29 protein-coding genes, 2 tRNA genes and 3 rRNA genes (1 of these 34 only partly in view) are annotated in these 52,944 nt (G+C 41.4%); 20 read left to right on the top strand and 14 right to left on the bottom strand.

Translation table 11 applies throughout. From position 1 onward, the window contains the following. Window positions 1-190 precede the first annotated feature (190 nt). The 6 genes from BWD42_RS20710 to BWD42_RS20685 all read left to right on the top strand — a co-directional run bounded on the left by BWD42_RS20710 (window position 191) and on the right by BWD42_RS20685 (window position 5,932). Window positions 191-1,720 (top strand): 16S ribosomal RNA (locus tag BWD42_RS20710). Window positions 1,721-1,839: 119 nt separating this feature from the next. Next, window positions 1,840-1,913: transfer RNA gene (locus BWD42_RS20705), tRNA-Ile, on the top strand. 90 nt (window positions 1,914-2,003) lie between these two features. Beyond that, window positions 2,004-2,077 (top strand) — tRNA-Ala (locus tag BWD42_RS20700). Between the two features lie 227 nt (window positions 2,078-2,304). Next, a 23S ribosomal RNA gene (locus tag BWD42_RS20695) occupies window positions 2,305-5,188 on the top strand. A gap of 157 nt (window positions 5,189-5,345) precedes the next feature. After that, window positions 5,346-5,457: ribosomal RNA gene (rrf, locus tag BWD42_RS20690) — 5S ribosomal RNA — on the top strand. Together the 16S, 23S and 5S rRNA genes with 2 tRNA genes alongside form the textbook arrangement of a ribosomal RNA operon. 274 nt (window positions 5,458-5,731) lie before the next feature. After that, complete coding sequence (locus BWD42_RS20685; protein ID WP_077438295.1) at window positions 5,732-5,932, top strand: hypothetical protein; 201 nt, start codon at window positions 5,732-5,734, stop codon at window positions 5,930-5,932. A 199-nt stretch (window positions 5,933-6,131) separates the two neighbouring features. On the opposite strand, the gene BWD42_RS20680 is transcribed toward BWD42_RS20685, so the two are convergent. Next, complete coding sequence (locus BWD42_RS20680) at window positions 6,132-8,252, bottom strand: hybrid sensor histidine kinase/response regulator (protein ID WP_077438294.1); 2,121 nt, start codon at window positions 8,250-8,252, stop codon at window positions 6,132-6,134. Between the two features lie 261 nt (window positions 8,253-8,513). Between BWD42_RS20680 and BWD42_RS20675 the strand changes: the two genes are divergently transcribed. The 3 genes from BWD42_RS20675 (at window position 8,514) to BWD42_RS20665 (ending at window position 15,968) form a co-directional block, all read left to right on the top strand. Further along, the gene (locus BWD42_RS20675) at window positions 8,514-10,526 is read left to right on the top strand and encodes a beta-N-acetylhexosaminidase (protein WP_077438315.1); all 2,013 of its coding nucleotides are present in this window, start codon (window positions 8,514-8,516) and stop codon (window positions 10,524-10,526) included. A gap of 354 nt (window positions 10,527-10,880) precedes the next feature. Then, window positions 10,881-14,186, top strand: a complete 3,306-nt coding sequence (locus tag BWD42_RS20670; RefSeq protein WP_077438293.1) for a SusC/RagA family TonB-linked outer membrane protein — start codon at window positions 10,881-10,883, stop codon at window positions 14,184-14,186. Window positions 14,187-14,195: 9 nt separating this feature from the next. After that, the gene (locus tag BWD42_RS20665) at window positions 14,196-15,968 is read left to right on the top strand and encodes a RagB/SusD family nutrient uptake outer membrane protein (RefSeq protein ID WP_254846289.1); all 1,773 of its coding nucleotides are present in this window, start codon (window positions 14,196-14,198) and stop codon (window positions 15,966-15,968) included. A gap of 94 nt (window positions 15,969-16,062) precedes the next feature. Here BWD42_RS20665 and BWD42_RS20660 read toward each other — a convergent pair whose 3' ends face one another. After that, a complete protein-coding gene (locus BWD42_RS20660) occupies window positions 16,063-16,341 on the bottom strand; it encodes a DUF4342 domain-containing protein (RefSeq protein WP_077438291.1) in 279 nt (92 codons plus the stop codon). Between the two features lie 269 nt (window positions 16,342-16,610). Then, window positions 16,611-18,845, bottom strand: a complete 2,235-nt coding sequence (locus BWD42_RS20655; RefSeq protein ID WP_077438290.1) for a glycoside hydrolase family 2 protein — start codon at window positions 18,843-18,845, stop codon at window positions 16,611-16,613. Between the two features lie 425 nt (window positions 18,846-19,270). On the opposite strand from BWD42_RS20655, the gene BWD42_RS20650 reads away from it, so the two are divergent. Together BWD42_RS20650 and BWD42_RS20645 are read left to right on the top strand one after the other, a co-directional pair. Then, a complete protein-coding gene (locus BWD42_RS20650; protein WP_077438289.1) occupies window positions 19,271-20,869 on the top strand; it encodes a beta-N-acetylhexosaminidase in 1,599 nt (532 codons plus the stop codon). 85 nt (window positions 20,870-20,954) lie between these two features. Next, window positions 20,955-22,460, top strand: a complete 1,506-nt coding sequence (locus tag BWD42_RS20645; protein WP_077438288.1) for an alpha-L-fucosidase — start codon at window positions 20,955-20,957, stop codon at window positions 22,458-22,460. A 68-nt stretch (window positions 22,461-22,528) separates the two neighbouring features. Here the strand turns inward: BWD42_RS20645 and BWD42_RS20640 are convergent, their stop codons facing one another. Continuing rightward, window positions 22,529-23,173, bottom strand: a complete 645-nt coding sequence (locus tag BWD42_RS20640; protein ID WP_077438287.1) for an HAD family hydrolase — start codon at window positions 23,171-23,173, stop codon at window positions 22,529-22,531. A 240-nt stretch (window positions 23,174-23,413) separates the two neighbouring features. After that, window positions 23,414-25,018 carry a DNA/RNA non-specific endonuclease gene (locus BWD42_RS20635; RefSeq protein ID WP_077438286.1) on the bottom strand — a complete coding sequence of 535 codons (1,605 nt, stop codon included), beginning with the start codon at window positions 25,016-25,018 and terminating at the stop codon, window positions 23,414-23,416. Window positions 25,019-25,475: 457 nt separating this feature from the next. On the opposite strand from BWD42_RS20635, the gene BWD42_RS20630 reads away from it, so the two are divergent. The 9 genes from BWD42_RS20630 (at window position 25,476) to BWD42_RS20590 (ending at window position 40,269) form a co-directional block, all read left to right on the top strand. After that, a complete protein-coding gene (locus tag BWD42_RS20630; RefSeq protein ID WP_077438285.1) occupies window positions 25,476-26,102 on the top strand; it encodes a hypothetical protein in 627 nt (208 codons plus the stop codon). Between the two features lie 5 nt (window positions 26,103-26,107). Beyond that, window positions 26,108-28,087, top strand: a complete 1,980-nt coding sequence (locus BWD42_RS20625; protein ID WP_077438284.1) for a DUF4836 family protein — start codon at window positions 26,108-26,110, stop codon at window positions 28,085-28,087. A gap of 185 nt (window positions 28,088-28,272) precedes the next feature. Further along, window positions 28,273-29,073 (top strand): tyrosine-protein phosphatase, encoded by an 801-nt coding sequence (locus tag BWD42_RS20620; RefSeq protein WP_077438283.1) that lies wholly within the window; start codon window positions 28,273-28,275, stop codon window positions 29,071-29,073. A gap of 217 nt (window positions 29,074-29,290) precedes the next feature. Beyond that, the gene (locus BWD42_RS20615) at window positions 29,291-30,883 is read left to right on the top strand and encodes a DUF3843 family protein (protein ID WP_175992109.1); all 1,593 of its coding nucleotides are present in this window, start codon (window positions 29,291-29,293) and stop codon (window positions 30,881-30,883) included. A 291-nt stretch (window positions 30,884-31,174) separates the two neighbouring features. Next, window positions 31,175-31,726 carry an RNA polymerase sigma-70 factor gene (locus tag BWD42_RS20610; protein WP_077438281.1) on the top strand — a complete coding sequence of 184 codons (552 nt, stop codon included), beginning with the start codon at window positions 31,175-31,177 and terminating at the stop codon, window positions 31,724-31,726. 56 nt (window positions 31,727-31,782) lie between these two features. Next, window positions 31,783-32,739, top strand: a complete 957-nt coding sequence (locus tag BWD42_RS20605; RefSeq protein ID WP_077438280.1) for a FecR family protein — start codon at window positions 31,783-31,785, stop codon at window positions 32,737-32,739. A gap of 3 nt (window positions 32,740-32,742) precedes the next feature. Next, the gene (locus tag BWD42_RS20600) at window positions 32,743-36,090 is read left to right on the top strand and encodes a SusC/RagA family TonB-linked outer membrane protein (RefSeq protein ID WP_077438279.1); all 3,348 of its coding nucleotides are present in this window, start codon (window positions 32,743-32,745) and stop codon (window positions 36,088-36,090) included. 26 nt (window positions 36,091-36,116) lie between these two features. Beyond that, on the top strand, window positions 36,117-37,634 hold the full coding sequence (locus BWD42_RS20595; RefSeq protein WP_077438278.1) for a SusD/RagB family nutrient-binding outer membrane lipoprotein: 1,518 nt from the start codon (window positions 36,117-36,119) through the stop codon (window positions 37,632-37,634). A 163-nt stretch (window positions 37,635-37,797) separates the two neighbouring features. Next, complete coding sequence (locus tag BWD42_RS20590) at window positions 37,798-40,269, top strand: phosphocholine-specific phospholipase C (protein ID WP_077438277.1); 2,472 nt, start codon at window positions 37,798-37,800, stop codon at window positions 40,267-40,269. Window positions 40,270-40,389: 120 nt separating this feature from the next. Here the strand turns inward: BWD42_RS20590 and BWD42_RS20585 are convergent, their stop codons facing one another. The 9 genes in view from BWD42_RS20585 to BWD42_RS20545 are tightly spaced (at most 46 nt apart) and all read right to left on the bottom strand, a layout consistent with a single transcriptional unit that may run on beyond the window. After that, complete coding sequence (locus BWD42_RS20585; protein ID WP_139351232.1) at window positions 40,390-41,733, bottom strand: TlpA family protein disulfide reductase; 1,344 nt, start codon at window positions 41,731-41,733, stop codon at window positions 40,390-40,392. 11 nt (window positions 41,734-41,744) lie between these two features. Beyond that, entirely contained in the window at window positions 41,745-42,971 is a 1,227-nt protein-coding gene (locus BWD42_RS20580) for a thioredoxin family protein (RefSeq protein ID WP_077438276.1), read from the bottom strand. 42 nt (window positions 42,972-43,013) lie between these two features. After that, the gene (locus tag BWD42_RS20575) at window positions 43,014-44,507 is read right to left on the bottom strand and encodes a retropepsin-like aspartic protease (RefSeq protein WP_077438275.1); all 1,494 of its coding nucleotides are present in this window, start codon (window positions 44,505-44,507) and stop codon (window positions 43,014-43,016) included. A gap of 46 nt (window positions 44,508-44,553) precedes the next feature. Beyond that, entirely contained in the window at window positions 44,554-45,726 is a 1,173-nt protein-coding gene (locus BWD42_RS20570; protein WP_077438274.1) for a TlpA family protein disulfide reductase, read from the bottom strand. Between the two features lie 2 nt (window positions 45,727-45,728). Beyond that, on the bottom strand, window positions 45,729-47,108 hold the full coding sequence (locus BWD42_RS20565; protein ID WP_077438273.1) for a TlpA family protein disulfide reductase: 1,380 nt from the start codon (window positions 47,106-47,108) through the stop codon (window positions 45,729-45,731). 24 nt (window positions 47,109-47,132) lie between these two features. After that, complete coding sequence (locus BWD42_RS20560) at window positions 47,133-48,686, bottom strand: PKD-like family lipoprotein (protein WP_077438272.1); 1,554 nt, start codon at window positions 48,684-48,686, stop codon at window positions 47,133-47,135. Between the two features lie 9 nt (window positions 48,687-48,695). Then, complete coding sequence (locus BWD42_RS20555; protein WP_077438271.1) at window positions 48,696-49,463, bottom strand: DUF4843 domain-containing protein; 768 nt, start codon at window positions 49,461-49,463, stop codon at window positions 48,696-48,698. 8 nt (window positions 49,464-49,471) lie between these two features. Continuing rightward, window positions 49,472-50,926 carry a RagB/SusD family nutrient uptake outer membrane protein gene (locus BWD42_RS20550; RefSeq protein WP_077438270.1) on the bottom strand — a complete coding sequence of 485 codons (1,455 nt, stop codon included), beginning with the start codon at window positions 50,924-50,926 and terminating at the stop codon, window positions 49,472-49,474. A gap of 4 nt (window positions 50,927-50,930) precedes the next feature. Next, window positions 50,931-52,944 carry the 3' portion of a SusC/RagA family TonB-linked outer membrane protein gene (locus BWD42_RS20545; protein WP_077438313.1) on the bottom strand. Its footprint extends 1,340 nt past the window's final position, so only the last 2,014 of its 3,354 coding nucleotides appear in the window; its start codon lies beyond the right edge, outside the window — the gene reads right to left on this strand; the stop codon is at window positions 50,931-50,933.

Genomic DNA, 52,944 nt, shown 5'->3' with positions numbered 1-52,944 from the left:
CATCGGAATAAAGCGGATACGGAAGTTGAAGCGCAAAAAGTTCTTTAAGAAAACACAATCATGTAGCGTGACGAGTAGACAAACGAAAGTCATGAACAAAATTCAAGAATTAGTTCAATTCGATCCAAGATCAGAGATATAAAAAAAGAATTCTGATTATGTAAATAGTTAGAATCAAAAACTTCATTTTACAATGGAGAGTTTGATCCTGGCTCAGGATGAACGCTAGCGGCAGGCCTAATACATGCAAGTCGGACGGGATTGGAACCAGAGCTTGCTCTGATTCCATGAGAGTGGCGCACGGGTGCGTAACGCGTGAGCAACCTACCTCTATCAGGGGGATAGCCTCTCGAAAGAGAGATTAACACCGCATAATATAATCTTCCGGCATCGTTAGATTATTAAATATTTATAGGATAGAGATGGGCTCGCGTGACATTAGCTAGTTGGTAGGGTAACGGCTTACCAAGGCGACGATGTCTAGGGGCTCTGAGAGGAGAATCCCCCACACTGGTACTGAGACACGGACCAGACTCCTACGGGAGGCAGCAGTAAGGAATATTGGTCAATGGGCGGAAGCCTGAACCAGCCATGCCGCGTGCAGGATGACTGCCCTATGGGTTGTAAACTGCTTTTGTCCAGGAATAAACCTCCTTACGTGTAAGGAGCTGAATGTACTGGAAGAATAAGGATCGGCTAACTCCGTGCCAGCAGCCGCGGTAATACGGAGGATCCGAGCGTTATCCGGATTTATTGGGTTTAAAGGGTGCGTAGGCGGCCTATTAAGTCAGGGGTGAAATACGGTGGCTCAACCATCGCAGTGCCTTTGATACTGATGGGCTTGAATCCATTTGAAGTGGGCGGAATAAGACAAGTAGCGGTGAAATGCATAGATATGTCTTAGAACTCCGATTGCGAAGGCAGCTCACTAAGCTGGTATTGACGCTGATGCACGAAAGCGTGGGGATCGAACAGGATTAGATACCCTGGTAGTCCACGCCCTAAACGATGATAACTCGATGTTGGCGATAGACAGCCAGCGTCTTAGCGAAAGCGTTAAGTTATCCACCTGGGGAGTACGCCCGCAAGGGTGAAACTCAAAGGAATTGACGGGGGCCCGCACAAGCGGAGGAGCATGTGGTTTAATTCGATGATACGCGAGGAACCTTACCCGGGCTTGAAAGTTAGTGAAGGATGCAGAGACGCATCCGTCCTTCGGGACACGAAACTAGGTGCTGCATGGCTGTCGTCAGCTCGTGCCGTGAGGTGTTGGGTTAAGTCCCGCAACGAGCGCAACCCCTATGTTTAGTTGCCAGCATGTAATGGTGGGGACTCTAAACAGACTGCCTGTGCAAACAGCGAGGAAGGTGGGGACGACGTCAAGTCATCATGGCCCTTACGTCCGGGGCTACACACGTGCTACAATGGATGGTACAGCGGGCAGCTAGCCGGCAACGGCATGCTAATCTCTAAAAGCCATTCACAGTTCGGATTGGGGTCTGCAACTCGACCCCATGAAGTTGGATTCGCTAGTAATCGCGTATCAGCAATGACGCGGTGAATACGTTCCCGGGCCTTGTACACACCGCCCGTCAAGCCATGAAAGTTGGGGGTACCTAAAGCATGTGACCGCAAGGAGCGTGTCAGGGTAAAACCGATAATTGGGGCTAAGTCGTAACAAGGTAGCCGTACCGGAAGGTGCGGCTGGAATACCTCCTTTCTAGAGTATCGCGGATCGGTGCTCGTCACGTACATCATGATTGAAAAGAAGAAAACATCAGAAGAAAGTGCCCGCCCCTAAGGGAGCAGGACCGAGAGAGATAGATGAACAGGATAGCTAGTCCCGTAGCTCAGTTGGTTAGAGCACTACACTGATAATGTAGGGGTCAGCAGTTCAAATCTGCTCGGGACTACTTAAAGAGATCTGAGAATAGAGATGTGAGAATAGAGACAAAGTAAAGTGTCTGCTGCCTCCGGTCTAAAATCTGATATCTTAAACAAAAGGGGAATTAGCTCAGCTGGCTAGAGCACCTGCCTTGCACGCAGGGGGTCAACGGTTCGAATCCGTTATTCTCCACATCTCCGGTGAAGTATGCACACATATACTTCATATAGCCGGAAAAAGAGTTCTTTGACATATTGAAAGAGAAAAAAAATTACAAGAGAAGACAACAGTATAGAGACAATGCTGGTATGTGTTTGAAGTAACGGGGAGACCCTCGGTGAATGCCGAACGAACCGCTACCTAGCATATTAGTATATATATCAAAAGCAGCCGCATAGTAGCAAAAGGCTATGCCGGTGAAGAAAGTAAATAAGGGCACACGGGGGATGCCTAGGCTCTCAGAGGCGAAGAAGGACGTGATAAGCTGCGATAAGCTACGGGGATCGGCAAATGCGAACTGATCCGTAGATTTCCGAATGGGGCAACCTGACTATTTGAAGAATAGTCGTATAAAACGCGAACGCGCTGAACTGAAACATCTAAGTAGGCGTAGGAGAAGAAAATAACAATGATTTCCCAAGTAGTGGCGAGCGAACGGGAAAGAGCCCAAACCGTTTATGTTACGGCATAGACGGGGTTGTAGGACCACGACATTGTACAGCGCTATGAACTGGAAGCAGGTGGGAAACTGCGCGACACGGGTGACAGCCCCGTACAGGTAAAGAATGTTGGCATAGTGGTATCCTGAGTACCGCGGGACCGGAGAAATCCTGTGGGAATCCACCAGCACCATCTGGTAAGGCTAAATACTCCTGAGAGACCGATAGTGAACCAGTACCGTGAGGGAAAGGTGAAAAGAACCCCGAACAGGGGAGTGAAAAGAACCTGAAACCGTGTGCTTACAAGCGGTTGGAGCAGGCAGGTCCTGTGACAGCGTGCCTTTTGCATAATGAGCCTACGAGTTACTCTTGTCTGGCAAGGTTAAGCCCTTCAGGGGCGCAGCCGAAGCGAAAGCGAGTCTTAATAGGGCGCATAGTCAGATGAGGTAGACGCGAAACCTTGTGATCTACCCTTGGGCAGGTTGAAGTTGCAGTAACATGTAATGGAGGACCGAACCGATAAACGTTGAAAAGTTTCCGGATGACCTGAGGGTAGGGGTGAAAGGCCAATCAAACTGGGAAATAGCTCGTACTCCCCGAAATGTTTTTAGGAACAGCGTCGGCGTGGAGTTTGATAGAGGTAGAGCTACCGATTGGGTGCGGGGGAGTCAAATCCTACCAAATCCAGACGAACTCCGAATGCTATCAAATATAGCCGGCAGTGAGGCTTTGGGTGCTAAGGTCCAAGGCCGAGAGGGAAAGAACCCAGACCATCAGCTAAGGTCCCCAAATCCGTTCTAAGTTGAACTAACGAGGTCCGGTTGCCCAGACAGCTAGGATGTTGGCTTGGAAGCAGCCATTCATTTAAAGAGTGCGTAACAGCTCACTAGTCGAGCGGCCGGGCGTGGATAATAAACGGGCATCAAGAACGGTACCGAAGCTATGGATTTGCACTGAAAGATGTGCATCTGGTAGGGGAGCATTCCATATGGGGCGAAGATATCTGGTAATGGGTGTTGGACCGTATGGAAAAGCAAATGTAGGCATAAGTAACGATAAGGCGGGTGGGAAACCCGCCCACCGAAAGACCAAGGTTTCCTGATCAACGTTAATCGGATCAGGGTCAGTCGGGACCTAAGGCGCACCCGAAAGGGGCAAGCCGATGGACAACTGGTTAATATTCCAGTACTCTTCTTAACTGCGATGTGGTGACGGAGTAGTGACACTGCCGCGAACTGACGGAATAGTTCGTTGAAAGGCGTAGGTATTGGGGTTGTAGGCAAATCCGCAACTCTAGCTGAAACCCAATAGTACAGCAAAGCTCCGGTGGCGCTGATAGAGCAGGTAAACAGACTTCCAAGAAAACCCGCTAAGCTTCAGGTTAAGAAGACCCGTACCGCAAACCGACACAGGTGGTCGAGGAGAGAATCCTAAGGTGCTCGAGTGAGTCATGGCTAAGGAACTCGGCAAAATGGCCCTGTAACTTCGGGAGAAGGGGCGCTGTCTCTGAGAAGAGCAGCCGCAGTGAAAAGGCCCAGGCGACTGTTTAACAAAAACATATGGCTTTGCAAAATCGCAAGATGAAGTATAAGGCCTGACACCTGCCCGGTGCTGGAAGGTTAAGAGGGGATGTCATCGCAAGAGAAGCATTGAATCGAAGCCCCAGTAAACGGCGGCCGTAACTATAACGGTCCTAAGGTAGCGAAATTCCTTGTCGGGTAAGTTCCGACCTGCACGAATGGTGTAACGATCTGGGCGCTGTCTCAGCCATGAGCTCGGTGAAATTGTGGTATCGGTGAAGACGCCGGTTACCCGCAACGGGACGGAAAGACCCCATGCACCTTCACTATAGCTTAACATTGAGATTGGGTACAGGATGTGTAGGATAGGCGGGAGATATTGAAGCGGCTTCGCCAGGAGTCGTGGAATCAACCTTGAAATACCGCCCTTTCTGTATCCGGTTTCTAACTCCTCTATGGGGAGGACATTGTTTGGTGGGTAGTTTGACTGGGGTGGTCGCCTCCAAAAAGGTAACGGAGGCTTTCAAAGGTAAGCTCAGTACGCTTGGTAACCGTACGCGGAGTGCAATGGCATAAGCTTGCTTGACTGTGAGACCGACAAGTCGAACAGGGTCGAAAGACGGACATAGTGATCCGGTGGTTCTGTATGGAAGGGCCATCGCTCAAAGGATAAAAGGTACGCTGGGGATAACAGGCTGATCTCCCCCAAGAGCTCATATCGACGGGGAGGTTTGGCACCTCGATGTCGGCTCGTCACATCCTGGGGCTGGAGAAGGTCCCAAGGGTTGGGCTGTTCGCCCATTAAAGTGGCACGCGAGCTGGGTTCAGAACGTCGCGAGACAGTTCGGTCCCTATCTGTTGTGGGCGTTGGAAGTTTGAGTGGATCTGACCTTAGTACGAGAGGACCGGGTTGGACAGACCTCTGGTGAACCTGTTATGCCGCCAGGTGTACGGCAGGGTAGCTACGTCTGGAATAGATAAGCGCTGAAAGCATCTAAGTGCGAAACTAGCCACGAGATGAGACTTCCTTATAGGGTCGTAGGAGATGACTACGTTGATAGGCCATAGGTGTAAAGGTTGAGAGACCAAAGCCGAGTGGTACTAATAGCCCGAAGCTTTCTCAAGCAGACAGACACTGTTGTCTTCCTCTTTAATTTTTGAAACAAAAGAAACGAACCTCTTTCAATATATATGTCAATATAGTTTGAGCTATAGGATGTGTATTTCCCTGCAAAGGGATCTAAATACTAACATCTGCGTACTTGATACTATAAAAAAACTTTAGGTGCCTATATCGGCGGTGTCTACCTCTTCCCATTCCGAACAGAGCAGTCAAGCCCGCCAGAGCCGATGGTATTGCCGTAACAGGTGGGAGAGTAGGTCGGTGCCTTTTTTTACACGGAAGCCCTTGCTGGAAACAGTCAAGGGCTTCTTTCGTTTACATACTTTTGCTGCTGCTTCTCTGCGGGCAGCCAACAGGGCTGGATGGAATGTTCCGTACAGTCACATTATTCCTGCATTTTCTTCTGCTGTCTAACTCACTCTCTTGCACTGTTAATGTTATTGTAGTTTACTGGTTCTCCTAGTATTGAGATTATTGGTATTGCCGATGATGATAGCAAACAGGAAAAATGGCACAAAGCGGTAGAACCAGATGAAATTGGTATTTGGAAACATGTTCTTGGGGAGTAAAGTTCGCTGGTAAGAACTTTTACAAATGTCAGGATGTGACAGAAGGTGATGGCGTAAGTTCGTTTCCAACTAAAATTTTGACCCATCCGCAAGGAATTATTATTGGTCGGAAAGCTAATGGAAGTGATGGCGCCGATGCCGAACTGGATGCTAAGTTAGTTGAGGTTTTGAAATAATATCTTACCTAATATCACCAAGCAGGGTGTAACAATGTGCTTTAGGGTTATGGATAATAAGCACGAGCAAGGGCGCCTACATAAGTCTTGCAGGCCCCTTTCTTTATTTTTCCGATTTAGATCTGATTTCGTTTTGAATCCGACAGGCACGGATGTTGGGCTTATGGGCTGATAATTGCAGCACAATCTTGCAATGGATCTAAGATGTTAAAATTTGTACGAACCTTGTTAGATTAAAAGGCTTGACCATGACCCCATCAAACTGATGTATCTGCCCTTGAGGGCTCTGTACGCTAACCTGTGATTCATCCGATGTTAACGCAATTACTTTATTGTTTGGACCATGGATTGTGTTTTCTTCTTTGACCAAATTCAAAATATCCCAGCCGCTTGGACCATTCATATTAAGATCAGTGATAACTATATCGCTGCCATTGTTTTGAAGATACGCCATCGCTTGCTGCGAATCCTGGAAAATCTTTACATCTTTAAATTTTTGCAATGCTTGCTTAACAAATAGGTTATTGATCGGGTTATCATCAATCACCACAATGCGTAAATCCTCAGGTAGATTATCCTGTGTGGCAGCCTGTTTTAAGCTTTTCTTTTCATCAGCAATAGGAATGATCAATGTAAATGTCGATCCACTACCTTGTTTGCTTGTCACACTTAATGTTCCATTGAGCTGCTCCGCCATAAGCTTGGAAATATGCAGCCCCAGTCCAAAACTATTCTTAGACCTGAGATCAGTCATGTAATATTGTTCAAAAATATGCTCCTGATCTTTAACCGAAATACCTTTTCCAGTATCTATAACCTCTATCTGCAAAGTTTTCTTTCCATCCCGGTTGATGAATGCCCTAATCTCGATCTGCCCCTTGTCCGTATATTTAATGGCGTTGCTCAGGAGATTCGATACGATCTGACGTAGACGATAGGCACCACTTTTTATCAAGGTATCGCGTTCAATTGCAATATTGCTGATCAATTTGAGGCCCTTTTTTTCAGCTTGGCTTTGTTGCATCTTTATCAGATTGGCAAGCAAGCTGGCCGGCGAAAAATATTCTTCCTTAATCTCCAGCATTCCTGATTCTAATTTACCCAGATTGAGTATATCTTCGACAGTATCATTGATGACATGAATATCCTGTGTAATGGAATCCAATAGTGCAGGACTAACGCGATTGTTGGACGTATTGTTCTTTAAAAGATCTATAACGCTGACCAACGAATTGACAGGGGTGCGCACATCATGACTTACATTGGCTAGTATGCTGGTTTTCTCTTTGGCGGTACGTAATGCATAATCCCTTGCGGCTGTGATTTTACGCTCATAAATGATGGTATTATAGTGATAGGACAGAATTAGTGTCACCATAATAATCATCAAAATGATTGAGGCAATAACCTGTTTCCCAAAAATGGCGGAGTTTTTCTTATAGAGCGTGAAATCCTGTATTTCGGCCGCCCGCAAGGACTCGTCTTCTTGCGTTTTTATCTTTAATAGGGCAGTACTGATTGTATTAAAAAGAGCATAATTTGACTGCAGAAGCTGCCTTTCCTTTTCTTGAAGCGCGACAAAAGAACGACGGATTTTGCTGAAATCTTGTTTATAAAATGACTCATTCTGTTCAATTAATGTCTGTATCTGGCTGTGAATTGCCTTGATCTGATTAACATTAAATTGTTGTTCAAGCCTGTCTGATACTAAGGTGTCATTTTTGGCTTTGAAAATCCGGGAGAACAATTTTTCCTTTTTTCTGACGATCGTATCTTTTTTATGAACTGTTAACGCGGTATCGCGTAATATTTTGCTGACAACTGAATCCGCGTTGATCCGATTGGTTGTCGGACGTAATGTTCGGCTGGTTTTCATTAACAAAGAAAGGGAATCCTTTGCTAGGAAAATCATATTATCAACGGATTGCTTAATACGGGCGAATTCATCAGAGAGATGTATATTTTGTTCCAGTGGTGCATTGGTTGAAAACGAAATCCCTTTTTTTGAAGAAAGAGTCGACAGCGAATCGATGTAAAAACGAAGGCTGTCTAAGCTTTTTGTATAATTTGTCAAGTTTTCAGCGCTGAAATCTACCGTGTATGAACGGAATGCATTCCCTGCAGCATTATAAGACGCAAACAACTCATAAAACAAACTTGTTAGCTGATTTTTGGAGCTGTAGGCTTTATTTAGACGGGCTTCTGTTTTTTGATATTCAATATATTGGTAGGTAAATATCGAGCCGATATACACCAAAGAAAGAATCAGAAAAGCGATTAAAACTGTCCTGAAAATAAATATTTTTTTATTATTTTTCACGTTGTACTTCTTTCAACCAATAAATTAACTATAGCCTCTTTGTTTCGTTTGGAAATCAAATTTAAGACTTAAAAATGAAAGCTGTTGAATATCACTGTCAAATAATAGCTACTTTTTGAAAAACTTACACAATCGTTTGATTGAAGAAGCAGGTCTGTAGTTACGATTTTTATTTTCTATTTTACAGATGGAAACCTAAAAATGGGGCAAATTTTGACCCGAATTAATTCATCTTCATTAAAAGAGCAAATTGTAAAACTGATGAAAAAACTATTTATTTCAGCAATATTGTCATTGATTATCGGACAGATAAGTCAGGCGCAATCTATTGTGAATATCATTCCAAAACCACAGGAGATCACTTACGGCAAAGGTGTATTCCAATTAGATAATCTGACAACCATAAGCTTTAAAAATTGTAGCGTTAAAGATGTGGGCCTGTTTATTCAGCAATTACGGCAGGCTAGCCATTATCCGATGATAGAAAAAAAGCAGTCAAGCAATACTATTGAGTTTATTTTGGATAAAAAATTGAATGTTCCCAGTGATGAAGGTTATCATTTGGATGTATCGGCTAAAAAAGTAACTGTTAAAGCAAAGACCGCACATGGTCTTTTCAATGCCTCACAATCCTTGCGTCAGATTCTGCCTTCCGCAATCGAAGCAAATAATGAGACCAATCGTGAAACTGCTTGGTCTATCCCGGCAGTTGCGATCAAAGATTATCCCCGATACCACTGGCGAGGCTATATGAAAGACGTAAGCCGTACATTTTATTCAATAAACACTGTCAAGAAATATCTGGATGTAATGGCTTTGTATAAAATGAATACTTTTCATTGGCATTTGACAGATGACCAGGGATGGCGCATCGAAATAAAGAAATATCCAAAGTTAACAGCTGAAAATACAACTGTCTTCCATCGTACGGAGAAGCAACCGGCTGAACGTAGTGGTTTTTATACACAGGATCAAATTAAGGAAGTGATTCAGTATGCGAAAGAACGGAATATTACCATTGTTCCTGAAATTGATGTCCCGGGGCACTCCTGGCCAACAATATTGGCTTATCCCACATTGGGGGTAAACAAAAATTCTTATCCCAATCATATCTTTCCTTTTGTATCATCCTGGGGCTATTGGGGTAACCAGTTTACACCAAATACACTTGATCCTACAAAAGAGACGACCTATCAATTTTTGGATGATGTGTTTACGGAGATTGCCGCGCTATTTCCGGGAAGCTATATTCATTTTGGAGGAGATGAGGTTCGTCATGATCTGTGGGAAAAAGAACCCCACGTGCAGGAATTTATGAAACAACATCAGATTACGGATGTCAAAGCATTACAAAGTTATTTTGTACAGCGTGTATCAGCTATTATTGTTCAGAAAGGGAAAAAGCCGATCGGTTGGAATGATATTTTGGCCGATGCTAAGAACCTGCCCAAGAATACCGCAATTATGAGCTGGCTAGGAGAGGAGGCAATAAAAGAGGCTACCAAAGACGGATTTAAGGCGGTGGCAACACCGGCTTCACACTTGTATTTTGATATTACCCAAGCAGACCGCAACGATGGAACAATGACGGATCTAGCTTATCCGCAGATTAATTCTTTGGAAAGGGTTTATAATTTCGATCCATCAAATGGGCTGACAGCCCTGGAGGATCAATTGCTGCTCGGTGTGCAGGGGAATATGTGGTCAGCGCTCGCCCAGGATGTCAAGGATATGAACGTGCAGAATTTTCCGCGCTTGTTGGCAGTCGCTGAAATAGGATGGGCTGCCAAGTCAAACAAAGATTATGTAGAGTTCTGTCGTAGACTGGAAGCCAATCTCCCTCGCCTGGATTCCATGCGGATTGATTATTATCATCCTGGGGGCTATATTGCAGGTACTTGGACAAGTAATGACATACGGGAGGAGTATGGTACACTAACCTTTGATGTAACCAAAAAGGTCTACGACAACGGCCGGGCACAAGCCGGTTTTTTCTTCACAGAGGGCAAGAATTTTCTGGAGATTGATGCTGTCCAACTGCTGCAAGATGGTCATATTATTGATGAGGATGGACATCATGCCCTTGCGGATAAATTTAGAGGGACGAATAAGGTTAAACCCTTTTATTACAATTTCACTGTTAAAGACTATAATCCGAATGCAAAATATGAAATCAAAGCTCGGGTTAGAGGAGCCGGTGGCGTAGATTCAAAAGGTAATTTTACATTTAATCTGTCACCAACTCTTCCTTTCAGCAAAACGGAGAAAAGATAGTCTATAGTATCCTACAGCTCCTTAAGCAAAAGCAGCTACTCCAATAGCTGCTTTTGTGGTTAAAAATATCCCTACTACTGCCTGAAATCTCCTGTTTTCTGAAGAACTAATCCCTAATATACACCGTTTTTTACCAAAAATAACCGCTTATATTCCAATAACCTGTTGGTAAAATATTAAAAATAAGCTATTTTTCAGTTTGTTTTGTTCAATTTCATTTTTATTTTCGGATTCTTTTATTTAATTTCCTATCAAAATCAACTGTCTTTTGTTATTTTTTTACAAAAGATGAAAAAACCAGTAAACCTTTAGTAATTGTTTGTAAACTATTATCTAAAAACCTCCATCTTAATTATGAAAAAGAATTATCTTTTTTACAGCAAAGCCAGACCTTTAAGTCTTTTAGGTCTTGGTCTTCTATGCTCGTCCCCTAATCTATTTGCGAGCAATCTGAAATCGAAATTGAGCTATTTTCATGTTGAACAACAGCAAATTTCGGGTTATGTAAAGAACGAAAAAGGCGAGCCGCTTGCTGGTGCCACCATTACAGTAAAAGGTACTACGATTCAGACCTCAACTGATGCCAACGGTAGCTTTTCCATTCGTGCCAAACAGGGCGATTTTTTGGTGATCAATTATCAAGGGTATGCGCGGCAAGAAGTCTTGGTGAGTAGCGGAACGCTCGCTGTGACGATGATTGGCAGTACCGAGTCCCTAGAAGAAGTGGTTATCGTGGGTTACGGTAAGCAAAAGAAAGGCAATCTAACCGGAGCGGTCGCAGCGGTGAACTCTGAACAACTGAAAAATATCTCGCCATCTAATCTGTCCAATACTTTGGCCGGAAGGGCGGCTGGTGTCAATGTGACCAATACCTCAGGGATGGCCGGAGCTTCCTCCTCCTTACGTATCCGAGGAGCCGCTGTAGAACCTTTGTATGTGATTGATGGTGTGGTGCGCGACAAAGCTGCTTTTGACGCGCTGGAAGCCAATGAAGTCGATCAGATGAGTTTCCTGAAAGACGCTGGAACTGCCGCTGTTTATGGGACTAGAGCCGGTAACGGTGTTGTACTGGTGACGACAAAAAAAGGAACAGCCCAAGCAGCGGTGTTTAATGTCCAGAGTAATTATTCCTTTAGTTCACCCACACAGACTTTATTGGCCAATTTGACTACCGCTACGGATGAACTGATCTATCAGAATCGGGTTTCTCAATTCCGTTGGGAACAGGGAAAGAAAACTGACCCCTGGGTGGCTCCAAATGGACAACGCGAATTTGATTATTTTAAGGATAAAAACTATAATACCAATGATGTGATCTGGCGAAATCCTTTCAGCCATAGGCAATCGATCGCCGTTAACGGTGGTGGCGACAGGATTACTTATTATGCCTTATTGAGCTATCGTAAAGAAAACGGATCTTATAAATCGTTGGACCATGAGAAATTTAATATTCGCAGCAATATTTCCGCAAAAATCAGTGATGCATTTAGCATGGATTTTAATATTTCAGCCAATCAGACCAACTCCAACAGGTTCTTCTGGCCATTTAGTACATCCGCCAGTGATGATGATTTTGATGTCTCCGATTTTTATCGCGTTACATTCAACTGGCCCAAGATGTATCCATTTTATCTGACCGCAGACGGCACTCCAAGCAATACTCCAACAGCTTATCCAGTACAGACACCAATGGGAAGCTGGCAGGCCTGGAATGTGATCGACCAGGTTATTGGCGACCGGTATATCGACCGTAAGGTGCGCCAGGTAAATCCCATTATGACACTTAATTTAAAATTGGATAAGTTGCTTGAAGGCCTGTCAACAAAATTGGTGGGAAGCTATGTTGCGGAAGATTATATGCGTAAGCGCTATATGAGTTTCCAGAAAAATTATACATTCACCTCCTTGAATCCTAATGGAAACCGTTTTATCCCAGCACCACCGTCTGAAGATCGGATAAACGTATTCACTTTTAGCCAAGCACAACCTTTTATGGACTACAATCCACAGCGGAAATGGCAGTATCAAGTGGATTGGTTCCTCAACTATAACCGCAAGTTTGGCAAGCATACAGTGGATGGCCTCGTGGTTTATGAACAGTTTAAATCGGGGAATACCAACATTACTTCGCGGGCAGAAAACCCAATTATTCCATTGGACCAGATGTACATCTATCCGACAGACAGAAGCATGCGGTCGACAGATGCTTTTGAATTAATGGACGCACGCCGAGGGGTGATCGGTCGGGCCAACTATAACTATGCGGATAAGTATATTGCTGAGTTTTCTTTCCGTTACGACGGCTCGCCTCTATTCCCGAATGATAAGCGCTGGGGATTTTTTCCTTCCATGTCCCTAGGTTGGCGTATGTCGGATGAGAACTTCTTTTCGTCCATCAAAAATACGGTCAGTGATCTAAAACTACGGGCATCGTACGGTAGCTCGGGCAACTTTGTGGATGTGGAAGGCTATTCGATATTGCCCTATTCGTATATGGAGAAATATAGTTCGATCATCACTTCACGCACAGGAAGCAGAACACCTGTACCGGGCTATATTTTTGGGGATAGTTACTACACCGGGGTAACGTACCTGGACAACCCGACCACAAACCTCACCTGGACAAAATCAAAGAGTTACAACGTTGGGATAGACTTTGGTTTCGTCCAGAATAAACTGACCGGTAGTGTGGATGGATTTATTCGCAAAGAGACTGATATTCTCGGTACGAGGGGAATCAAGGTTCCTGATAATTACGGCCGGGGATTGGCTCCCGAAAACTATGCGGCCCGAAGCTTTCGAGGAGGTGAACTTTCCCTCAACTGGAGTGACCGGATTGGCGAGGTTTCGTATGGCTTGAATGCGAATATGGGCTATGCAAAAGACCGCTGGGATATTTTTGACGAGGAACCTTCTTACGCTGTTGGCGGAAGTCAAAATTTCCGCTCCAAAGTGGGAAGGCCTGAAAACCGTATTGTTGGTTTAGAAGCTTCAGGATTGGTTCGTACACAAGCCGAAGCGGACGCATTGAAAGCAAAAGGATTTAAGACCTATGGTCGTGACCCTTATCCGGGGATGATTCTGTATAAAGATATCCGTGGACAAAATTACGTAAACCAGCCTGATGGCATTATCGATGACAATGATATGCAATTACTGTCGGAAAATAACACACCGCGCATTAATTATGGATTTGGATTTAACGCAAGCTGGAAAGGTGTATATGTCTCTGCTTTATTTCAGGGCGTACTGGCATATGACCGGGTGATCAGTAATCAGGAAGGGGCTGGAATGCGCCAGCATGGGGATACTTTTAGACCTTATTATCCGATCTGGACATCGGATGTCTGGACACCGGATAATACAGATGCCAAGTACCCAAGGCCAGTCGGCTATAACTGGCAGGAATCGGGGGCTACTTCGTCAACTTTCTGGATCCGAAATGGAGCTTATATGCGACTAAGGGATTTAAATATTTCGTATACGCTGCCGCAGGCCATGATGGAGAAAATCAAAATGAAGAGCGTCAACGTATTCTTAAATGGTACCAATCTATTCGTTTTTTCACCGATGAAGGAATTCCACGATCCGGAGCAAAAAATGTACGATTCCTATCCGGTGATGAAAACGTTCACATTGGGCTTAGATGTTAAATTTTAATTGATTTTAATGATGAAAAAGATATTTTATCCGCTGGTTGCCCTGTTGCTGACAACGGCTTCCTGCAAAAATGTACTGGATATTGAGGATCTCAATTCGGTAAACGAAGATAAGGTCTGGAACGACCCCAATCTAGTTAATGCATATTTGGCTAATTTATATACCTTATTCGGCAATTGGAACAGTGGTGCTGACAATAATTCGCAGCAGCTAGCGGGGATCAACTTTCCCCTCAATGCGGTGACGGTCAATAACTCGGCCTATAAAGCCTGGGACTATACAACCATGCGCAAGATCAATACAGCTATTCAAAAGGTATCAGCAAGCACAGGCTTAAATGATCCAGCGAAGAAATCGGTCTTGGGGCAGGCACTTTTTATGCGTGCCTATATGTATTTCAATATGGTCAAACATCACGGCGGTGTGCCCTATATCACAAAGCCTCAGGACCTGGAAAGTGATGAATTGAAAGTTCCGCGCAACAGCACCAAGGAATGCTTTGATTTCATTGTAAAAGATCTGGATGAGGCGCTGAGCTATTTGCCGATGACCATTGGGAAGGGTACGGCAGATTATGGACGTATTGACGGTAATTTTGCCCTAGCTTTTAAAGCTAAAGTATTGTTGTATAAAGCATCACCACAATTTAATCCTTCCAACCCATATGGAAATGCCTATTGGGCGGAAGCTAATGCAGTGAATAAAAAAGCTTATGAACAGCTAAAAGCTCAGGGATATAACCTGACTGCTGATTACTACAATATCGCCTTGGTAGAGAAAGGGCCTGAGGTGGTTTTTGCAGTCATAAACTCCTATCCCAATAAGATTGCTAACTGGGATAATGGGGTACGGCCGGGCTCAGAAAGCCGTGGAACGGCCAGTGCAGTCCCGACCTGGGATTTTGTGAAAGAATTTCCAATGAAAGATGGTAAACTGTATACTGATCCTACGGGTAAATACCATAAAACGGAGGAACAGTTCTTACAAAGTTATTGGGAAAACCGTGATCCCCGTTTTGACAAGTCTATTGTATGGAACGGTAAGGTCTATGAGGTTTCGGGCAAAACAGGGAAAAGACAATATACTTCACTGGGTATTGCGGATGCGCTGGACAATTTCGGCGAAAACCCGAAAGCTGGAACAACATCTTCTAACAGGGATCGGTACACTGGCTTTTTTATCCTGAAGAATTCAAAACTTTCACTGCGACAAACGCAGGTAGAGACCCAATATGACGTGGATTTTGTATTGATGCGTTATGCGGAGGTGCTATTGAATTATGCCGAAACAGCTAATGAAACAGGGGATTTGGCTACTGCAATATTGCTGTTAAAACAGATCCGGATGCGTGCAGGCATCGAGCCGGGTGGGGACAACAGTTATGGAATTACCGCAAATAACAAAGCCGAAATGCGGGAAGCGATATTGGCTGAAAGAAACATTGAGTTCTGCTTCGAAGGGCACCGTTTTTGGGACTTGCGTCGTTTGCGTAAGCTTGACGTACTGAACAATAAAACCAAACAGGGCGTGGAAGCAATCGCGATCAATGCCAACGGAACTGATATGGATCTAAAAACGGCAGCAGATTTAGCAAAAAATTATCAGCTAAAGGAAAATCAGTTTAAATATAATGTGCTGCAGGTTCCTAGCACCGGAAATAAAGTCAATCTGGTACCAGATACTTATTATTTCTTCCCGATTGCGCAATCTGTAATCGACAAGAACCCGAATATCAAACAAAATAAAGACTGGGGCGGGGAATTTAATCCTACCTTAGAGTAGCGTATTTGCCGATTACTATACGATATAGCTTAACATAAACGGGATGTCCATTGCTGGACATCCCGTTTATGTTAAGCTATATCGTATATAGCGCTTACTTTAGTTCAATCATTTTTTGTTTTTCTTCCTCCTGTTTATCCTCTTGTAAGATGGCTAGCTGGAGGCTGCAGACCAAAGTAAGAATAATAAGGACCACAAATGCTACCGGAAAGATAATGCCAATGATCACCGCCAGCAGTAATGATATGTTTAGGTATTCCTGTCCATTTTTGGAAGAAACCTTTAATCGCGAGCTTTTAAATGAATCAAAAAGATCTTGAAAAGCCTTTGTGATCGTTTTGCTGTTGATGCTGAATGTTGTTTTAGTTGCCATGATGTTTATTTTTTAATGTTTTTATTTCTTATTTGATAACTCAAAGGTAGGGGGGATTTGCCGAAGAAGGGATAGCCTTTAGGCTAATCGGGAAAGAATCTCGGTAAACACTCGGCTTATGTCGGTCAATGGTTTTCCAATTATTGTATACAAGCTAATGGACTCCCGTGGAGACAGCCTGATGATCGGGTAAGCCGAAACCTTATTACATAAAAAAGCAACACTAGTACAGGGAATAGTGTTGCTTTTCTTTTTTATCTAGCTCTTTATTAAAGTCCTACGTGCTCCGTTTTGGATTTGGTTGGTCCTGTTGCATCTTGTTTGTAAGATGGATCGTAATTCCAGTGAATACTATCCGTCAATACTTTTCCGTCTTTTAGTATGATCTTCGCTTCTACTGTGTTTGCACCTTTTGCAAGTTTAACATTGTCAAAAATGTAATGCACATCGGTTTGCCCCTTTTTTACAGCTTTAATAATGTTTCCGTTGACCGTTAGGGTTGGTTCACCTCTATTGGAATAGATCGTTACCGGCGTAATTTCATTTCCCCGATTGATCATACGGCGTTGAGTGATATACAATACCGGTTCTTTACTCCAATTCGCTTTATACCAGTAAAATCCATCTTTTTTCAATTTTCTGTCAAAAGAAACCAGTCCTTTATAATTTCTTGGATTCACGTTCAGCGCTGTAATTGGTGTGGCGAAGTCAAACGTATTCCAAACATAGGATCCCAGAAAAATAGGGCTTTTTGAGATCACACCCCAATGGACTTCGTGGAATTTTGTCGCATATTCCTCTGGAAAGAACGATGGGTCGCTCCATTGGTTCCCGAAATTGCCTACTTCTTCGGCCTGATCTTCGGGAACTGCTTCAGCACCGTACTCAGAGAAGATAATCTTGTAATCTTTGAACTCTTTACTTATACGTTGTGCCCAAGTGGCCACATCGTCATCTTTATCCGATTTGTTTTCCAGTTCACCGTTATACCAGCCGAAATAATGGTTGATGCCTTGTACATCGGCATTATTGTTAACCGGATGGTCAATCACATTATAGCCGCTGACAGATACGGTATAACGATCTGGGTCTTCGGATTTAGCCAGATCATTTAGCTTAGTTGTCAGTTCCACGGTATAAGCCGATGGTGAATATACTTCATTGTGCATTCCCCAGATATAAATGGAAGGGTGATTGAAGTTTTGACGAATCAGTTCCTTCAGCTGTTGCTGGGCATTGTTATCCTCAAATGTGGTCACGCGATTCACAAATGGGATTTCCGCCCAGATTACAAGTCCGATACTATCGCATTTGGAATAGAAATATTCGGACTGCTGATAGTGTGCCAGGCGGATGGAAGTAGCCCCCATCTCTTTGATAATAGATAGATCTTCATTGTGATCGGCGTTGCTGAGCGCTGAACCTTTGCCCCAGCGATCCTGATGTCGACATACACCGTATAAGGGATACTTGATGTCATTTAAAAAGAAACCTTGGCCCGTGCGTAATTCAAATTTGCGTATGCCTAAAGGTGTCGTTACCTCGTCAATGACCTGACCATTTTTTTTGATCTGAGTCACTACACGATACAGATAAGGATCATCCAACCCTTGCCATAAGTGCGGATTTTTGACCGCAATTTGTTGCGATAATATCTGACGGCCCTGTGGCGGCAATGTATAAGCTGTTTGTTGTTTTGCTTTTACGGTTCCATCTTTTTCAAAAACCGTTGTTAATAGTTCGATAGGTTCTATTTTTCCGGACTTGTTATCAATTTTTATTTTTAAGGCTATATCAGCTGCTTTCTTCGAAACATTTTGCTGAGTGATGTAGATCCCTCGGGAGGCAAAGTCATTCACAGCAACATGAATGTCATCAGTAACAATAAGTTCTACAGGACGATAAATACCACCGTACATCGGGAATAGGGTGTGGTTGACCGGAATAACCTGTGGACTGGCTTCATTATTGACCTTGACCAGTAGCTCGTTTTCTACTCCGGATTGCAACATACTGGTTAATTCAAACACAAAAGCTGAATAACCACCCTGATGCCGGCCGACAAAATTGTAGTTGCCATTTCGTTGCGAATTATCGTAGGTAACATCATTTTTCCCTGTTTTGGCAGGGAGCGGTCTATTATTTAAGTAAACTTCGGTATTGGTATTTACCCCTTCAAATCGGATGAAAACACGCTTACCTTTCCAATCTGATCCGGGGACAAATGTTTTGCGGTAATACGCATCGCCGGTATAAAAGCGTTCGTTTTTTCCGAGGCTACCGGGTTTGATCTCGGCTGTCTGCATGTCTGTTGCATTCCAGGTATGGGGTAGGGTAACCAATTGCCACTTTCCATCAAATGTCTGGTTATAGTCTAATGCCGAGCTGGAAAATGGACCTTTTTTAAACGACCAGTTTGCATTGAATGGAATGACTGTTCTGGCTTGCAGATGCAGTATTGTTATTCCAATAAAGAAGAGCGTATAAAAAATCCTTTTAATCATATGGTTTTTAACTTAGGGTATTTGTTTCGTTTTCAAATATAACCAACAAAAACACAATGCCTAATCCACTTATTTTTCGAAAGATAGTTAGTTGAAAATAAATTTATTATATGTAATTTATTTTTCTCTTACCATTATTTTAATTTCTTTATTAGCCTATTTGTAGGATGTACACTACAACGTTTTCGAGAATTGCGCAAACGATTGTCTGGATTTGACCTGGGGTAATAACTTAATAATTTCTTTACAATTGTATTGCGCAGAGCTACAATTAGAATCGATTAAACACAGTAACTATTTGGTTTGGTTTAAGGGATACAGCAAACTCAGAATCGAAAATAAAAGTTTTATAATAATGTAGCCAAATGATGCTTAAATAATTAATTTTAACACCTTCTAACCAAGGTAAAGTCTTCATTCATGACATGAAACGTAAATTAGTATTTATTATAGCCTACTTACTCATTCAAAATGTGACAGCACAAATTGCAATTATTCCACAGCCTTTAGAATTTAAAATGGGGCCGGGAGAGTTGAGGCTGGAGGGTAATTTTGGAGTTACTGGAGATGCGGTGTTTAAATCGTCTTTGCACTATTTTCAGAAGCTGATGTTGAGCCGTTTTGGAATTTCAACTTACACTTCTTTGGAAAAGGATGCAAAAATGATTGTAAAGCTTGATAGCAAATTACAGCATGAAGCATATCGTCTAAAGATCGACAGCAAAAGTATTGAAATAGATGCTTCCGATCGATCGGGTATTGTTAATGCAATTGCTAGTTTGGAACAATTGCTTTCCTGTGCTGAAAGAAAAGGGGAGGCATTCCTATTACCTGCATTGAATATCGAAGACAAACCACAATTTGCCTGGCGCGGGTTTATGCTGGACGAATCGCGCCATTTTTTCGGTAAGGAGAAAGTGAAATCTCTACTGGATTGGATGGCTTTTTATAAGTTGAATAAGTTCCATTGGCATCTGACCGATGAACCGGCATGGCGTTTAAGTATACAAAAATATCCCTGGTTAACCCAGGTTGGCGGGATAGGCAATTATCTTGATCCTTATGCCTCGGTACAGTATTATAGTCAGGCGGATATCAGTGAAATCATTGCTTATGCAGCCGAAAGGAATATTGAGGTTATTCCTGAAATTGATATGCCGGGCCACGCTACAGCGGCCAATCGTGCATATCCTTTCCTGTCCGGTGGTGGCAATGAAAAACATCCTGATTTTACATTCCATCCCGCTAAAAATACAACATATACATTTTTGACCGATGTTTTGCGAGAAGTGAAAACACTTTTTCCTTCACCCTATATTCATTTGGGCGGAGATGAGGTGGCCTTTGGCAGTGATGCATGGGATAATGATGCCAAAGTTCAGGAACTGAAAAAGACAGCAGGTCTAAAGTCCAACAAAGAAGTTGAGGAGTATTTTATTCGCCGTATGGCTGATTCGGTGGCTGGGATAAATGGGAAGATTATGGTTTGGGATGAAATGGTGGATGCAAGATTACAGAAAGATCAAACCGTCATGATGTGGTGGCGTCATGATAAACCGGAGCAGCTAAACAAAATATTGGATAAAGGTTATCAGACCATATTAACTCCCAGATTGCCCATGTATTTTGACTTTGTTCAACAAGAAAACCATAAGTATGGCCGTAAATGGGGGAAAGGCTTTAATCCTTTGCAGGATGTATACAATTTTGCTGGAAGCCAACTGGATAGTTTGGGCAAAAGGAAAAAACAGGTTTTGGGTATTCAAGCGAATCTTTGGACTGAGACGGTGACCAATGTCAATCGTTTGGATTATCTTGTGTTTCCCAGGATAGCCGCATTGGCGGAGGCAGCATGGGTACCTGGAACAGGACGTGATTTTGAGGAATTTACAAGGAAATTAAAAAAGCATTTGCCCTTGTACCGCGATCAGGGGCTTTATTACTTTGACCCCTTTAAGGATAGTAATCCAGAACCGGCAGTTATCAAGAAATCACAAAAACAATATATAGATAGTCCAAAGTGACGATTAGATCGACTACCTGTATTTGCTTCGTCAGCACAGTACTATCAGTCATTGGGCAGAGTGGATTAACAGAAATAATGATAAGATGAAATATAATAAATTAATCACAGCATTAATTCTCGGCGGTATATTGCTGGGAGTAAAAACGACTTCGGCGCAATGGACAGGTCCGCGCAAGAAGATTGAAAACAAAGTGGAGGTGAAATATGGACCTTTGACGCCCGCGCATCGGACAGATGAGGCCATGGAACGGTTTCGCAATTATGGATTGGGACAATTTATCCATTGGGGACTATATGCAATTCCCGGTAATGAATGGGAAGGGGTAAGTGCTCGAAAAGGAGCAGCAGCATCCGAATGGATACGTACCTGGAGTGGGCCAACAGCACCGAAAGATTGGAAGAATACCTATGACAACCTCTACAAACAGTTTAATCCTACAGGTTTCGATGCAAAAGCCTGGGCTAAACAGGCGAAAGAAATGGGTGCGAAATATCTTATTTTTACGACAAAACATCATGATGGGTTTGCCCTATGGCCATCTAAGTATACAGACTATACCGTCAAGAAGAGCCCTTATAAAAAAGATATTGTCAAACAGGTCGTAGATGCTTATACGGCAGAGGGAATAGATGTGTTTTTGTATTTTTCGATCCTGGAGTGGAATAATTCAAACTATATGGGGAAAGCCCCTTCTACTCCCGAGGAAAAGGCTAAATTCAATAAATTTTTGGAATATACACGTAATCAGTTGCTAGAGCTCCTACAAAATTATCCACAAATAAAGGGTTTTTGGTTTGATGGTACCTGGGATCAATCCTGGATCCAAGCGTATGATTTTACATATAAATTAGAGAAAGAGTTACGTGAAAAACACCCGGGATTGATTATCGGAAGCCGGTTTAGAAATGACGAATATGGAAAGCGACATTTTGACTCCAACGGTGAGATGTTAGGTGATTATGAACAGGGCTGGGAACGAAAAATGCCGAAGGAATTTGAGTGGTTGGAAGGACGCGACTGGGATTGTGTCATGACGATTCCACCGAATGGCTGGGGGTATATGAAAGACTGGTCGGGGATTTATACCAAGACCTCCGATGATCTGATTGATATGCTGATGAACTGTGTTTCCATGAATGGCAATTTTGTACTGAACTTTGGCCCTGATGGGAATGGCCACATGCATCCGGGAGAGGATAAACTGGCGAAGGAAATCGGAGACTGGATCAAGATCAATGGTGAAGCGGTATACGGTGTCAGACATGCTGGTCTCGCTCCATCTAAATTGGGTTATTTTACGAAAAAAGCGGATAACCTTTATCTTACTGTTTTTAATCGTCCCGTTAACAATATTGTACGCATTGCGGTTCCTAAGAATGCAGCGGAGGTCCCAGTTTCTGCTACCCTGCTCCATAATGGACAGTCTTTGGAATTGAGCCATACGGATATGGGGCTGGACCTAGATAAAAATACGTATTACGATATTCTGCTCCCTAATTCGTTTATGGCAAATAAAGCTTTTGTGGTCAAAATGAAATTAGGAAAACCAAAGTCGCAAAGTGAAAAGCTAATGGACGCAAAAATGTAGCTAACTACATCGTTTTAATCAAAAAGCTGAAATTAAACCTTAACGGTATGAAGTTCAGCTTTTTGTTTTTATACAATGTCCAGCAATTCCTGTGGAGCATGAATAATATACTTTGCACCATGTTGCCTCAATTCATTCTCATCACGAAAGCCCCAGGTTACACCAATAGCAGTCACAGCTGCATGATTGGCTGTATCCATGTCCACGGAGGAATCGCCTACATAATAGCAGTTTTCTTTTGCTATGCCTAAAGTCTGGAGCGTATCCAAGACAATGTCGGGATCGGGTTTAGCCGGATGTCCTGTTCGATGGCCAAGGATCAGGTCAAAAGCGATCGTGGGAAAATATTTTTCCATCAAAGGGATAACCGCCTCATGATATTTATTGGACGCTACGGAGATAAGATATCCCGAAGATTTAAGCTTCTCTAATAAGGTGACAATTCCAACATAGGGCTTTGTATGGGATATTGTCTGCTGTTCGTAGTTGGTCTTAAATGCCGTTAACAGTGTTGCGATTATTTCAGTGCTTCGTGCGTGTTCCGGAAGGGCCCGTTCGATCAGTTTCTGTACACCATTACCTACGAATTTCTTGTAGGCCGAGAGCGGATGGGTTGGATAGCCATATTGTTGAAGGATTGCATTGCAACTGTCTCCAAGATCTTGTAATGTATCCAATAATGTCCCATCTAGATCAAATATTATAAGCTTCATGGGCTAAAGCTAATAAAAAACTATGAGGGATTGATCGAGTATTTTAGGGATAAAATGCTGTTTTTTACAAGGATGTCAAGTTCATTACGCATCATGGCTATACCGGTAAGTAAAAAGACAAGGCACCATGAATGGTGCCTTGTCTTTTTACTGTGCAGATCTTCGTATTTTTAAGGCTTATCAAGTCTTAAAAAAGCTATCTAATCGGAATAAAATAATACGATAACAATGTTTTATAAATTATTTCCAGATACGGGTATCGATACGTTCTTTTTTCGTGTTGTCTAAATCAGGAAAAAATGTAAATCCGGTTACTTTTTCCAGCTCACTTACCGTTAGTTTATAATTGTCAAAAGTACTTTTGGCAGGCGGAGTAACATTGTCGATCTTATAAGCGATCGTATAATATTCGCTTCCTTTCTTCATCGCTAATGCTTTAAAATAGTATTTTGGTTTTGCGATATCTTTTCCATCATTGTCCTGTGCAAAGTCCAGCAGATTATCGGTATCTGTTGTGGGCATAGCTCCCGTCACCACATACATGGTGTCACATTGCGCGGTCCAGGTTCGCACCTTAGTTTCCAGGTTTGCCCAAAGCCCCTGATTGAGACGGGATGCCTGTGCCGTCATATTGGTAAAATAGAATGTTGTTTTATTGTGCGTGATGTTTAGGTTGCGGTCTGCGCTAGGCAACTGATGCCCCCTGTCATAACCCGTTGGCTGGAATCCCTTAAATAAAACGGGTTGGAATGCTGTCGATAGCGCCGGATCATAGCCCCAGGCATCGGTACGATTGCCCGAACCTAAAATACTATTATATAATGGATAAGCTACCCAATACGCCATTTTTAACTTTTTATTATACAGCATAGCGTAGTTTCTCTCCGCGCTCGCATCCGGAAGAAAATGCTGTATGAATACTTCTTCATTCGTCAAATTGTTCATTTTGGGAATTTCCAGATAAGCCTGGGAATCTCCGATGCTCCCACTTAGTTCACCATTGTCGATTTTGATGTTGAAGTTATAACGATTCCCACCAATCAGATTTTTCAATAGCTGATTTTGTGGAGTTGTCCAGGTATAACGAACGCCATCGGTACTAATAAGTTTAATCGTCTTTCCGGTCATATCTTCCCCGGGAAGAAGGGTAAATTCAACGATGGCAGTATTATTGGAATTTGCCATTACTTTTCCTTGTATATCTTTCTTTTCAGCGAGGTTAACATGCAGTTGCCCTGTTGATAGATTAAATTCCCCTTGTGTGTGTACTGAAGGCATACTGACACTAATCTGATTGGCATCTAAAGCATCCGTATTGCTAATGGAAAGATGAATGGCTATTTTGCTCAATTGTCTTACAAAATTGAGAGGGACAGTAGAATTGGTTTTGGCAATATTTTTTGCATTGCTGGCATACATGAAATCTAATGCCGACTGTTTTGTCTGGTCGCTCAGATCAATTGGATATTGAAAATCAATAATGGGTCTGTAAGGATAGTAGGCAATGAAATCTACTTGTTCATTTGGTAAAAAGATGGGCGATTTACTTTGAAATAAGGAACCATTAATTGTAAATACATGATTGTTGACAGCATTCACAATGGAGGCTGATGTTAATTGTTGCCCCGATTTGACCATATAAATGCCGATTTGGTCGCCTTTGTCCCAAGAGATTCCCGTAGCGTCGGTATTAATCTGGCCAACAATGCTGGCCGCAAATTGTAATGCCGTTTGTTCCAGCCTGGACTCGTTTTTTTTGCATGAATTCAGTATAAGCAAGGTAATCATAAAATAGACTATCCGACAAATGTTATGCTGTGGAATAGTCTTGGACTTGTAAATCATAGTAATCGTTAGTGTTGTTAGCAAAGAGGGGCAAAAGTACCTAAGAAAAGTTGAATTTTCCGAGCATAAACCGCTCTTTTTGTGAGAGCAGGAGCTTCGAACAATGCATCTGTTTGATTTTTAGAGATATTTATTGTGGTTATTGAATAACTCCTGGCGAAGACAACTATTTTTTAATGGCAATGAGTATTTGTGCTCAATAACGTATTGTATTTCGAAAAAGACAAGGTAAATAGAAAGACAAGTCTTTCGTATTGAAAGGTTTCGATACTGTACTTTTTTCTAAAATTTTCCTAAAGTGAAGAAAATAGCACAATGTTTGCTGGTAATGCCCGAGCATATATTGATTTGATAAATTATTAATCGGTACTGAAAAGAAATGAAGGGAGTTTTTAAACCAAGAGAGAGGTTGAATAGATTTTTTGTGGTTGTATGTGCATTGTTGATAACTTTTACAATGTCCAGTTGTTTTGACTTTGTTGAACAGATTGACCTTAAACCCAATGGTTCGGGACATATTGCAGCGACATTGAACCTAAGTAAAAGTAAAACGAAAGTATCTTCTTTGATGAAGATGAAAAGTATAAAGGGAATACAGATTCCGACACAGGCTGAGATGGAAAAGGAGATTAAGGCAGCAGTTCAGCTACTTAAACAGACCAAGGGGATTTCCAATGTCCAGTATAAGACTGACTTCACAAATTTTATTGTAAATATATCCTGTGATTTTAGCCAGATCGAATCGTTAAATGCTTTTTCGGACATATTAGCGAATCGGTTTAAGACGAAAATATCGGAATCCAATCGCTACTATTACAACGCTCAGACGAATATTTTTGAACGTAAATTTGTGACTTCAAACAGCTGGAAGTCTAAATTTAATCAGTTGGGAACTGATAATACAGCGCAGTTTGCGGATGCTTTTTATACACAGATAGTGCGTTTTGAAAAAGCAATCGTTGCGCAAGGGAATAATAAAGCAAAATTGGCTGGCAATAAGAAGGGCGTATTATTAAAATTGCCATTTACAGATCTGGTTTATGGGAAGTCTACACTGGCAAATAAAATCACACTAACAAAATAACCTATATGAAATCGAAAATTTTATTGACTGGACTGGCATGTTTCTCTTTAATGGGAAGTGTGAAGTCACAAGATTTAATCACACTCATTCCTGAAGATGCTGAAGTTATTGCAGCATTTAATATAAAAGAAATTGTTCAGAAGGCCAATGCCAACAAATTGAATGAGCTGCTTCAAAAAGCAGGTCTGTTCAAGAAAATTGAAAAATCGGGCGCTTCGGTTGGAAATGATATCAAAAATCTGGGCATCGATTTGTCTCAAACGGCTTATTTCTATAATAGAAAAACAGATAGTGTGAGTTTTCTCGAGTTTATATTTCCACTGTCCAATAAAGGACAATTCGAAAAGCTAATACATGATGCCGGTGAGCCCAAATCTTTTGCCAATGGATATTCAAGCATAGGGATGAAAGCCGGGAGCATATTGGTTTATAACGACCGCGTAGCGCGTTTTATTTCGTCGACGATGAGTACAACTTTCTTTGAGGATGAGGCTGTGGCGAATCGTTATGGGATCAAAAAAGTTTCCTACGTGGCGCCTGCAACAGATGCCTCTCATGAACTGGATTATCCGACAGCGGCAGTGGATTCCGCGGCTGCAGTAGTAGATTCGGCAGCATGGGAAGAAGGTGAAAAGGTGTTGGAACCACTGACTCCACCAGCAATTGTAGAAAGTGTTCCAGATACTGTTCTGACGAATGCTGAAGCTGATGTGCCCATGCCTATGGATATAGCTCCCGCAGAAGTGCGAGATCCAAGTTATTACGATTCACTTTATACAACATATGAGAATCAAAACCGAAAAAATGATTCGATACGGAATGCCCTTCGTGATAAATGGTTGAACGGAGAAGCGACGCGTTTGCTGTCAGCATCCTATAAGCCCCTCTCCATTTCCGATCAGGGAAAAGTGCTCAAAAACTTGGGACTGGTTCGTTTATATGTGCCGCGAGTCGAAGAGCTTTACCGTGGTCTGATGCCTTATAAAACCATTCCTTATCTGTATATGGGAATTAATATGGATAAATTTAAAACTGGTTATAAGGATGGAATGCTGGATTTGTTGCAAGATGGCGATGTGTTGCGATTGAAAGGTTCCATGGGATTAGACAAAGATCTGGTTGAAATGTCTAAGCGCTTATACGCAAGAAAACCAAATGGGAAATTTCGTAAATATTTGACAGATAAAACGCTTGGATTCTTTAATGTTAACATTAATTCAGAGGCCTACTTGCGGGATATGCCTGCTTATACGGCAAAATACTATGGCGGGTTACTAGGACCACAACAAGATTTAGTTGAATGGGGATTAATGGCATTAGAAGTTGCGTTGGATGAGAAAGCAATTGCTCAAGTGATGCCGGGGGACCATCTATTTGTGGTGAATGGTTTACGCAAATTCAGAAAGGAGTATATAGATTATAGTTATGATGATGATTATAATGCAACAGAGGTAAAGAAAACGAAGGACGAAACCTTACCCGTTTTTATTTGGATGTTTACTTCAAAGGATCAGCGTTTGTTCAGAAAAGGATTGGATCTTGCCGTCGCCAAAACCCTTGGTAAAGTAAAGGATGACATTTACGCTTTTTCGTCCAAAAAAGGCATGGATTTTCCGATGTATGTACTTCTGAAAGAAGATCTGGTAATGGTAAGTAATGATTCACTGGCTTTACATGATATCCGTCAAAATAAAAGCATGGCTCCTGCAAATAAAGATTTCATTAAGTTGATGAAACAAAATAAGATGTCTGCTGCGATTGACTTACAAAAATTGCCCGCTATGCTAAAAGAAATGGGGGTAAGCCCGGGAAGACAGTGGGAGCAAACCATGGCACAATTGAATCAATATGGTAGCACGGCAATTACGTCAAAGGGGATTGTAGCTGACCGTATGGAAGCAGAGATATCTACAAAACTTCCACAGACAAAAGATGGGGCGATCAGTTACATGATTGATCAGATTTTAAAAGAGATCAGCAAATAGGAAACTTTGGATGAGCTACGAAACAATTTTACCTGTTAAATTGTTTCGTGTAAAGTTTGTAATATTATGGTTATATTTTTATAATGTTAAATTAATATTACGCTCCTTCGGACGAATAGTGGTATTTTTGTTGTTTGTTGTTTACAAAATAATAATTTAGCTAAACGATTTATACATTATAGGATATGGGGATATTTTCAAAACTGTTTGGAAACAAAACTCAAGAGTCGAAAATCAAGGTTGTAGGTGCCCTCGCTTTTTTAGAGGTGGATATGCATAATCATATCCTTCCGGGAATAGATGATGGAAGTCAGTCCATTGAACAATCTATTGATTTATTGAAGGGGCTGGGTAGAATGGGGTTTGAAAAATTTATTTGTACACCGCATATAATGGACGGTGTGCATCCGAATACCATCCGAACAATTGAAGGGGCCAAAAATAAATTAGTGGATGGTCTGAAAGAGCTTCCTAATCGTCCTGAAATCCACCATGCCGCTGAGCATATGATCGATGATGGCATTGCGCGGTTGATCGAGGCAAATGAGCTTTGTGTAATGCCGGGAGGGTATGTGCTGATTGAAATGTCCTATTTACAGGAATCCAAAGCTTTGTTTCAAACGATATTAGATATACAAAAACTGGGATACCAACCTATTTTAGCACACCCAGAACGTTATAACTATTACCACTATAATTTTAATATGTACAAACAGATCAAAGACGCTGGTTGTATGTTGCAATTGAATCTGCTTTCAATCAGTAGGTATTATGGCGTTGAAGTAAAATCGGCCGCCTTGACAATGATTAAATCAGGTATGTATGATTTTGTAGGAACGGATGTGCATCATGGCCGCCATCTCGCAGCATTGGAAGAGATTGTTGCTAAATATCCTGTCCGCGACTTACTAAAAACATGTTCTATTTTAAATCCGACTCTTCAGGATCATTTGAAAAACGATGATAATATAATTGCCGCAGGATAAAGAACGACACGATTTAAGATATAGAGATGCCCATAAGGCATCTCTTTTTGTTTCCCCTTGACACAGTACTTTTTTATCCTTGTACAGCTAAATTATATGCAGCTATTTTGTCTTTTATTGATCCGGGCGGATATCTAAATTATTTTCAGCTATGCTTGTGTTTTGCAATCATGGAAATTTCGAAAATTTGGCTACTTTTGGATTTAGCATTTTTCATATGAGAGGAAACAGAATTTTTATTCAAGATTGGATAGCACACCATACTTATCAGAAAGCAAACGATATAGACAGTTATTATTTAAGAGTTGCCAATCAGATCAACGATAGCTTATCAACGTTGTGGTTTGAAGAACCAGAGACCAATGATCTTATCCATACGGACGCCTTAAAGACATTAAGTATTTACCTTACCTGTTATTTGGAGGACGTAATTGCCAATACAGGAATATTTGCGGCTTTCAGAAACATTCATAAAGACCTATATGACCAGTTTTTACCTTTCTATAAGGATAACAGCCTGTTAGACTACTATCCCGAGGATATCAATGGTGAAGATGTAGCCGTATTGACCTGGCTATTTTTTAGTGAGCGTAATCCACATTTGTTTATCGATCCTCACGGACGTTTGATACAGTTGATAACGGATCTGGCCTATGCGATTCTGGAGGAACATTATGAAGTGGCTCCTGAAAATCCAAAGTTAAAATTGGAATACACGCTGGATGAAGCTGCGAATTATTTTGAAGTCCGCAATTTTATCGAGAAACTTGTCGCAACAAACTATCTGACCGCGGGCGAGTATAATACCAACCTTAACCACCTGATGCAAGTGGCAGAATTGGGAAGATATCAACATGATCAAGCGCAATTGCAGCAAATGATCTACCGGGTCCGTGATAACCATTTTAACAATTATAGGTTACATTTATTTGCCCTTAAATCTTCCGAATTTATTGCAGAGGTAGTGGGTAAGGAGCATGCACTTTATGGTTCTGTTAAAACCTTGGGCAACCGTATCAACAGTTTCTTTGACTATGTAAAAACGGACGAACAGTTTGTCCACGTCAAACATATCGGTACGAAATCAGCATTCAAGATTTATAAGGATTCGATCCAGGAGTTTGCTGAACCTTCAGAGGCTTTATCCTTCTATATGGAAATCGTTCCTTGGAAGGAAGCCTGGAACCTATCTGGCATTATGACGGTGGTCAATTCGGAAGAGGTGAATTTTGACCTACCGGAGCAATATGAGATGACTTATCGCATTGAGGCGATGAACGGTAAAGACAAGAGCTTGAAAAAGACAGAAAAACAGTTGAAAGATATGGGCAAATTATTCCAGTCTGAGCAAAAGGCGGCTGTAGCTTTTATGGAGGGACGGGAAGTGAAGGAATTTGCAAATGAGTTCTTTAAGAGATATCAACAAAAATATCCAAGCAAGGAGGAGTCTCCTCTTCCGGAATCGAATCTAGACCTGACGGCGGATGCGAAAGTAACGGTTTTCTTTAATCCGAAAACAGGATTAGAGGTTTTTGGTGGAATTGAGGAATTCTTCCCACTGCCGCATAATCCATTTATTGAAAAGCAAGATGAAGGGGCTGAGGCAGATGTTCCATTTGCACGTTATTTCTTGAACCTGCTGGTGGAAGACTTTTTCCCGAGCGAATTGCCAAAGTATTATGCCAACTTATTTAAGACGGAAGTAGATAAGCAATTCTTTTTCCCCTTAGAGGAAGCTGTACTGGATTTCTTCCTTCGCTTTTATAAAAGGGGGAGTTATTTTCTGGGACCATTTCCGCTGATAAAATAATCTTGTCCTATTGAGCACCTATGTGCAATAAAAAATCCCATTGGAGAATCCAATGGGATTTTTTATTGCATCCGACCCTAGTGCTGGAAGCGATATCCTGACCTTGTGGCACTGCTGCTGACCATTCCAGCGGGAGATGACGGTCTGCAGATTAATTTAATGTAAATAAATCGTATTTAAAATGTTATCAGTGCTCTGGTAAAGAATATGCTCTGGGCTATGATCTATTTTCATTCCGATATTTTGGAAAATTCTACCTAAACTTGTAAGGTCAATTACAAGTGATGAAGGATGCCTATCGAAAACAACATTCCCGATTTTAAAAAATTCTTTTTGTCTTACAAAGACAAGGTCTATAAATATGCCTTGTTACATCTGAAAGAAGAAGATACTGCCGCTGACTTGGTTCAGGAGGCATTTTCTCGCATTTGGAAAAAGTGGAGCGAATTAGATGAAAATAAGAACCCGCAGTCTTATTTATACACCATTGCAAAAAACCTCGTATTTGACGAATTGAGAAAGCAAAAAGTACGGTTCCAATTTAAACTTGATGAAAATGATGCCGCAAGACAGGTGGATAATTCAAACGAAGAATCTATCCGTTTTAAAGACCTAGAACGTGTCTATCGTGAAGCGATTGAAAAGCTGCCTAAAGCTCGTCTGGAGATATTCCTTTTGAGCAAAGAAGAGTTTTTGGATAATCAGGAAATTGCGGAACGCTTAGGGATCTCCGTGAATACTGTACGCGATCAATTGGTCAAGGGGAACAAGTTTGTACGTCAGTATATCTTGGATAATTTTGAGCTTTCGACAGCCCTGTTGATATTCTTAACTATTTTTTAGCGTAGCGTCGTCTTATCGTCTTTTAGATACGTATATGTATTTAAACGATCGCAAAGATGATGGATCCCAAACTAGCTACCTTATATACAAAATACCTAAAGGGGGAATTGACCCCACAGGAAAACACCATATTTTTAGATTTACTGACTTCTTGCGATAAAGACGATTTACCCGATTTGGAGGCGGTGATAGCGCTGGATGAAGGTACTTTCGATTTAGATCAATCTACCACTGACCATATTTATTATACGATTACCGGTACGGAATTAACCGCCGAAGTGCGACCTATTTGGAGGAGAAGGCACGTTATAGTCCTAGCCGCTGCAGCCTTACTGTTGGTCGGTTTTGCATTTCTTTTTTTGTATAAGACGCAACCACTGCCAGGCGATTCAGAATACAAAGTGGTCAAATACAGCAACCCAACGAAATTTGTCAAACAGCTTACGCTTTCCGATGGTACACGTGTTTCCCTTCGCCAAGGGGCATGTATTGAAATTCTATCTGATTTTAATGTAGACAGTCTACGACGGGTCAAACTTTCGGGAGAGGCTTTTTTTGAAGTGGCCAAAAATCCTGACCAAGCTTTTGTGATTGTTAATTCTGGTGATTTTGACGTACGCGTATTAGGGACAGCATTTAATTTAATCTGCTCTCCGCGGCGTAGCCGTTTGGTCTTAAATCACGGAAAGGTGAAGGTGTCCCATGGGCATCAGTTCTCTATTGTTCACCCAGGTCAACAGGTGGCTTATGACAGGGATCATGGGCAATTTGATGTGTCGCCTGCGGATACCGTCGTTTCTTCAAATGGGAAAAGTGAGTTATTGTCTTTCAAGAATGTACCTCTTTCGCGGATTGTTGCCGATCTGAATAACCTATATCCGGATCAAAACCTACGGTTGGTCGATTCATTTCAAACTGCAAGTTTTACAGGATATCTACCAGCCAATGATCTTGACAAATCATTAACAATTCTTAATACAGCATTTAATCAAATAATTATCCATAAAAAGTAATTTATGAAAAGAACCAATTACTATTTAAAACTTATGGGTGGAGCGTTGCTGTTTCAGTCTCTAGCGCTTCAAACCATGGCTTCTCAGTTTACAACTGGGGAAGGGATCGGGAAAATTCTTGCCAAAATGGAACAAAAGTTCAACGTAAAATTTGGCTATGATGCTTCTATCGCCGATCAAAAAATCAATGAGCTCGCCAATCTTGAAAAGCTGAAAAAGGAGGGAATTGCCCAATTCATCCAATTGATTTCTGATGGACATCTCGAGGTGAGAAAGATCGATGATAAGCTCTATGTTGTGTCAAAAAAAGAGACCATTGCAAGTGAAAAGATGTTTGCCGTACAAAAGGAATTGCGTGGAAAAATAGTGGATCAGGAAACCAACTTACCTATTGCGGGAGCCACGATACGTGTCAAGGAGTCGTCTATAGCGGCAACGACGGATCAGCTGGGGGCGTTCAAGTTATCCGGAGTTTCGGATCATGCGATACTGCAGGTTTCTTATATCGGATATGAGCCTGTTGAGGTGTCAGCAAATAGCGCAAGTTTGATTCGGCTTTCCAAATCGTCAGAGGCTTTAGACGAAGTCGTGGTCACAGCTCTTGGTATCAAGCGCGAGCAAAAAGCCCTTGGGTATGCCGTTCAGGACATCAAAGGTGACCAATTGGCCAAAGTCAAGGGTGTTGATGTGGGAACAACATTAACAGGTCGTGTTTCGGGTTTGCGTGTCATGAACAGTACTGAATTTAACCGTGCACCAGATATACAACTTCGTGGAAAAAATCCCTTATTGGTGATTGACGGTGTTGCTTATGAGAACATGAGTTTGCGTGATATCGCTGTTGACAATATTGAAAATATTTCAGTACTGAAAGGCTCCACAGCGGCGGCTCTATATGGGATTGAAGGGGCAGGTGGAGCAATCATGGTCACCACAAAAAAAGGCCTCCCGCAAAAAGGAGTAGAAATAACTGTAAACTCCAATAATATGTTCTTTGCGGGATATTTAGCACTCCCTAATGTACAGACATCTTATTCAGCGGGATATGGAGGTAAGTACAATACAGACGATGAGGTATGGGGAGACAAACTGGATATTGGTCGGAAATATAAGCAATGGAATCCATTGACTAAACAAATGGATGATGTAGAAACCGAATTGACTTCAAAGGGTAAAAACAATTTTCAGAATTTTTTAGAGCCCGGTTTTATCTCCAATAACTCTGTTAGTTTCACGAATCAAGGGGAAAACGGAAGTATCCGTACCTCCATAAACCATATCTACAATAAAGGGCAATATCCGAACACCAAGCTGAATATGACCAATATCTCCGTATCTGGGGAAACCAAGATATCTGATAAGGTGAATCTGGAAACACGTTTGGGATATAACAGAAGGTATGCGCCAAATGATTTTGGCTCGGGCTACAATAATCAGGGGTATATCTATAATATCTTAGTATGGACAGGTCCAGAATATGATTTAACACAATACAAGGACTATTGGCAGACAGAAAATGTCAGTCAAAACTGGTTATATAAAGCCTGGTACGACAACCCCTACCTCTCAGCCTACGAGAAAATAAGTTCAGAACTAATCAATAAGCTGAATGCTGCGGTTACGTTAAATTACAAAATGACTGATTGGGGAAATTTCTTGTTGCGCAGTGGGTATGACTACTATGGTAATACAAGAGAACAGACCAACCCAATGGGTATCTACGGAACCCGTGGTGGTTTTGATGGTTCAGGAGGTTATGATAACAGGGGGAAATACTGGTCCAGAAAACAAGATGGCTTTAGCACAACCAATGACTTTATCTTTACGGCTAAAAAGAATTTTGGTGATTTTGGTATTGATGCACTTGCAGGCGGTTCTATTTTTTATCGCAGGGATAATACCATGACTGCATCCACGGTTAATGGTCTCACTATTCCAGGATTTTATTCCTTGCGTAATTCCTCAGGACCTGTTTCTGCGTTGGAGGGTAAAACTAAGGAAATGCGTAATGGTATATACGGCCGGTTATCCTTGTCATGGCGTAATGCGATATTCATCGAGGGCACTGCCCGTAATGACTGGTATTCGATGAGGCCTGATAAATCTTATTTCTATCCATCGGTATCAGGAAGTGTCGTGGTGTCTGACTTAATTCACAAACCAAATTGGTTGAATTTATTGAAGGTAAGGGGGTCTTGGGCATCTACGGTATATCCGCCTAATCCGTACGAAATTAATCAAACGTTTGGCGTGACCAACAATGTTTGGGATGGTTTGACTACTGGTTCGTATCCGAATACTATAAAAGACTTTTTTATTAATCCGACCAAGGAAGATATGACCGAGTTCGGTCTGGAATGGGCTGTTTTAAACAATCGTCTGACCGGAAGTTACACCTACTACGCCAGAAGGCGCTATAATGTTATCGCTGATATCTCAAACTCTAATTACAGCAATATATCACACACGACTGGTTTTAGGGCTCGTCTAATCAATTTGAAAGAAGAGCTTATGACCCGAGGTCATGAGATCTCGTTGGGCGGAGTTCCGATCCGGAGAGAAAACTTTGAATGGTCTGTTAATGGTAATCTTTCGCAGAATTTACAATATTATCATAAACTTGATCCGGACTATACGGCCGATGCACTTTATATAAAAGAGGGCATGCGCACCGATCATTATGTGACGCGTGACTGGGAACGCTCACCAGATGGAGAGATTATCCATAATGCTGCCGGCATGCCTGTCAGTGCTGTACATACAGCAAGATTATTTGGTTATACAGCTCCAAAATGGTTCTGGGGAATCACCAATCAATTCCAATACAAAGATTTTAATCTCTCCTTTAGTTTTGACGGTCGTATCAAAGGGTTGTCTTATTCTAACATGAACGCACGTTTATGGCAGACAGGAGCACATCCTGATTCCGATACGAAGGAACGTTATGAAGAGGTGGTGAATGGCAATCGCACTTTTGTCGGCAAAGGGGTAAAAATTGTGTCGGGAGAGGTAAGCTACGATAAATACGGTCAGATTATAAAAGATACACGTGTTTTTGCGCCTAATGAAACCGTTGTGTCTTATGAAAACTATTGGAAAAGAGCTTATTCAGGTACGCGAAATATTTGGGACGAAACGTTTATTAAGCTTCGAGAAGTTTCATTAAGTTACAATTTGCCAAAAGATGTAGCTTCTCGATTTAAAGCCAAAAAGGCGAGTATTGGTGTCACTGGACAGAATCTGTTTTTATGGACAAAAGAGTATCGTTTCTCTGATCCGGATGCGGGTTCAGAAGACCTAAACTCTCCATCGATGCGTTACCTTGGTTTTAACTTAAGCCTAAGTTTCTAATCTAACACTTTTAACACGGATTACAAATGAAAAAAATAGTCACATATTTATTAATCGGACTCCTTGGGACAACAGTATCCTGTTCCAAGTTTGAAGAGATCAATACCAATCCTGAGGCGACCGATAAAGTAACATCGGGCATGATCGCTACACGGATCATACTAAACCTTGCAAACCAGCCCACGCAAAAAGGTTTTCTACAGCCTTATATGCTCAACAAAAATATTGTTTGGACTGAATTTGTGGAGTCGTTTCAATATAATGGTTTTGGAGCGGGTACCCTGAGTTTTAGTGCCATAAACGATGCGCACTTCATGCCTAAATTTGCTACTTCGGAGAAATTGGCTAAATCCTATGAGGGTTTAATGTATTTTGCCCGCGCCGTCAAGTTCTTTGAAGCAACCATGGATTTAGGGGATATCCCTTATAGCGATGCGTTAAAAGGAGAAACCGATAAGCAATACTTTCCTAAATATGACACTCAGAAGGAGGTATTTATCGGTATTCTAAAAGAATTGGAATTGGCTGATCAGGCCTTTGCCGCTGGAGAAAATTTCACTGGAGACCCTCTATATGGGGGGAATACTACCAAATGGCGTAAATTGGTGAATAGTTACACGTTGAATGTATTAATGCAGCTGAGCAAGAAAGTTGGTGACGCAGATTTAAATATCAAAAACCGCTTTCAGCAGATCGTTGCCAATAAACCGATTTTTACGGCAAATGCAGATAATTACCAATTAATTCGTTCGGATAAAAGTGGACAACAGTACCCTTTTTATAAAGTCGGGAATAACTTTACAATCTATCCAACCATGTCTACCGAAATCGTGGATAGGTTAAAAGCGCGTTCGGATCGTCGTCTATTCTATTATGGAAACCCTTCGCCCAAAAAGATTAGCGGTGGAATGACGGCAGCGAACTATGACGCTTACGTCGGTATTGACCCTTCGTTGAAATATGATAATATCCTGGATATTAAAAACAGTAATGACTATTCGAAACTGAATGACCGTTATACTGAGATTGCAACTGGAGAACCTACACAGCAGCTTTCCTATGCGCAGCTTTGTTTTATCCTCGCTGAAGCAGCTGTTCGTGGCTGGATAAATGAACCGGCTTTGGCATGGCACAAAAAGGGAGTGGAAGCCTCTATGCAATTTATCTTTGACAATACGCCTAATACGGAACAGTTTCATCATGGTATGCCTTTGGATGCAGCTTACATAAATACTTATGTCGGTGGTCTGACATTGCCTGCAGGGGCAGAGGCACAAATCGAGGAAATCATTACCCAAAAATATCTTGCCAGTTTTCTGCAGTCGGAGTTTAATACCTATTACGATTACCGAAGAACAGGCTATCCGAAATGGAAGATCAATCCAGAGACGAGCTTGAACTCAGAGGCAACAGGCAAAATACCGGTTCGCTGGCGATATCCTGCCGTTGAATATGATTACAACACGGAAAATGTGGATGCCGCGGTGTCCAGACAGTTTGAGGGTGTGGATAACGTTAATCAGTTGATGTGGATCTTAAAATAGTTAATACATTGACCTGTTGATTTTTTTATGATAAAACTATCCCCGTACATGAGATCAATCGTGTGCGGGGATTTTTCTTAAAAACGTTACATAAAAAGCGCTTGCGAATGAATATATTCGCTGATAGACCATTGAATTTATAAGAGATATAACAGATATTTTTATGGATAGTAGAAGAGACTTTATTAAAAAGGCCTCCTTGCTGGCTGGGGTTTTTGGCTTACAGAGTGCTGTGCCGGATGCGATACAGCGTGCTCTGGCGATTGAACCAGTTGCGGGGAGTTCTGTTTTAGATGCCGAGCATATTGTTTTGTTAATGCAAGAGAATCGTTCCTTTGATCATAGTTTTGGTACACTACGAGGGGTGCGGGGATTTAATGACCCCCGGGCTATCACACTACCTAGCGGAAATCCCGTATGGTTGCAGGCATCCGCCTCAGGAAAGACGTATTCACCTTTTCGATTGGATATTAAGAATTCCAACGCAGCCTGGACAGGAAATCTTCCCCATTCCTGGGAAAATCAAATGGCAGCGCGTAACCAAGGGAAGCATGATAATTGGATAGAGGCAAAACGTCCCGGTGGAAAAGTTTTGAGCGAGATTCCTTTGACTATGGGCTATTATACCCGTGAAGATATACCCTTCTATTATGCATTAGCCGATGCGTTTACGATCTGTGACCAGCATTTCTGTTCCTCCATTACAGGTACGACGACCAACCGCCATTTTTTCTGGACAGGTACCTGTGTGCCACATAAAGGGGCAAAACCGTTGATCCGTAATTCAGATATTTACTTCGACCGTTGGGCGCATTGGAAAACTTTTCCAGAACGTTTGGAGGCGGCGGGTATCTCATGGAAGGTCTATCAGAACGAAGTCAGTATGGAGACTGGCCTTAATGGAGAAGAATGGTTAGGTAATTTTACGGACAATAATTTAGAGTGGTTTTCACAGTACCATATTGAATTCAAGAAAAGTCACCTGGAATTTATGCGTAAGCGTGTGGCAGAACTTCCTGCTGAGATCCAGGAGCTTGAAAAAGCATTGGCAAATAATGGAACTGAAAGCGTACAGAAAACCAAAAATAAGCTCAAGCAGAAACAGGAGCAGCTCAACAGCTATAAGAAAAAGTTGGAACAACTTACCGAACAGGCTTTCCGACAGCTTCCGAAAGAACAAATTGCATTGCATGAGCGTGCGTTCCAAACCAATGAGGATGATGCATTTTATCGTGAAACGACCTCAGTATTACATGAAGGAGAACAGATTACAGTACCAAAAGGGGATGTATTACATCAGTTTCGGAAAGATGTGAAGTCGGGGAATTTACCTACAGTATCCTGGTTGGTTGCGCCACAATGTTTTTCGGATCACCCTAGTGCGCCAATGTACGGGGCTTGGTATGTGTCCGAAATATTGAATATCCTGACTGAAAACCCGGAGGTTTGGAAAAAAACTGTGTTTATGCTCAATTACGATGAAAATGATGGTTACTTCGATCATATTCCACCGTTTGTAGCACCAAACCCAGCAGATGCCCGGTCGGGAAAAACTTCAGCAGGGTTGGATTATAGCGATGAATATGTGAGTCTGGAGCAAGAACTGGCCAGCGGAGAGAAGAAAGAGCATGCCACCGAGGGACCAGTTGGTCTGGGCTATCGGGTACCTCTGATTATTGCGTCTCCCTGGAGTAAAGGCGGTTGGGTCAATTCGGAGGTCTGCGATATTACGTCGACCATTCAATTTATGGAGTATTTCTTTGACAAGAAACTTGGTAAGGACGTAAAAGAACATAATATCAGTCCCTGGCGCCGTGCTATTACGGGAGATCTGACTTCGGTATTCCGGAAGGCGGAAAGTGGAACTGCTGTGGAATTACCATTCCTGGACCGTAATCAACAGATCTATGCAATAGATCAGGCTAAATCCAAGCCACTACCGAATAATTTTCATGTATGGACTGCAGATGAGATGCAAACGTTACAAAATACGGGCAGGGCAGCACAATTGGCAAGACAGGAAAAAGGTCAAAAAAACTCCAATGCGCTGGCCTATGAGTTATATGCAAATGAATCTGTCGATAAGGATACGGTAAAACTGGTGATGTCTGCGGGGAATAAGATTTTCGGCGCTAAATCCCTGAGCAGCCCTTTTAATGTGTATAGTGGGCCGAGTTATAAAGATGGTGTAAGTTTTTGGCCATTTGCGGTTATCGCGGGGGAGGAGTTGAGTTTTGACTGGGACCGAGCAGACTTTAAAGATGGTTATTATGATTTAACGGCATATGGCCCAAATGGGTTTATGCGCAGCTTTAAGGGAGATGCGGAGCGTCTATCTATTGTTGCGAGCTATGAAATCGGGAAGAAAGGAGTTCCCACAGGAAACCTTATCCTGGAAGCGAGCAATAAAGGTGACAAGACCCTTCACGTGCAGGTGAAAGATAATGCCTACAGCAACTGGAAGAAAAATACCGTATTGGGTCCTGGTAAATCCATCAATTGGGTTTTAGAATCCCAGAAAGTAAGTGGTTGGTACGATGTGACTTTACAGATTGTTGGAAGTAAATTTGTTCGCCAATTTGCTGGCCGCGTAGAGACGGGTAGCCACTCGAAGACTGACCCACAGTTGGGCTAAAAATCAAGAGGTGTAAAATGCTGATATGAATTTGGCTAACCCATTTGTAATATAACAAAAGCCCCTAGTTTTAGTTGAACTGAGGGCTTTTGTGTTTTTAGTACGTTGATATTCGGTATTTTATTTTTTAATCCATTCTTCCAGCAGAGCTTTTAATTTTGGATCGCTTGGTCTTGGACTATCCGCCGTGATTAGATTTCCGGCTTTATCAATGAGTATATAGCGCGGAATAGAATTGACTTTGTAAGCATTGGATAGTTCATTGTCAGCGCCTGCATGCAGCTGAATCCCTTTTAGCTTTTTCTCTTTCACATAGCTGTCCCATTTGGGTTTATCCTGATCTACTGATACGCCTACAAAGGCTACTGGTTTTCCGTTAAATTCTTCATTTAATTTTTCCCAATGCGGTTCTTCGGTACGGCATGGACCGCACCAGGTCGCCCACATATCCACCAAGACGACTTTGCCTTTAAGATCTGCAAGACTTGTTTTCTTTCCGGTAATATCTGAAAAAGAGAATTGAAACGCAGGAACTCCTACTTTTGTCTCTACCAGTCTCGCCTCGACAACTTTTGATCGTTCGATTTGCTCAGGAAGCGTAAAATATTTTTTGTATTTCTCATTCATTTCCTGAAAGTCACCATAGGAACGTGCACCCTCAAGACGTTGCAATATATATTGTCCTTTAAGTATGTCTGGTCCGATGGCTGCAATTTGTTGATCGAAAGTTGGTTTAGTGGATAGGTCCAATTTCCGATAAATGATATTGCTCATAAAGCGGTCGCCGTAGGGAAATTTTAATAGTTCCGTTGTTAGGTAACGATCTGCATTGAATTGCGTATAGAAGTCGCTCATTTCCTCTTTGCTCGGGTGGGCTGTACGCGGCATGTAAAGATAAGAGATCGCATAATAGGCAAAATCATAATCGACTAGCTCGGGAAAGAATTTGTCGAAAAGAACGTTTCCTGTTTTTGCGCTCTTTTTGATGGCATCAAGTTTTACCTTAAACTGTTCAACCTCGGGGAAGAAATCGACATAGGTGCTCATACCTCCGGGAGTGGTTCCTTTATCACGAAAAGATTTCGACTGTTTGTCCCAAGCGTATAAGGTTTCGTTTTCTGGACTGTTTTTACCTGTTAATTCGTAGTCATTTTGACTTAGTTTTAGATTTAAATCCTCATTTCCCTTGAAGTAAAAACGAAAAAGTCCCTGTTGATTCTGTGCATTTCCGCTACCAACAGCATATAATCCTTTATATTCAGGAGTAAAGCGAAATGCAAATCGTCCTGATGCATCGGGAATAGATGTGGCAATTTCTTTTAAACGACCATTTAATACTTTAAATAGTCCGACACGTTTTATTTTTGCTGGATCTGTTGTTCCTGTAATGTTGCTCGGCTGCTGGGCCAACGCCACAAGCGAGGAAATGATAATTGTGAATAATAGAATGGTTTTTCTAATCATGATATAGATTGTTAACTTAATTTAAATGGTATTATTTTCTTAATATCTTTTGCTTTAAATAAATTGGCATCTTTTCTTTTTATGGCCTCTCTTAAGACCTGTAAGTCTTTTTTGTTGATGGCAAGAAATGGAGATGTTGAATCTGATTTCGACAGTTTTTCCATCTCTTTGGAAGCCTGATCAAAATCTTTTAGATAGTAATGTAATAGCGTCAGCCGATAACTATCCACTTGATCCAGTTTTTTCCGTTGTTCTGCTGCTAGATATTCAGCTCGTATAGATTTCAGGATTGTTGGATTTTTTGACTGATCAATAATGACCTGTCCGAAGGCATTGCTACGTTCATCCCAAGTAGGATAGAGTTGATATTGGTCAATCAACGCAAAATAGGTGGTCGCATTTTGGGAGCCAGCATAATAGCTAGCAACGAATCCGGGTAAAAATACCTCCCATAATTTGTCATTGAACGTGGGACGTATATAAGCTAGCATTGTCGTTAAACTATCCAATTGTTGTGCTGTCCCGTATTGTTTACTTTTTGCTTTGGCAATTGTTGAAATCTTGTTGCGGAGTAGATTTCCGCCGTATAGTTTAATCAATTTTGGAAGATTGTCATAAGCCCAATTATTGTATTTCGCAAAGTAAGTGACACTATTGGCCAAGAAAGCTGTCTCATTGAACAAGTCCTTTTGTTGCTCGAGATATCCTTCTAGTTCCGCAAAATCATGTTTTTCTCCGGTTTTAATAAAACGCTCGCTATAAGCTGCAGGATAACTGTTGTCTAACGTATTGTTAAATGCGAGATATTGGGCTGATTTGTTGCGTTGGACAGCCTCCTTTAATAGAGGAACAAATCGGTCTACACCAAAAAAACCGGATTCAGTCATTATGGTTTTGCCTTCGGGGCTTACAATGACATAGGTCGGAAATCCTGGGGCAGCGTACTTACGGGCTATTTTCTTCCCGTCTTCCTCTTTCATCACATCTGTTTTGTACAGAATATAATTATCGTTGAGTTCTTTAGTAACAGCCGGATCCGGAAATACTTGTTTGTCCATTTCTGCACAAGGCATACAACCAACAAAGTACAGATCGATCAGAATGAGTTTGTTTTCCTTTTTTGCTTGAGCTTGGCATTCCGCATAACTCCCTTGGAAGATTTTTTCCTGGGCAATTGCTACGTTTGAAAAGAATATGCCGTAATAGGCTATAATAATATAAAAAATAAGCTTTTTCATATGATTTGTTTTGAGAATTGAAGGTATTATGTTTTAGCGTGATTAGATATTTACGGTATGATCATCAGTTGTTGTTATAGAAATGGATCCTCCCGTTGCTTTTAACCGAATCTCATCTATGAGGGATGGATTTTTTTTCAATTGATCGGCTGTATAACTGTCTATGCGTTGGATTAATGCACCTGTTTTCAGACCACCTGGGGCGTCGGCAGCACCTACAGCGCCAAGTACTTTCAGCTTTCCGGTATTATCCCAGCCAAACTGATAATTCTTGACTAAAAAATCCTGCGGGTGGTCGTGTAATCTATTGGGGGAGAAATATACCTCACCTTCCGCCAGATTTATGGTGATATTATAGCGGCTTAATAGGCGAACCCCAATTGAGCCATCAAAACCAGGTTGCCAATGTTCATTGCCAGCACTGCCGCCCATGAGTGTTACCGGCAAACCCTGCATGGGTGGGAGGGGAGAAATGGCAAATTTATAGCTTTTGCCCGAAAAGGTGGGCGAGGAAACACCCATGCTTACGGTTGCGGCCTGTGCCTCGGCTTTGAAGCCGCTAACAAGCAGTTTGTTTTGACGTACAAAGGGACGGAAGCAGATCAGATCGTATGAAGCACCAGTGTCGAAAACGAAATGTCCGGAGTAGCTCTTATCCTTGATAATTTCAAGCTGCCCGGGTAGTATCATTACCCCCGCAGGCATTGTAATCGGTACGGCAGTTCCCTTACCCTTGTATTGAAAATCGCCAAAATCGTACAATGAAATTGTATTTTTATCGTAATCGATGTGTGTGATAAATTGGCGTATCAGGGTATTACCAATAATGCCATCACCTTCTTTGCCCATTTCAGGAAAGATCGCAATACCCTGTCCTGCCAGTTTAAGCGTGTCCAATAGAATACTATTGTTGTCAGATACCTGAATTTTTGTGTTTCCGCCGACGACAGAAGCGTTGTTCTCACGCGTTACCTTTAGGCCAATAGCATCGGCAAGTTGCTGGTTTACCGCCATTCCGTCTGCCCCAGTGTCAAACAGGAGTCTTAATGGCCGTTCATATCCATTGATTTTGACCTGCAGGTAAATGGAGCCATTCTTGTTTTCAAAAGGAATAACCGCCCGTAATTTGGGAGTGTTCTCTCTTTTTAACCCATATAGTTGATCAAAAAGACTGAAATAGATTAATTTCCCCTTATGATCAACTAGCGCTTGATTGCTTGTTGTCTTGCCCTTCGTATCGGTAACCTCTATTTGAAGTAATGTTCCTTTTTTAGTTTTCTTGTCCGATAGAATATTGACTGCTTTTAGGGGGTAATTTTTGATAATTTGGTTTAAGCGGAAGCTGGCTCCAGCACCAGTATGTCCAGCTATGGAAAAATTTGGCGCCAGCTCAGTGCTTATGAAAGAGCTGTCTTTTTGTTCAAAGCAGGTGAGTAGTTTGGCCGGCAATTGGGTTGCGAGCTGAGCTTTTGACCACGATGCAAAGGCTGTTAACAGCAAGAGAGCTCCGGCTTTTATAATGGATTTATAAGTCATGGTAATACAGAATAAATTAGCGTATTTAGTGAAGGATGTAAAAGGATTAGAAGCCGTAGATCTTTTTCAGCGTAATGTCAATGTCGTCTGTTGCCGAGGCTACAACGCGCAAAATGATTTTTCCATTTTCATCCACGAGGATTTTTGTTGGAAAACCACTGATCTGATATGCTTTCACAATATCCATTTGCTCTTTGTTCTCGTTGTTTAGCACATTTGTCCAGGATAAGTTGAGTTCTTCTATGGCTTTGTGCCAGCTCGCTTTGGATTCTTCCAGTGTTTTGCCTCTTTCTTGTGCGATACCGATGATTTCAAAGCCTTTATTTTTGTAGCGACTGTAAAGTTGCTGGAGATGCGGCATACTTGCCCGACAGGGGCCACACCAACTGCCCCAAAAATCAAGTAGTATGATGCGCCCTTGCATCTTTTCTAATTGAAAAGGCATGCCGCTAGCAGTGATCCGCGAAAAGAGTGGTGCTGCTTTCCCTTTCGCGGTCACGCTCTCTTTTAAGATTGTTGAAGCTATTGCCATACCCATGTCTGTTGATTTGTAGTTGGGATCGAGACGGTTAAATGCTAATTTATAGTCTTCAGAAGTATAGCTAGACTTCATTCTGTAGAGCAAAAACAGACTTACATAGGATGTAGGATGATTTTCTATAAATTTTTTCTGAAGAGCAATTTCCTTTTTGCCCACTTGACTAAGCTGCTCGATTATGATTTTGCCCTCCGTAGATTCGGGGCTAATCTTTCCCTGGAGGATTGGACTGTATAAAGTATTTTTTTGCTTTACAAATCCCGCTGTAGACTGACGCAGGTCATTGTATTCATTGTTTTCTTTCCCTCCTTTAACCTGAGCTAAATCAAGTTCCTCGGCATTGGCGTTTATAAGGATGTCATCTTCAGAAATGAAAATATTGAGCGGATAACGCATGGCTTGTCGTAATGCGCTGGCATTTGGATCTTTGCCAATAGTCCTTAAGGTAGCATCAACTATTTGTGTTTGTTTTGGGATCTTGATTTCAAATAATCCATCATGTATTGGAGCTGCAAAACCTATCCTTTTGCCTTGATAGTCAATAAAAGAAACACTTAACTTCGCGGCAGGGTCTGTTACAGATGATGTAATTTTTCCTTTGATTGTAACGCTATCCCCCTGCGCAAATAGAAGCGCGGGAGATAACGTTAAAAATAAGAAGTAAATCCAAAGTTTATTCATGCCTATTTCGATGCTAATACTTTTTCAAGGAGTTGCTTTAATTCTGGGTTCGATGGTCGTGGTGAATCTATAGTGATTACTTTTCCCTGTCTGTCAAAAACCATGAAGCGCGGAATTCCCGTAATTTTGTAATATTTGGCAAAATCTCCCCATCCGGAAGCAAAAAGTTGCAAGCCACCAAGTTGCTCATCCTTAATCATTTTTAACCACTTCGTTTTATCTTTTTCTTCATCAACCGAGATGCTTACCACCTGAACATCTGTACCCTGCATTTCTTTTTCAAGTTTTTTGAGATGCGGTATTTCTGCTTTACAAGGACCACACCAGGTTGCCCATACGTCGATTAAAACCACTTTTCCTTTTAAATCGGCAAATTTTATGGTCTTCCCGTTATTGTCAGGAAAAGAGAAATTAAGTCCTTGGTCTCCACTTTTTAGTTGAGCCATGTCATTCATGATACCAATAGCACGTTTCTTTTGACTTGCAGTCATAAAATATGACTGGTACTTATCCGCGGCTTCCTTATAACTGGAATAATCTTTTTGTCTTGCTAGATAATTCAGTATAGCATCACCCTTTAAAGTGTCATTGGGGAGGAAATCCAGATCTTGCTGGAGACCAGTGATGCCTTTTCCCGGAGGAATATTCGCCGTACGGCGAGATACAAATGAGATAGCGTTCAAAGTACGGTTTGCCCAAGGAATTTGATAGACCAATGCTGCGTTTCTTGCGAAGCTGGCTAACGTTAGGGTTTTATAGTAATCCGTATATTCTTCTACTGCAGGATGTGCTGAACGTGGCGTATTGAGGAAATTTGTCGCGTTGGCGGCAAGATCCCATTGGATATAATCCTGCAATTTACTGTCAAACTTGGAGTTTCCACTTTTATTATTTTTAGTGAAGGTATTTGCTTTGGCGACAACATTCTCCAGGTCGGGGAAGAAATCGACAAAAGTACTTTGAGCTTTCATCCAGTAGAATGCCTTTTGTTCTACTGGACTTATTTCGTCGTGCCAACGGCTGAGGATCTGATTTTCTTTGCTGTTATTAGTTCCGGTCAATTGGTAATTTTTTTCGGAGATGGTAAACTCAAGTTGGTCGCCCGGCTTGAAATAAAAGATATTATTATCGGTTTGACTGCCTGTTGTTCCCGAACCAATGGCATAAAATCCTTCGTATTCGGGGTAGAACGTGAAACCAAAATTTTTATCCAATTGAGGTTGAGCTGAAGCAATCTCAACCATATCACCTTCGACAACCTTAAAGAGTTTGACCGGTTTGACAAGTTCTTTATCGAATCTCCCCTTGATCTGAACGGGTGATTGAGCGACAACTGTACTTGCCGCAAATATTGTTATTGAAGTTAGGATATGTTTTTTCATTTGTGTTTTATAAGTAATTGTGGATTAATAAGACCAGGGATAAGTATAATCGGAGACGGACGGCGCGATGTAAATGAGTGATCGTGCTATTCCGGTTCCTTCGAGCGTCTGTACAGGATTTGAATCTAAATTACCCGAGTTTTTTGTAAACATTCTAATTTTATAATTCGACCCGATTTTTGTTCCAACGACAACGAAATTGAAAGCATATCCCGATTCTGAGTATTTTAGATGTTTAATAAAAGTAACCTGTTCACCTCCAGTGGCGCTAAACTGCAATTGTTCAAAGCCATTGCTAAGATTTCTACTATATACTTGGTTGTTGTTGACAAAGTAGAGGAGATTTTCGTCTTCGAATAACAAAGTATGCAGGCTCGCTTCATATAATTTAGAGGAAGGCCCTATGCTATCTTTTTTTATTTTTAGGACAAACTTGTTCTTTTCTAGTGTACATAGGGATTTTAAACTAGGGTCAGTTTTGTCCTGCAATATGGCATAACCAACCGTTTTGTAGTAGTAATCGGGGGCCGGTAAATAAATATTAGACTTCATTCCCAAAAACAACGCTTTTTGATTGTTATTTGTCGTGCTGAAATCATTGGTAGCATCATTTGAAAATATAGTCATACTGGAACCGGATCCATTTGCGAGCGTGACGAAATTTCCGCCTAGGTTGTCAAATAGAATAGGGTCATTGCTAGCACCAGAGATCATAAATTTTGATAATTCATAGGCGCTATTCTTTCCATCAATCATCGCTTTGTTTCCAAACTGACCAGTATTAGCGCTCATAGCATAGATATTATATAGCTGTCCATTATTAAGAATATAATTAGCGCTACTTCCTACAAAAGCTCCTGTAGTTCCGGATATCGTTTGTGGTCCTCCTAAGAATAAATTCTGCTTATCCCTTATTTTCTTTAGATTATTGACATTAATGGCTTGTATATCTTTTTCTGTTACAAGAAATAATGCCCGGGTATTAGAATAAGAGCTGGGGTTTAACACATTGCTTTTGTAACTGGAAGAAAAGCTAATGAAATTTGCCTTTCCTGCTATTTTTTGATTATTTGCAGTACTGTATACATTTTCGATTTTTCCATTTACCACATTATTTTGCGGGGTTAGGTGTAGATCTAAATCCGAGTTATTACCATCGTCTTTAAGGACATACCAACCCCGCGTAAACTGTGTACTTACAGTTACGGTGGCATTCTTGTATTGGGTATAGCCTGTTTTTTTGTTTTTCACAATACAAACGACAACCCAGTCCTTGGCATCCTCGGTGATATAATAGCTTAGATTTTGGTTACGGGAGATTGTGTCCAATGGTTCGCTTCTACCTTGTACATTTGTTTCGTAAAATCCCCATCTATATTCTAACTCACCTTCTTTATTTGATTTTGCAGAGGGGGATATTTTTAAAGTATCTTTTAGTGAAATGACTGTGTATTTTGACTCAATTCCTTCAATATCAATGTGCTCCTTTTCGCTATAGTCATAGTTGCTTTTATCTTTTGAACAGGATAAAACCAATAGAAATCCTAGGAGTAATAGGTAAATATTTATCTTTTTCATCGCTTCTAATTAATTAGGGAAAGTAATGAGATCACCGTTTTCAGCGCGTAAGGGCGCATCAGGATGTTGCTTATTGTAATCTATCACAGCCATCCCAAGGACAGATTTATAATAGTTCATTTGATCTAGAGGTAGGGTCGCTATAAAGTTTTGATCCCAACGCTGAGCCGTAACCTCGATCATAAATTCATGTTTTCGAACGCTGTATGCTCCGAAATAATAGGTGGAATAGGAGGCTGTCCAAGCATTTGGCTGGCTAAGGCGATCAGTAAACTGTAGTTTGCGCCAGGATTTGGTGGGTTCACCGATAGCAAAGTTAGCGTTAGCGACAATGGAAATACCGAGATTGACGGTCTTACTTTTTAATTCGCCATCTCTTAAAATAACGATCGGTACCTTTGCGTGTACAGAGTCGGATTTGATAACGTAGAGATCAGCGACAGCAGGATCATCAAATGGGATAAAGTGTTTTCCAGGGACAGCATTTTCCATGCCCTGCAATTGGACTTGTTGAAGCTGGTATTTTCGATCTTTTTTTGATGTTTCGCCCACGGTGTAGATATCAAAATATACGGTATCTTGCTTCGTGTCCTCTGATTCATAGAAGAATGTTTCAGATTTTAACGAGTCGGTATATTCATTGAGTTTGAGCGTCGAAACGGGTGGCCCAAATTGTACTCTTGCAATATCATTAAATATATAATATTGGTCCTTTTTGCAGCTAATGAACGAGATGCATGCGATACCAACTATAATTAATATAAAATATGGTTTCATAATGGAGGTTAATTAATAGATTCAACTGTTGGCATGGGCAAGAGGTAATTGACCACTGCATTTGAAGGAGCAAATAATATTTGCGGTTTTGGGATATTCAGTCTTTTGTAAGCGTAATACGCCTGTCCTTCCCCATAGAATTCCTTTCGATATTCCTTGATAATCTCGCTCTGTAGGGTTGGCAGGTCTGCGGGTATTGATAGTCCGGAGATATTACGGTTCGCTCTAAAGGTTTTTAGATATTCCAAGCCTTCAGTGAAAGGAGCTGTTTCAGCCAATATCAAATAAAGTTCACTAGTGCGTATCATTGGCAGTTGTTTGTAATCGCTTAAAACGGTCACATTGTCGGCCGTAACCCAAAACTTTTTAATCACATTGTATCTGGAACCGTTGGTCAATGTAACAATATTCCAAAGTGAAGATTCTCTAAAATCAGTTCCGGTATTGCCGTATAGTTGATTTGTGATGGTTGTTGCAGATGTACCTTTGCGATAAGTTGCGTTGCCAAAGTTATCTGTATAGGTTTTTGCTAAATCAAAAGCGTACAGTCCGAATATCTGTTCAGAAGTGAGGATATAGTTGGTTGTTGTAAAGTCTTTCCCAGTGGCTAACTTGAATTTAACTTCTCCATCCGCATCTTTTGCGTCAATCACCTCCTTAGCGGCTTTATACGCATTGTCTTTGTCTCCATACCATAAACTTGCACGAGATTCTAACGCTTTCATCGCATAATAGTTCATGCGCATATTGCGATATGACATGAAATCATCTAGTGGCTTGTAGTTGCTTGCGAATCCATTGGGATTTCTAACATCGTTCATCGAATAGGACAGCATGGGGTCAAATTCTTTGATAAGCTCTTCGGCTTGTTTTAGATCTGTGAAAATTTTGCTTTTATATTCTTCATAAGAAATATGTTGATGGATTTCTCTGTTAAATTCAGTTACATAGGCGAGCTGATTTCCGATCTCAGATTCAGTTGGTATAGGGCCATAAAGGCGCATCAGATCAAAATGGATGTAGGCACGTAAGCCTAGGCATTCTGCTTTAATGACCTGATATACTCCTTCCGTCTTAAAGATGGATTTATTGGATTCTAGATTCTGAAGAATAGCATTTATTGCGGCAATTGTTGCATATTGTTTGGCAAATATCGCATTGAATTGATCAATTACGCGATTGTCGGAATAATTGAAAAGTCCGAGCTGTTGTTCCAGGGAATTCGTCGTTATATCCCAGCTCGAGATTAAACTTTCTATGGAGCCAAAAGTTAAGGCTTTCCCATAGGTTGTATTACTTTTTGCCGAAATATAAACGCCAGCCAAAGCATCTTTAAACCCCTGTTCGGAATCGAATAATTTATCCGCTGGTATTTGGGTTCGAGGTAAGACATCCAGAAATTTATTGCATGAACCTAAAAATAGGGAACTTACTAAACTCGTTAATATGATATATTTTTTCATTTTATTAAAATGTTGCGTTGAGACTAAAAGTTACCTGCCTTGAAAATGGATAATTTGTTCCTCGTTCTTGGCGAATACTCGAAATGATAAATGGATCAGATACATCCAGTCCTATATTGACGTTTTCGAACCCAATTTTCTTGACCCAATTCATGTAACGGAAATCATACTGGAAGTTGAAACTTCTCGCATAAATGGTGTTTTCATCTTGGACAAATCGCGAAGTTTTATAGGTTGGATTTGTGTTTAAGAGTCCTTTGAATGGTGCATAATCGCCGGGATTTTGCCATCGGCCGGTATAGACGCGTTCATCTACATTATATTTGTAACTGCTGGTTTCAACTCGTTCAGCCAGGGTTCTATTGTATGCCTGACCGCCAAAGCGATAACCCAGCGATGCTGTAAATGTAAATCCTTTGTAACGTAACATTGTGTTGAAATTCCCCCAAACTTTAGGATCTGTGTTTCCGACAGCAGTAACATCTTTTGACGCCCAGGTGTAAGTTGGTGTGCCGTCAGCAGCGAGATAAAGCTCTTTTCCTGTGCTCGGGTCTATCCCGAGGGATGGAACTACCCAAATGGCGTTACTCGAATATCCCTCGATGTACATTTTGTTGGCATTATAGAGATCCCCCTGAAGTGTTTTTTGCGCGTCTTTTAAAGCTTGTGAGGTTTCAAGTACCTTGTTTTTGTTATGCAATACCGAACCCGATACTGACCAGGTTAAACCGGTGGGCTTTTTCATCAGATAGACTGTTGCATATAACTCGAATCCTTTATTCCGTAATTTTCCGATGTTGGCTGTATAATAGCCTACACCACTGGATGCGGGGGTATTAACGGAGGAAACAAGGTCATTGGTGTTTTCAATATAATAGTTCGCCTGTAAAGTTAAATAACGGTCAAAAAGGTCGACATCTGTCCCAATATTGTATTTAAGCACTTGTTGCCATTTTAGATCCGGATTGCCGAGCCCCATGACATAAGCTCCCAGCCAATTATAATATCTATCGGAAGTGTAATAACCGTAAGTGGTCAAAGCCTGGTACGTATTGAATTTTGTAGACCCGGATGTCCCTACAGATCCACGCAATTTAAGGCGGTTGACGATTTCATTCTTTTTAAAGAACTTTTCTTCGTGTAAATTCCAACCCAGACCTGCTGACCAAAAAGGAGCGAAACGTTTATTGGCGCCAAACTGGGAAGAACCATCCATACGGAACGTTCCGTCGACAAAATAACGATTGTCATAATTATAGTTTGCATTTCCAACAAAGCCAACGGTTCGATAATAGTACTCATTACCTGAAGGTTTTCCATCCTTCATATATTGCAATGCCATCGATGGAAAATCAAGATCACTGTTTGGAAAACCTTCTGCGGCGTTTGTCAGTTGCGAGGTGTTATCCTGGAAAATATTTGCCTCGGTTCCGACAAAAATCTGATGTTTTTCTTTTATTTTTTTGCTATAGGACAGATTTAAAGCCCCTTCGTATTTCATTCCACGATTAAGACCAATCCAATAAGCTCCTTTTCTAAAGACATCAACTCCGGTATAATTGGCAAAGTCAGTATGTTCGGCGGGTTTAAACGCATCGGACTGTTTATCGGATTTTGTAAAGCTGAATTTACCAATTAATCTTAATCCTTCTTGAATCGACCATTCGACAGCAGTCTGATTGGTAATATCTGTTTGTTCTCCTTTGTCAAATGTTTTTAGGCTAGCATTATACAAGGGGTTTGTCGGAAGGGTAGTCCATATATTTGAATAATCAGTTGTACCTGGATCCCCTAACACTTTATTTACATTTCCATCTTTATCATAAGGGCGCCAATAAGGATTGAGGTCGAAATAATCACTGAATGATCCATATGGTGACTGCTGATTCTTAATATTATTAATATTTAAATAATTCCTAAATATTAAGTTTTTGTAAGTATAAGATAGGGTGATGGATCCATTCAGCGTATTTCTGGAAGAGCCTTTCATGACACCGGCTGTATTGTTATTTTGGATA

Origin of the sequence: Sphingobacterium sp. CZ-UAM, from assembly GCF_002000245.1 — a bacterium.
Classification (GTDB): domain Bacteria; phylum Bacteroidota; class Bacteroidia; order Sphingobacteriales; family Sphingobacteriaceae; genus Sphingobacterium.
Note: the sequence above shows the minus strand (reverse complement) of the source record. Positions and strands in the feature narration are given on the sequence as shown.

What these genes read in the sequence shown, in the direction of transcription:
- BWD42_RS20675 (WP_077438315.1), top strand. Translation starts at nt 8,514, where the DNA reads ATGAAAAAACTATTTATTTCAGCAATATTGTCATTGATTATCGGACAG.
- BWD42_RS20670 (WP_077438293.1), top strand. Translation starts at nt 10,881, where the DNA reads ATGAAAAAGAATTATCTTTTTTACAGCAAAGCCAGACCTTTAAGTCTT.
- BWD42_RS20665 (WP_254846289.1), top strand. Translation starts at nt 14,196, where the DNA reads ATGATGAAAAAGATATTTTATCCGCTGGTTGCCCTGTTGCTGACAACG.
- BWD42_RS20660 (WP_077438291.1), bottom strand. Translation starts at nt 16,341, where the DNA reads ATGGCAACTAAAACAACATTCAGCATCAACAGCAAAACGATCACAAAG.
- BWD42_RS20655 (WP_077438290.1), bottom strand. Translation starts at nt 18,845, where the DNA reads ATGATTAAAAGGATTTTTTATACGCTCTTCTTTATTGGAATAACAATA.
- BWD42_RS20650 (WP_077438289.1), top strand. Translation starts at nt 19,271, where the DNA reads ATGAAACGTAAATTAGTATTTATTATAGCCTACTTACTCATTCAAAAT.
- BWD42_RS20645 (WP_077438288.1), top strand. Translation starts at nt 20,955, where the DNA reads ATGAAATATAATAAATTAATCACAGCATTAATTCTCGGCGGTATATTG.
- BWD42_RS20640 (WP_077438287.1), bottom strand. Translation starts at nt 23,173, where the DNA reads ATGAAGCTTATAATATTTGATCTAGATGGGACATTATTGGATACATTA.
- BWD42_RS20635 (WP_077438286.1), bottom strand. Translation starts at nt 25,018, where the DNA reads ATGATTTACAAGTCCAAGACTATTCCACAGCATAACATTTGTCGGATA.
- BWD42_RS20630 (WP_077438285.1), top strand. Translation starts at nt 25,476, where the DNA reads ATGTCCAGTTGTTTTGACTTTGTTGAACAGATTGACCTTAAACCCAAT.
- BWD42_RS20625 (WP_077438284.1), top strand. Translation starts at nt 26,108, where the DNA reads ATGAAATCGAAAATTTTATTGACTGGACTGGCATGTTTCTCTTTAATG.
- BWD42_RS20620 (WP_077438283.1), top strand. Translation starts at nt 28,273, where the DNA reads ATGGGGATATTTTCAAAACTGTTTGGAAACAAAACTCAAGAGTCGAAA.
- BWD42_RS20615 (WP_175992109.1), top strand. Translation starts at nt 29,291, where the DNA reads ATGAGAGGAAACAGAATTTTTATTCAAGATTGGATAGCACACCATACT.
- BWD42_RS20610 (WP_077438281.1), top strand. Translation starts at nt 31,175, where the DNA reads ATGCCTATCGAAAACAACATTCCCGATTTTAAAAAATTCTTTTTGTCT.
- BWD42_RS20605 (WP_077438280.1), top strand. Translation starts at nt 31,783, where the DNA reads ATGATGGATCCCAAACTAGCTACCTTATATACAAAATACCTAAAGGGG.
- BWD42_RS20600 (WP_077438279.1), top strand. Translation starts at nt 32,743, where the DNA reads ATGAAAAGAACCAATTACTATTTAAAACTTATGGGTGGAGCGTTGCTG.
- BWD42_RS20595 (WP_077438278.1), top strand. Translation starts at nt 36,117, where the DNA reads ATGAAAAAAATAGTCACATATTTATTAATCGGACTCCTTGGGACAACA.
- BWD42_RS20590 (WP_077438277.1), top strand. Translation starts at nt 37,798, where the DNA reads ATGGATAGTAGAAGAGACTTTATTAAAAAGGCCTCCTTGCTGGCTGGG.
- BWD42_RS20585 (WP_139351232.1), bottom strand. Translation starts at nt 41,733, where the DNA reads ATGATTAGAAAAACCATTCTATTATTCACAATTATCATTTCCTCGCTT.
- BWD42_RS20580 (WP_077438276.1), bottom strand. Translation starts at nt 42,971, where the DNA reads ATGAAAAAGCTTATTTTTTATATTATTATAGCCTATTACGGCATATTC.
- BWD42_RS20575 (WP_077438275.1), bottom strand. Translation starts at nt 44,507, where the DNA reads ATGACTTATAAATCCATTATAAAAGCCGGAGCTCTCTTGCTGTTAACA.
- BWD42_RS20570 (WP_077438274.1), bottom strand. Translation starts at nt 45,726, where the DNA reads ATGAATAAACTTTGGATTTACTTCTTATTTTTAACGTTATCTCCCGCG.
- BWD42_RS20565 (WP_077438273.1), bottom strand. Translation starts at nt 47,108, where the DNA reads ATGAAAAAACATATCCTAACTTCAATAACAATATTTGCGGCAAGTACA.
- BWD42_RS20560 (WP_077438272.1), bottom strand. Translation starts at nt 48,686, where the DNA reads ATGAAAAAGATAAATATTTACCTATTACTCCTAGGATTTCTATTGGTT.
- BWD42_RS20555 (WP_077438271.1), bottom strand. Translation starts at nt 49,463, where the DNA reads ATGAAACCATATTTTATATTAATTATAGTTGGTATCGCATGCATCTCG.
- BWD42_RS20550 (WP_077438270.1), bottom strand. Translation starts at nt 50,926, where the DNA reads ATGAAAAAATATATCATATTAACGAGTTTAGTAAGTTCCCTATTTTTA.